The sequence below is a fragment of the Bacillus sp. JJ634 genome, from assembly GCF_036962285.1.
GTDB lineage: Bacteria > Bacillota > Bacilli > Bacillales > DSM-1321 > Peribacillus > Peribacillus asahii_A.
Genome location: NZ_JBALMU010000068.1, coordinates 3,993 through 45,134, shown reverse-complemented (window position 1 = coordinate 45,134; position 41,142 = coordinate 3,993). Strand labels below are relative to the sequence as shown.

General features: G+C 38.9%; 32 protein-coding genes and 1 pseudogene. 22 read left to right on the top strand and 11 right to left on the bottom strand.

The genetic code is table 11. The features are described 5' to 3' along the window. The first annotated feature begins 266 nt into the window (after positions 1-266). The 3 genes and pseudogenes from bcd to V7068_RS11845 form a co-directional block, all read left to right on the top strand. On the top strand, positions 267-1,364 hold the full coding sequence (bcd, locus tag V7068_RS11855; RefSeq protein WP_499712971.1) for a branched-chain amino acid dehydrogenase: 1,098 nt from the start codon (positions 267-269) through the stop codon (positions 1,362-1,364). Between the two features lie 240 nt (positions 1,365-1,604). After that, on the top strand, positions 1,605-2,969 hold the full coding sequence (gene brnQ, locus V7068_RS11850; protein ID WP_499712969.1) for a branched-chain amino acid transport system II carrier protein: 1,365 nt from the start codon (positions 1,605-1,607) through the stop codon (positions 2,967-2,969). 440 nt (positions 2,970-3,409) lie between these two features. Continuing rightward, positions 3,410-4,429 (top strand): annotated as a pseudogene (locus V7068_RS11845) (IS110 family RNA-guided transposase); the annotation flags it as partial. 1,156 nt (positions 4,430-5,585) lie between these two features. Here the strand turns inward: V7068_RS11845 and V7068_RS11840 are convergent. The 4 genes from V7068_RS11840 to lpdA all read right to left on the bottom strand — a co-directional run bounded on the left by V7068_RS11840 (position 5,586) and on the right by lpdA (position 10,801). Beyond that, the gene (locus tag V7068_RS11840; RefSeq protein ID WP_499712968.1) at positions 5,586-6,866 is read right to left on the bottom strand and encodes a dihydrolipoamide acetyltransferase family protein; all 1,281 of its coding nucleotides are present in this window, start codon (positions 6,864-6,866) and stop codon (positions 5,586-5,588) included. A gap of 19 nt (positions 6,867-6,885) precedes the next feature. Next, complete coding sequence (locus tag V7068_RS11835) at positions 6,886-7,869, bottom strand: alpha-ketoacid dehydrogenase subunit beta (protein ID WP_499712967.1); 984 nt, start codon at positions 7,867-7,869, stop codon at positions 6,886-6,888. A 12-nt stretch (positions 7,870-7,881) separates the two neighbouring features. Continuing rightward, the gene (locus tag V7068_RS11830) at positions 7,882-8,895 is read right to left on the bottom strand and encodes a thiamine pyrophosphate-dependent dehydrogenase E1 component subunit alpha (protein ID WP_375351726.1); all 1,014 of its coding nucleotides are present in this window, start codon (positions 8,893-8,895) and stop codon (positions 7,882-7,884) included. A 481-nt stretch (positions 8,896-9,376) separates the two neighbouring features. Then, entirely contained in the window at positions 9,377-10,801 is a 1,425-nt protein-coding gene (lpdA, locus tag V7068_RS11825; protein WP_499712966.1) for a dihydrolipoyl dehydrogenase, read from the bottom strand. A gap of 411 nt (positions 10,802-11,212) precedes the next feature. Here lpdA and V7068_RS11820 point away from each other — a divergent pair, with 411 nt between their 5' ends. Beyond that, complete coding sequence (locus V7068_RS11820) at positions 11,213-12,103, top strand: LysR family transcriptional regulator (protein ID WP_499712965.1); 891 nt, start codon at positions 11,213-11,215, stop codon at positions 12,101-12,103. A 76-nt stretch (positions 12,104-12,179) separates the two neighbouring features. On the opposite strand, the gene V7068_RS11815 is transcribed toward V7068_RS11820, so the two are convergent. Both V7068_RS11815 and V7068_RS11810 read right to left on the bottom strand, forming a co-directional pair. Beyond that, positions 12,180-12,365 carry a hypothetical protein gene (locus V7068_RS11815; protein ID WP_499712964.1) on the bottom strand — a complete coding sequence of 62 codons (186 nt, stop codon included), beginning with the start codon at positions 12,363-12,365 and terminating at the stop codon, positions 12,180-12,182. Positions 12,366-12,730: 365 nt separating this feature from the next. Then, entirely contained in the window at positions 12,731-13,462 is a 732-nt protein-coding gene (locus V7068_RS11810; RefSeq protein ID WP_499712963.1) for a response regulator transcription factor, read from the bottom strand. Positions 13,463-13,584: 122 nt separating this feature from the next. On the opposite strand from V7068_RS11810, the gene V7068_RS11805 reads away from it, so the two are divergent. The 16 genes from V7068_RS11805 (at position 13,585) to V7068_RS11730 (ending at position 33,887) form a co-directional block, all read left to right on the top strand. Beyond that, positions 13,585-15,042 carry an amidase gene (locus V7068_RS11805; RefSeq protein ID WP_499712962.1) on the top strand — a complete coding sequence of 486 codons (1,458 nt, stop codon included), beginning with the start codon at positions 13,585-13,587 and terminating at the stop codon, positions 15,040-15,042. 140 nt (positions 15,043-15,182) lie between these two features. After that, on the top strand, positions 15,183-15,653 hold the full coding sequence (locus tag V7068_RS11800; protein ID WP_499712961.1) for a hypothetical protein: 471 nt from the start codon (positions 15,183-15,185) through the stop codon (positions 15,651-15,653). 326 nt (positions 15,654-15,979) lie between these two features. Next, positions 15,980-16,261: a LytS/YhcK type 5TM receptor domain-containing protein gene (locus tag V7068_RS11795; protein ID WP_499712960.1), complete on the top strand. Its 282-nt coding sequence runs from the start codon at positions 15,980-15,982 to the stop codon at positions 16,259-16,261. A 93-nt stretch (positions 16,262-16,354) separates the two neighbouring features. Beyond that, entirely contained in the window at positions 16,355-17,278 is a 924-nt protein-coding gene (locus tag V7068_RS11790) for an ATP-binding protein (protein WP_499712959.1), read from the top strand. Between the two features lie 304 nt (positions 17,279-17,582). Continuing rightward, the gene (locus tag V7068_RS11785) at positions 17,583-19,016 is read left to right on the top strand and encodes a sigma-54 interaction domain-containing protein (RefSeq protein ID WP_499712958.1); all 1,434 of its coding nucleotides are present in this window, start codon (positions 17,583-17,585) and stop codon (positions 19,014-19,016) included. A 578-nt stretch (positions 19,017-19,594) separates the two neighbouring features. Beyond that, positions 19,595-20,761, top strand: coding sequence for a thiolase family protein (locus V7068_RS11780; protein ID WP_499712957.1), 1,167 nt, complete (start codon positions 19,595-19,597; stop codon positions 20,759-20,761). Between the two features lie 68 nt (positions 20,762-20,829). Further along, complete coding sequence (locus tag V7068_RS11775; RefSeq protein WP_499712956.1) at positions 20,830-21,963, top strand: acyl-CoA dehydrogenase family protein; 1,134 nt, start codon at positions 20,830-20,832, stop codon at positions 21,961-21,963. Between the two features lie 5 nt (positions 21,964-21,968). Then, positions 21,969-22,826: a 3-hydroxyacyl-CoA dehydrogenase family protein gene (locus tag V7068_RS11770; protein WP_499712955.1), complete on the top strand. Its 858-nt coding sequence runs from the start codon at positions 21,969-21,971 to the stop codon at positions 22,824-22,826. 40 nt (positions 22,827-22,866) lie between these two features. After that, complete coding sequence (locus V7068_RS11765) at positions 22,867-24,243, top strand: acetyl-CoA carboxylase biotin carboxylase subunit (protein WP_499712954.1); 1,377 nt, start codon at positions 22,867-22,869, stop codon at positions 24,241-24,243. Beyond that, positions 24,240-24,452 carry an acetyl-CoA carboxylase biotin carboxyl carrier protein subunit gene (locus V7068_RS11760; RefSeq protein ID WP_499712953.1) on the top strand — a complete coding sequence of 71 codons (213 nt, stop codon included), beginning with the start codon at positions 24,240-24,242 and terminating at the stop codon, positions 24,450-24,452. Before V7068_RS11765 ends, V7068_RS11760 begins: the two co-directional genes overlap by 4 nt. 34 nt (positions 24,453-24,486) lie before the next feature. Continuing rightward, positions 24,487-25,389 (top strand): hydroxymethylglutaryl-CoA lyase, encoded by a 903-nt coding sequence (locus V7068_RS11755; protein ID WP_499712952.1) that lies wholly within the window; start codon positions 24,487-24,489, stop codon positions 25,387-25,389. A gap of 121 nt (positions 25,390-25,510) precedes the next feature. Continuing rightward, a complete protein-coding gene (locus V7068_RS11750; protein ID WP_499712951.1) occupies positions 25,511-27,055 on the top strand; it encodes an acyl-CoA carboxylase subunit beta in 1,545 nt (514 codons plus the stop codon). A gap of 87 nt (positions 27,056-27,142) precedes the next feature. Beyond that, positions 27,143-27,922: an enoyl-CoA hydratase gene (locus V7068_RS11745; protein WP_499712950.1), complete on the top strand. Its 780-nt coding sequence runs from the start codon at positions 27,143-27,145 to the stop codon at positions 27,920-27,922. A 236-nt stretch (positions 27,923-28,158) separates the two neighbouring features. After that, positions 28,159-29,643 carry a class I adenylate-forming enzyme family protein gene (locus tag V7068_RS11740; protein WP_499712949.1) on the top strand — a complete coding sequence of 495 codons (1,485 nt, stop codon included), beginning with the start codon at positions 28,159-28,161 and terminating at the stop codon, positions 29,641-29,643. Between the two features lie 280 nt (positions 29,644-29,923). Beyond that, complete coding sequence (locus V7068_RS11735; protein ID WP_499712948.1) at positions 29,924-31,249, top strand: MFS transporter; 1,326 nt, start codon at positions 29,924-29,926, stop codon at positions 31,247-31,249. A gap of 1,327 nt (positions 31,250-32,576) precedes the next feature. After that, the gene (locus tag V7068_RS11730; protein WP_499712947.1) at positions 32,577-33,887 is read left to right on the top strand and encodes a replication protein; all 1,311 of its coding nucleotides are present in this window, start codon (positions 32,577-32,579) and stop codon (positions 33,885-33,887) included. Between the two features lie 479 nt (positions 33,888-34,366). On the opposite strand, the gene V7068_RS11725 is transcribed toward V7068_RS11730, so the two are convergent. Next, positions 34,367-34,573: a hypothetical protein gene (locus V7068_RS11725; RefSeq protein WP_499712946.1), complete on the bottom strand. Its 207-nt coding sequence runs from the start codon at positions 34,571-34,573 to the stop codon at positions 34,367-34,369. A gap of 441 nt (positions 34,574-35,014) precedes the next feature. On the opposite strand from V7068_RS11725, the gene V7068_RS11720 reads away from it, so the two are divergent. Further along, positions 35,015-35,584, top strand: a complete 570-nt coding sequence (locus tag V7068_RS11720; RefSeq protein ID WP_499712945.1) for a chromate transporter — start codon at positions 35,015-35,017, stop codon at positions 35,582-35,584. 426 nt (positions 35,585-36,010) lie between these two features. On the opposite strand, the gene V7068_RS11715 is transcribed toward V7068_RS11720, so the two are convergent. The 4 genes from V7068_RS11715 to V7068_RS11700 all read right to left on the bottom strand — a co-directional run bounded on the left by V7068_RS11715 (position 36,011) and on the right by V7068_RS11700 (position 40,243). Next, positions 36,011-37,720 (bottom strand): peptidase G2 autoproteolytic cleavage domain-containing protein, encoded by a 1,710-nt coding sequence (locus V7068_RS11715; RefSeq protein WP_499712944.1) that lies wholly within the window; start codon positions 37,718-37,720, stop codon positions 36,011-36,013. 399 nt (positions 37,721-38,119) lie between these two features. After that, a complete protein-coding gene (locus tag V7068_RS11710; protein ID WP_499712943.1) occupies positions 38,120-38,689 on the bottom strand; it encodes a hypothetical protein in 570 nt (189 codons plus the stop codon). Between the two features lie 975 nt (positions 38,690-39,664). Beyond that, positions 39,665-40,105 (bottom strand): hypothetical protein, encoded by a 441-nt coding sequence (locus V7068_RS11705; protein ID WP_499712942.1) that lies wholly within the window; start codon positions 40,103-40,105, stop codon positions 39,665-39,667. 12 nt (positions 40,106-40,117) lie between these two features. After that, on the bottom strand, positions 40,118-40,243 hold the full coding sequence (locus V7068_RS11700; RefSeq protein WP_499712941.1) for a hypothetical protein: 126 nt from the start codon (positions 40,241-40,243) through the stop codon (positions 40,118-40,120). A 121-nt stretch (positions 40,244-40,364) separates the two neighbouring features. On the opposite strand from V7068_RS11700, the gene V7068_RS11695 reads away from it, so the two are divergent. Next, positions 40,365-40,628 carry a helix-turn-helix domain-containing protein gene (locus tag V7068_RS11695; protein ID WP_499712940.1) on the top strand — a complete coding sequence of 88 codons (264 nt, stop codon included), beginning with the start codon at positions 40,365-40,367 and terminating at the stop codon, positions 40,626-40,628. Positions 40,629-41,142 lie beyond the last annotated feature (514 nt).

Genomic DNA, 41,142 nt, shown 5'->3' with positions numbered 1-41,142 from the left:
AAAAAAAAAAAAAAAAACTATATTTTCCCAAAAGAATGATAGTGTTTAAACATCTATTAACCATAAGATGTAGAAGGATATTCATTGTTGGCATAATAATTGCTTTCTTAAAAAAGTGAGAGGTGAATGCGAATCACGTTAACCTTTAATAAACCTTAGGAGGAAATAAAATGGAAATGAAAATGGGGACTACTGTAAAACCTTATGGAGGATCTAAAAGGGAAATGAAAATAGGAAATACTATAAAGCCTTTTGGAGAATATAAAATGGAAATTTTTCAATATCTTGAAAAATATGATTATGAACAAGTAGTTTTTTGTCAAGATAAACAATCAGGCTTAAAGGCTATTATAGCCATCCATGATACGACATTAGGTCCTGCACTCGGTGGTACGAGAATGTGGATGTACCCTTCAGAAGATGCAGCGATAGAGGATGCTTTAAGGTTAGCGCGAGGTATGACTTATAAAAATGCCGCAGCGGGCTTAAATTTAGGCGGTGGCAAAACCGTCATTATCGGAGACCCTCTTAAAGATAAAAATGAAGAAATGTTTCGAGCATTTGGTCGTTATATTCAAAGCTTGAATGGTCGCTATATTACTGCGGAAGACGTAGGTACAACCGTCGAGGATATGGATCTAATTCATGAGGAAACCGATTATGTTACCGGAATTTCACCGACCTTTGGCTCCTCTGGTAACCCATCTCCGGTAACTGCATATGGCGTATATCGAGGAATGAAAGCAGCAGCGAAGGAGGCGTTTGGCACGGATTCCTTGTTAGGTAAAACGGTAGCTGTTCAGGGTGTTGGGAATGTAGCGTATCATTTATGTCGCCATCTAGCTGAGGAGGGTGCACTACTAATTGTTACAGATATTAATAAAAAAAACGTACAACGTGCTGTCGAGGAGTTTGGTGCAAAGGCAGTAGACCCTGCGGATATTTATAGTGTCGATTGTGATATATATGCCCCTTGTGCCCTCGGAGCGGTCATAAATGATGACACAATAGTAAAATTAAAGGCAAAAGTTATTGCTGGTGCGGCAAACAATCAATTAAAAGAACCACGTCATGGTGACTTAATACATGAAAAAGGTATCGTTTATGCTCCGGACTATGTGATTAATGCTGGAGGTGTCATTAATGTCGCTGACGAGCTGAAGGGTTACAATCGTGAGCGTGCACTGAAAAAAGTCGAGGGTATTTATGACAATATTATGAAAGTAATTGAAATTGCGAAGCGTGACAATCTGCCTACTTACCGAGCAGCTGATCGTATGGCAGAGGAACGCATTGCTAGAATGAGAAATTCTCGTAGTCAGTTTTTACAGAATGAAAAGGATATTTTAAATCATCGTAGATAGATTGGTATGTAGGAGGCTGAGCAAGGCGCTTGCACTTTTCGTTAATCTGCAATGAAAGGAATCTCTTTGGTATGATATAGGGTTAGGATTATTTTAGTCTCTAATTCAGTAAGTCCAAAGAGATTTTATTCTATGCTTTATAATGAATTAGTTGAATAATAAATATCCTATTCGTCAAATGGTATAGTAGAAAAAGAGAGGATTTTCAGTAAAATTTAGTTCTTTAATGGAGGTTTTTATTTGGATACTAAAGTACCATTTTCAGTTATTTTAGTTATTGGTTTAATGTTATTTGCTCTATTTTTTGGGGCGGGAAATTTAATTTTTCCACCAATGCTTGGTCAATTAGCAGGAATAAATATCTGGTCAGCAAATGCAGGGTTTTTAGTAACAGGAGTTGGCTTACCGTTACTTGGTATTCTAGCATTAGGAGTTTCGGGGAAAGACGATTTACAGTCTTTGGCAAATCGTACTCATCCAATTTTTGGTGTAGTGTTTACCGTTATTTTATATCTTTCAATCGGACCTTTGTTTGCGATTCCAAGAACAGGAACAGTTTCGTTTGAAATGGCCATTAAACCTTTTTTAGGTGATGAGATCAGTTTTGTACCTTTACTAATCTTTACAATTATTTTCTTTGCACTTACGTGTTATATTTCGGTTAACCCTAGCAAGATGGTTGATATTATTGGAAAATGGCTAACGCCGATTATGCTCGTGTTTATTTTAATTTTAATGGCTTTCGTTGTATTTAAACCAATGGGAGCTTTCCAAGCACCTACTGAGGACTATGTGTCTCATGCATTCTTTACAGGGTTCGAACAAGGTTATTTAACAATGGATGCTCTTGCTGCTTTCGTGTTTGGGATTATTGTTATTAATGCAATTCGAGATAAAGGGATTACGAATAAGAAACAACTTCTTACTTTATGTATGAAATCAGCGTTTATCGCGGCAGGTATTTTAGCTTTAATCTATACAGGACTATCATATCTTGGTGCTACAAGTGTGGAGGAAATAGGTTATGCAGATACAGGTGCACAAGTATTAGTACAAGTTTCAAGCCATTACTTCGGTCCTTTCGGTGGAGTGTTACTAGGCTTTATTGTGTTACTAGCATGTTTAACAACAAGTGTTGGATTAGTTACGGCTTGTGCTTCTTATTTCCATAAGTTAATTCCAAGTGTTTCTTATAAAAAATTGGCAATTATTTTCTCTGTCATTAGTGCAGGTTTTGCGAACTTTGGATTAGCGCAATTGATTTCGTTATCTGTACCTGTGTTAACAGCGATTTATCCATTAGCGATTGTGTTGATTGTTTTAACATTTACACACTCTCTTTTCAAAGGTCGTTCTGAAGTATACCAAGGAAGTATGCTATTCACATTCGTTGTGAGTTTATTTGATGGATTAAACCAAGCTGGTATACGCTTTTCATCCATTAATAATTTCTTTCATGAAATTCTTCCTCTCTATGATGTAGGAATAGGGTGGATTATCCCAGCAATTGTTGGAGGATTTATAGGGTTTAGCAGTAGCATAATACGAGTGAAATTCGGTCTTAATCATCCAACTAGAATAGTTAAAAGAAAAAAAGTTTCATAAATATGTCAACCTTTTTTTAAATTTGTTGACATTTTAATCGAACGGCACCTGTTCGTTCTATAAGGGGTAGCGTCAGGAAAATGCAGATTTACAACGTTAAGGAAATTTCGATATTAAAAAGCCCAATTTCTCAGCATTAAAATTGAGAAATTGGGCTTTTTTCATTATTCAACTAACTGCCCAGTTCGTATTATAAGGTCAGCCAGATAAGAAAATATTTCTGGTTGACCTTATTTTATATGGTCTTATTATAACAGTAGCCAAGGTAGAACGTCTCTGCCCGTGGGGCTTGACCCCGTCAACTAAACCGTTCGCCCCTTACTTGTAGAAACATGATTGAGGCTGGTTGGGACGTAGATCTCGTATAACAAGCGAAGCTGTGACACTGCATGGAGGATTAGGGGTTACTGGCAAATGACTAGTCTAGGAGGAGATTCAGAATGAATCCAGTCGTTGGTCTGGATGTTTCAAAAGGGGAAAGTCAAGTTCAGGCATTTTTAGATAAAGGCAAACCATATCGTAAGAGCTTTAAAGTTTCTCATACTGTTGAGGGGCTTGATTCACTTGTAGCGTTTCTTGAGGATGTTAAAAGAGAGTCTGGAAAAAAGCCTTCAGTCATTTTAGAAGCTACTGGGCATTATCAAACTCCAGTCGTTCACTACTTGGAAGAGCGTGGGTATTTATTGATTATCATCAACCCTTTGATTTCATATAAGGCAAGAGGGTCAAGTTTAAGAAAAGTAAAGACCGATGCCATTGATGCCTATCTTCTCTGTGAGTTGTTCTATAAGGAGGAGTTAGAACCATATAAAAAGCGTGGGGTTCAGTTATTAAACCTTCGTAATCTGACAAGACAACATGAAAATATAACGGGCGTTATAATCCAAACAAAGCTGCAATTTCAGGCAGTGCTTGAACAAGTGTTTCCTGAATATAACGGGGTTTTTGGAGATTTATATTCTGTGGTGTCACTCTTAACTCTTTCAGAGTTTCCTTCTTCAGAAGACATTCTGAAGGCAAGTGAAAAAGCCATTACAGACAAGATATTTGAGTTATGTAAAAGTAGATCTATCAAATGGGCAAATGAAAAAGCCATTCAGCTTAAAGCTGCGGCAGCCCGTAACCCTTTTGAAAAGACCGTTTATCAGAGTCATATTTTAAGCCTAGGTATGTATATAAATATTCTTCTTCAGTACAAAGAGCATCTATCAAAGTTAGAGACAGAGATAGACGCTCTCGCTAAAGAAATTGAAGAATATACTATTATCAAATCTATCCCAGGCATTGGAGAAAAGATCGCGGCAACGATTATTTCTGAAGTTGGGGAGATAGATCGATTTAATAATCCTAAAAAGCTTGTAGCCTTCGCTGGAGTGGATCCTAGTGTATTCGAATCTGGTAAGTTTACAATTACAGTTTCAAATGCGGCAATTGTCAGAATTGAAAGAGGAGATACTAGTGCAAGCTACGAAACTCTTGATAAGATGGCAGAAGTATTTCGAATGAATTACAAGGATCTGGTGGAGAAGCAGGAATCATTCGAACCTCGTAGAGAGAAGACATTGCATGAAAAATTAAGAATGTTGAATGAAGAGCAATTAAGCCAAGTTAATAAACTGGTAGATGTGTTAATAGGGGGAAGACGATAATGTCTGAAACAAAAATTTCATATCAAATGAACGGATTTACATACATTCTTGAAACTTATAGAGACTTTTTACGAGATAATTGAAAAAGTCAAAAATTTATTAACTGCTAGTTACTTTCAAATAAAATAGAAAAGGGTAACTAGTTAGTAGCTACCCCTTTAACTATTAACACTTTCTATTTGGTTGAATAAAAATCAGTACTATCCTACTTATTTACCAAACAACGGAAGTGAAGTGATTTGTTGAAACAACTTAATTCCTTCCGAATCTAGTTTTTTACTGGGTAAATCATTATAAGTATCTCCAAACTCTTCATTATTCTTTGAGTTAACCTACTACTTATAAATTCTAAAGATTCATTTAGTTGTTTATCTGGAGAAAATTTTTCTTCTTGAAAATTATATTCAATCTAACCACCACGTTCTTTAATTATTTCCGATCAGAGAAGACGGGGTTCTTCGATGAATACGCCTCAAAACGTTTGACTAATTCGTCGCGAAGATCATTTGGTTCGATAATCGCCTCCACACGCACCGAAGTAGCGAAAACCAAGCAGAGTAGGGCGTGTGGCGAGTTCAACGTACAAGATATTTTTGCAATCACCGTAGGGACTACGGGTAGAGCCTGCTAAAAAACTAGTCGATACACTGGTGTTCGTAGGAATCTCCCACTTCAAATTTTCGTTAGAAAATTAAGTGGTGAGTAGTTCAACAGCTGTTTCTTGAATGCGGATAATTTTTTTAATCCCTCTTCAATGAGTAAATATTCATTCAGCATAGTTACAAACAGTATTTTTCGTCACTTTTTTACTAATATATTTTCTTCGTAGATTTTTCGACACTGGTTACAATACCATGCCGTATATTTAATACCCTTTTCGTTTATATCCATTCTCGCAATCTTTACTGATCCACATTTAATACAATGTTTCATTTCGTAGTTCCCCACTATAACTGATGCTCATTTTTTAGTAGAGTTTTGTATCTATACTCATACTCTCTAGTTTTTGTTTCACACTCTGTAAAAATCTTCCGCACACGAGACCATCTAAAATTCGATGGTCTAATGATAGACACATGTTCATCATATCGTGAATAGCAATCATGTTATCCACTACAATAGGTCTCTTGACGATGGCTTCCACACTCAATATTGCAGCTTGAGGCTGATTGATGATCGGAGTGGACTGAATAGAGCCAAAGGATCCCGTATTATTAACGGTAAACGTTCCACCAGCCATATCATCTGCAGTTAACTTTCCTTCTCTGCATTTTCTCGCTAAGTCATCAACTGCTTTAGCCAACCCTAAAATACTTTTTTGATCTGCATCCCTTATGACAGGAACAAATAGGGCATCGTTGGTAGCCACAGCGATAGAAATATGGATGTTCTTTTTGATAATAATTTTATCGCCACCCCACTGCGAATTCAGAATCGGAAATTCCTTTAGGGCTTCTACCACGGCCTTAATAAAGAAAGGCATGAAAGTTAAGTTGAGCCCTTCTTTTTTCTTAAACTCATCCTTTACTTGATTCCGGTATGTGACTAGATTTGTTACGTCACATTCAACCATTGTCCAAGCATGGGGAGATTCATGCTTGCTTTGTACCATTCGATTGGCTATTGTCTTACGGATCGGGGTAACCGGGATGATTTGATCTTCTTGACCGAAAGGAACATTTATTGAAGAAGGCATTGGGTGTTCTCCCAAGACTTCCTTCATGTCTGACGTAGGGATCACTGAAACATGTGGTACCTCCTCAACCTGTTGAATAGCGGTTGCCGCTACTTGTCTATTACCATCTATAATCTCCTGAATATCTTTACGTGTAATACGACCAGACGCCCCTGTACCTGTAATGGTAGAAAGATCTAAATTATACTCTTGTGCAAGTTTTAATACAGCTGGTGAATAGCGTGGTTTCATTTCCTCTTTACCTGGAAGGACAGCAGACTCTACAGCCTTTTTTGGTTTAGATATGACAGCACTTGCCTGAGCATGGCTTTCACCCTCAATGGTGATGTAGCAGATCAAGGTTCCAACCGCTACAGTCTCTCCTTCTGGAATGACAATTTCGGATATCGTTCCACTAAAAGTTGAAGGTACTTCGGCATTGACTTTATCTGTATTTACTTCACATATTGGATCATATTTATTAACTTTATCCCCAACTTTGACGAGCCACTGGGAGATGGTACCTTCTGTTACGCTTTCCCCTAATTGTGGCATAATAATTTTCTCAGCCATTTTTCTCCTCCTGATTCGATTAATATTGGGCCAATTCTTTCATGGCCTGATATACTTTATCTGGATTGAGCATAAAGAACCTCTCCATTGATGAACTATAAGGCATTGCAGGAACGTCAGGACCACAAAGGCGTTTAATCGGTGCATCTAATTCAAAAAGACATTCCTCTGAGATTGCTGCTGCGACTTCAGCCCCAACTCCTCCCTCTTTATTGTCTTCGTGAATTATTAATACTTTGCCTGTCTTGCGAGCAGCCTCAACAATAGATTCCTTATCAAGTGGATAAAGGGTACGTAGATCTAAAATATGTGCGCTATAGCCATCCTGGGATAGCCTTTCTGCCGCCTCCAAGGCAAAATGTAACGTAAGGCCATAAGAGATAACCGTGATGTCATCTCCTTTTCGCTTAATATCTGCCTTCCCAAGCGGAACAATATAATCCGTGTCCGGCACCTGTCCTTTAATTAATCGATAACAACGCTTGTGTTCAAAGAAAAGAACAGGATCTTCATCTCGTATAGCTGCTTTCAATAATCCTTTAGCATCATAAGGAGTAGATGGAGTTACTACTTTTAGACCTGGAATGTTACAAAACATGGCTTCAACGCTTTGTGAATGATAGAGGGCTCCATGAACTCCCCCTCCATAAGGAGCGCGAATCACTAACGGACAATTCCAATCACCATTCGAGCGATATCTCAGTTTAGCTGCCTCATTCACAATCTGGTTGACAGCTGGCATAATATACTCAGCAAATTGAATTTCTGCTACAGGTCTCATTCCATAAGCAGCTGCCCCAATCGATACACCCGCAATGGCCGCTTCTGATAATGGAGTATCTATCACTCTTCGTTCTCCAAATTCTTCATGGAGTCCCTGTGTAACACGAAATACCCCGCCACGAACCCCAACATCCTCTCCTAACACAAATACATTTCTGTCGCGTTGCATTTCCTCCTGCAAAGCTTGTGTTATTGCATCAATATAAGAAATCACTGTCATTCTTTTTTCCCCCTATTCTGCATAAACGTGTCTTAGTGTATCTTCTGGAGCTGGAGTTGGAGCATTCTCTGCATACTCGGTTGCCTCATCGACTTCCTTGACAATCCAATCATGAATCTCCTTCTCTTTATTTTCATCCAATAATCCTACTTCCTTTAGGTACGTACTGAAGGAAACAAGAGGATCTTTCTTTTTAGCTTCTTCGACTTCTTCACGAGATCGGTAGGTCCGATCATCGTCATCACTAGAATGGGGCATTAGACGATAGACAACAGCTTCAATCAACGTAGGTCCATCATCCGCTTTTGCTCTTTCTACTGCCTCTTTCATAACTTTATATACTTCAAGGGGATCATTCCCATCTACAGTTACACCTGTAAACCCATATCCTTTTGCCCTATCTGCAATACTTTCACAAGCAACCTGCCTTTCAAGAGGAACAGAAATCGCATACTTGTTATTCTCGCAAAAGAAGATGACCGGTAACTTGTGTACTCCAGCAAAGTTAGCCGCTTCATGGAACTCCCCCTGATTACTAGAGCCTTCCCCAAAGGCAGTTAAAACCACCAAGTCTTCGCCACGCATTCTCCCTGCTAATGCAATTCCTACGGCATGTGGAACTTGGGTTGTCACGACGCTGGAACCAGAAAAAATATTATACTTTGTACTACCATAATGCCCTGGCATTTGTCGTCCACCACTGTTCGGATCTTCCGCCTTAGCAAAAGCAGAAAGCATTAATTCCTTTGCCGTCATCCCAAATACAATGGCCATTCCCATGTCTCGATAATACGGACAAAGAAAATCTTTCTTTTTATCTAGTGCAAAAGCAGCTCCAACCCCTGCAGCTTCATGACCCTGACAAGAAACTAGGAAAGGTAACTTTCCCGCACGGTTTAGTAGCCACATCCGTTCATCTACTTTTCGTGCCAAAACCATATTCTGATACATGCCAAGGACCTGTTCATCTGATAAACCTAGAGCTCGATGCCTGTTCTCGATTTGGACAGTTTCAGTTCTATTCATATAATTACCCTCCTAGGATTTTTTGAATTCCATTATTTTCATTCTTAACTTTTCCTTTTCGTAAATCCCTTTTATCGTTTCCCGACAGAAGACTCCCACCTCAAGGAGTGTGAAAGGCGTAGCCCAATGAGTAGGTGGGAGATGAATGTCGGTAGGCGGTAGGCGGTAGCCTAAATTGTTGAACAACACGAACAAGTGTACTATAATATACTTGTAAGTTGTTCTTTGAAAACTGAAGATATGAGGTTCTAGCAGGAAAATCGTCTGCTAGGTAAAATCTTCAACGTTCTAATCGCCTCCACACGCACCGAAGTAGCGAAAACCAAGCAGAGTAGGGCGTGTGGCGAGTTCAACATACAAGATATTTTTGCAATCACCGTAGGGACTACGGGTAGAGCCTGCTAAAAAACTAGTGGATACACTGGTGTTCGCAGGAAGCTCCCACTTCAAATTTTCGTTGGAAAATTAAGTGGTGAGTAGTTCAAGAATGAATCGCTATTCTCTCAACAGCGAGAGCAGCTTCCCCTATAATCTCTGCTAGGCTCGGGTGAGGATGAATGGTCTGGGCAATTTCCCATGGAGTGGCGTCCAATACTTTCGCTAATGCTCCTTCTGCAATCAGATCCGATACATGAGGGCCAATCATATGAACTCCTAGCAAGTTATCTGTCTTTTCATCGACGACTAACTTGACAAAGCCATCGTGTTCCCCAAAGATTAGTGCTTTTCCTATTGCCTTGAATGGGAATAAGCCAGTTTTAATCGAAAACCCTTTATGTTTTGCCTCTTCTTCCGTCCATCCAACACTAGCTATCTCAGGACGACTATACGTCACTTTTGGTACCATGGTGTAATCTATAAGGTGAGGGGCGAGTCCTGCCATATGTTCTACGGCGAGAATGCCTTCATGTGAAGCTACATGGGCCAATTGCAATCCTCCAATGACATCACCAATAGCGTAGATATGACTTTCCTCCGTTTGGAAATACTCATTCACCTGAATCACGTTCTTCTCTACTCTCACTTCTGTGTTTTCTAATCCTATGTTCTCGACATTCGCAGAACGACCAACTGCAACGAGAATCTTTTCAGCTTGAAGAGTGATTAATCCTCCATTTTTATCTACTTGTATGGTGACAGTTTCACTTTCCTTTGAAAATGTTTCAGGTAGGACCTTAGCACCTGTGTGAATTTGGATTTTCCGTTTTTTCAACAATCGGGTCATTTCCTTACTTATTTCAGCGTCTTCTAAAGGAAGAATACGGTCCGCAAATTCTACGATTTGCACATCTACCCCAAAATCGTTAAGTAAGGATGCCCATTCAATCCCTATGACTCCACCTCCGACCACAAGAATCGATTTAGGTAGGGATTCCAGCTGAAGAGCTTCGTCACTTGTTATTACAGATATGCCATCTACTTCCAATCCGGTAAGTTTACTTGGTCTTGAACCAGTAGCAATCAGTAAATTCTTTGGTACTAATATTTCTGAATCCCCGTCCATACGCATTACAGATACCGCTCCGGCTTGTGGCGAAAAGATGGAAGACCCTAGCACCCGTCCGTCTCCCTGGAATACCGTGATATTTCCTTTTTTCATTAGATATTGAACACCTTGATGAAGTTGATCGACGATTTTTTGTTTTCGCTCCATCATTTTAAGAAAATTTATGGATATATTAGAAACTTCTACTCCAAATTCAGGACCTTGGGTAACAGTATGATACACCTCAGCAGACCGAAGAAGCGCTTTACTTGGAATGCATCCCCGGTGTAGACAGGTCCCGCCAAGCTTATCTTTTTCGACAACAGCTACCTTCATGCCTAACTGGCTGGCGCGGATGGCGGCAACATAGCCACCAGTCCCACCTCCTAGTACGACTAAATCATATTCATTGGTCGACATTGCATATCCCCCTCATATATGAATTTTTAGGTTATCAGTCTTAACTTCTTTTGGAAGAATTTCATTGCCCTAGTTCGTGTTTGATAGTCTATTAATCATTTTCTAATGAGACATCTCAATATTGAAATCCTCCTTATAACTCCCCATTTCCAATAAAAAACTTCATCGTCAACACTGAAATGAATTTTAGAGGACGGGAAATGATAGCGCTTTCTTTGACTCACAAAAACACTCTCTTCTTTTTAAAAGGGAATGCAAATAACAAAGAAAACAACCATTAAATAACTAGATTTGAATAATTTTCCAACTAATTGCATGTTACCATACTCAGATACTATTTGAAAAATATCTATTTTATTGGTTTTATATATAATAAAGGTATAAAAATTCAAAAAAGGGGTATTTTTCAAAATGGACATCAAGCAACTTCGTTATTTTGTTACCATTACCGAGGAAGGACAAATCACTCGTGCTGCAAAAAGACTTCATATGGCACAACCTCCTCTGAGCCGACAGCTTATACTTTTGGAACAAGAACTTGGCGTCACATTACTGGAGAGAAATGGTCATAACTTGGAATTAACTGAAGCAGGTAAATTATTGTACAACAGGGCCCAAAGTATTTTAAATCAATTAGACCAAACCATTACAGATATAAAAGGAACGGGTGAAGGTTTACACGGGGTATTGTCGATTGGCACGTACGTCTCCTGCATTCCACATCTGACGGGGAGAATTCATTATTTTCGGCAACAATATCCTCTTGTTCATTTTAAACTATGGGAAGGAGGCCCCTTCTACCTAAGAGAGCACTTAGAAAAACGAAATATTGAAATTGCCATCTTAAAATTACCACTAAAAATGAATAACATTTCTATGATCCGTTTACCGGGGGAGCCATTTGTCTTGGTTATGCCCGGAGATTGGGATATCCCTATTTCAACAAAAACAGCGATTCGTATGAAAGATATTGCAGAAATCCCTCTTCTGATGTTGCATGTGTACGGAGACAGAGAGAGGTCTTACCACGAAACAGTGATTCATGAGTGCAGAAGATACGATTTCGAACCGAATATCGTTTGCGAATGTCCGAATGTATCTGTCATTCTTTCACTCATCATAGCTGGAATTGGAGCATCGATTCTTCCTAAGAATTTTGTATCTTCCCATCTGAGTACCAAGGTAAAAGTGGTGGATATCCTAGACTTCCCTACCCAAGCTGAAACAGCTGTAATTTGGCTAAAGGACCGTCGACTATCTGAAAGTGCTCTCCGATTCATCGAAACATTTCAAACCGAGTAGGGTTGCATATAGCTAAACACAATTTGCTGACCACACTGATTATCTGTGTTGGTCCTTTATACTATGGATTATTTAATTATGCTTTTAAATAATGAAGAGTATTGAATTTTGATATTAATAAACGAAGAAAAGATGAAACATTGATTTCTTCTTTTCTTCGTTTATCTGTGTTTTTTGTTAGATTTTTTCTCAATTCACTTAATCGGCTATTCACGCAGCAACCGCCCGAGTCTCCTCCGACAACAGCCTTCTGCTGCCGCATCCGGCGCGGTCTCTGGAGCCCCGTGCTCTAGTAGAGGAAGCATTCTTGTAAGCAAAATCAATCATGCAGCCATGCCGAAGTTCATTCACAGAAGTCCCGCTCCGCATCAATACATGGAAGTAACCACAAGGAAGAAAACAACCTTTCCTCTAAACAAGAAAAGTTGTTTTCTTCTTTTCTTGTTTAGAAGGTTTCTTTGTAGAATCCTCTAACCGACTACACAGCTGCGTAAGGGGGAGATAGAAACCGTTGTAATTCTTGTGTTTCTTTAGCTTATTGGGCATGTGTCTGTACCCCCCAAAAATACAATCAGTAAGACAGAACCATCTACAATTGTTACAGCTTTCCACGGTAGAAGTTCATTTTTACATATTATTTAACTTATACAACAATTCGGTTCGGTTGTTTGCATTGAATTTTCGATATAAGTTTTGTAGGTGTTTTTTTATTGTGTTTTCACTAACATAAAGTTTTTTTGCTATTTCTTTGTTCTTTTCTCCTTTTTGAAGATGATTCACTATTTCTTGTTCTCGCATTGTTAACGGTACACTTTCTTTTTCTATGGATTTCATAACGCGCTGCAAATTGAATCCGCTTTCAATTTGCTTTACAAGATAATTAAGTTTTATATAGTCTGAAATAGTGAATTGTTTTTCTTCTTTGTTTCGTACTAAACCTATCGCACCAACCAATTCCTCATTATATTCCAAGTATAGTGCCATTTCGTCTATGAATCTGTTTTTTTTCATAAATGCGTTATAATACTCCGATTGTAAATACTCTGAAAATAAAATCACATCATTTAGCTTTTGAACTCTTTTTTTCTTTTTTAAATTAATTGGATGAAGAAAATCTTTTTTATAAAAATACTGGTGATATTCTTGAAGTGATTGCTCTTCTATATTTAATAAAATGGGTTCCATTAACTTTTGATTTTCGTTAATAAACCAAAATAATGAATGATTATAACCTAAAACATTGTTTAGAATATGAAGAACTTCTGTACGGTATTTATTTATATCTGTATTGAGCTGTTTGCTTGCTAATTCTTCTACTGCACAAAGAACATTGTTATATTCCACTTTTGTTAGTTGCATTCCATTTCTCCTTTTTACTAAATATAAATCAATATTCTAAATTGCGGTAAATTTATCCTTTCGGGTAATAGGAAAATATCCCATATAAAGTAGAATGTAGGTAAATGGAGGGGGATGAATTTATGAATTTATTAGAATTTGCAAGTTATGATGGGTTAGGTCTTGCGGAGCTTGTTAAAAATAAACAGGTAACGCCTAAAGAACTCGTCCAACTTTCTATTAAGGCAATTAATGAACTTAATCCAGATTTGAATGCGGTCGTATCCATTCTTGAAGAACAAGCAATCAATGAAATTGAAAGTGGTTTGCCAGAAGGTTCTTTTACCGGTGTGCCATTTTTAATTAAGGAACTTGTGTTGCATGCTAAAGATGTGCCAACGAGTATGGGGAGTAGATTGGCGGAAAATGCTGTATTCCCAATTGATAGTGAATTAATGGCGAGGTTTAAAAAAGCTGGTTTTGTTACAGTTGGAACAACAACTACTCCTGAATTCGGTTATAATGCAGCAACAGAAGCTGTATTATATGGCCCTACACGGAATCCATGGAATTTAAATCATAGCCCTGGTGGGTCCAGTGGTGGATCTGCAGCTTCTATTGCAGCTGGAATTGTTCCAGTAGCTCATGCGAATGATGGTGGTGGATCTATTCGAATTCCAGCCTCTTGTAGTGGTCTCATAGGTTTAAAACCAACAAGGGGAAGAATCCCTGCTGGGCCTTTCAATAGTGAACCACTTAACGGAATTGCCATTGAATTTGCTTTAACAAAGACCGTAAGAGACACCGCTCATCTACTTGATGCAGTAAGTGGTCCAGATATCGGCTGCTATGGGTGGCCTGAAGCACCATCTGAAGAATATAAACAATTAATAGAAAAGCCTGTAAAACCATTAAAAATTGCTTGGACTGGGAGACCTGCTACTGGGGTTGCTGTAGATGAGGAATGTATACAAGCATTGCATGAAACAGTGCAACTATGTAGAGATCTAGGACATATAGTTGTGGAAGATACACCAAAATATAATGCAGAGCAATTTGGTTTAGCTACTTTAAATATTTGGACAGCGAATATTTATAAAATGATTGAGGGTGCAGCGAAACTTACAGGAAAAATACCAACTGAAAAAAATATTGAAGCAGCAATCTGGCAGTGTTACTTATACGGAAAAGAAATGAGAGCATCAGATTTGTTGGAAGCAATTGAAACCAATGCTACGGTTTCAAGAACTGTAGGTCACTTCTTTACCGATTATGATGTATTATTATCTCCAACCATTGCTACATTACCTGCTGAAATAGGGGTTTTAAATGCAAATAATCCAAACATTGATGCTAAACAATGGACTGAACAAATTTTCACCTATGCACCATTTACTAATTTATTTAACGCCACTGGTCAGCCTTCGATTTCCCTTCCATTAAAAACAAGTAAGAATGGACTACCTATCGGCATGCAATTTACTGGAAGATTTGCTGATGAAGCCACTTTACTACAATTAGCTTCACAATTAGAAAAAGCAACACCGTGGAAAGATAAGAGACCTAATATTCATGTATCCAACATAACAAATACAATATAAATAATGTCATAAAAATATATTTTAGAAGAAAACAACCTTTCTTTTAAACAAGAAAAGTTGTTTTCCTCTTTTCTTGTTTTGAAGTTTTCTTCGTTGAAGCATTCTTCGATTACTCGAAGAGGCTTTCCCCGCATATCTGCATGGAAGCGAGTTCAAAAGCAGCCCGCGCCAATCTCCTCCACCGCCACCTTCAGCTAAAGCTTCAGGTTGGGGCTCCAGAGCTTGCCGCTCGTCTTACTCGAAGAAGCAAATCTTGCAAGCAAATTCATCATGCAGCCATGCTGACCCCTATTCAAGAAGCCTCTCTCGCATACCTACATGGAAGCAACAGCAAGGAAGAAAACAACCTTTCTTCTAACAAAGAAAAGTTGTTTTCTTCTTTTCTTGTTTCGAGGGTTTCTTCTTTGGAGCTTTTTCCGCTCACTCGAAGAAAATCTTCAATCATCCAGCGCGGTCTTCAGAGCCCCGCGCTTTATTCAAGGGAGCAATCTTGCAAGCAAATTCATTATGCAGTCATGCTGACGCTCATTCAAGAAGTATCTCCCGTATACCTACATAGAAGTAAATTCAAAGGCAGTCCGCGCCAACCGCCTTCACTTTCCTCACCTTAATTAGATTAAAATAGCTAAATTTTTAAATTATATGGGATGTGGTGCGAAAACGCATTACATAATGGTGTTTTATTGCACCGTTATGGATAAATTTAATAATTACTTGAACAGAAAATGTTATATTTAATATTGGAAAATCAAGGTTTCTGTAGGTTCTGTTTAATTAGTTAGAATTGGCATGAATTTTGCATTATAAATAGTTGCGAAGGAAAGAAGACAGTAATGACTCAAATTATAACTCTTCCTTCTGGAATAGCTGTGATTTTGTATGAATTGAGGATGCTTATACTAAAAACTGATAGAAGTCAGGTGTTACTATGGATCTTATGACAAAAGATTTATTGATTAATTTTCTATTAACCATCTTTCCTATTTTTTTGATACAAATGTTCTATCTAATAAAATATATCTATCAAATTGAGAAATTAAAGGGATGGATATTAGCTATTTTTCCTGTACTTTCCCTTGTTCTAAGTATGTTATTTCCTCTTGAAATAAATAAGCAGTTTGTTTTGGATTTGCGCTTAATCCCATTTATTATAGGTGGGTTATATGGTGGTTATAGATTAGGGCTAATTTTATTGGTTTTAGTTCTAAGTATTCGTTAATTTTGGGGAAGTGAAGGGGCATTTTATCTAACCCTTATCATTTATCCTTTAATAGGTTTTATCATTTTCTTTTTATCCAAATACTATTTAAAAATGACCATCAAACAAAAAGTATTGGTGAATTTATCTATTACTTTGTTTACTTTAATAGCTTCTATTCCTATTTTAGAAATAACGGGAGTAGGCGTTGAAATAGGCTTTTGGGTAAGATACATTGTTATTTATGTCATTGGCATATTGATTGCTACTATTCTCTGGGAAGGTATCCAAACAAATTTTCAAGTGTTACAAAAATTAATAAAAGCAGAAAAATTACAACTGGCGAGCCATCTTGCCGCTAGTATTTCTCATGAAGTTCGGAATCCACTTACTGCAAGCAGAGGATTTATCCAGATGTTATCTGAGGATGTATCCGCACAAACAAGAAAAGATTATACTGAAATTGCGTTAAAAGAATTAGATCGTGCAACAGAAGTGATTAATAATTATTTAACGTTCGCAAAGCCAACTCCTGATAAGGAAGAGAAGATAAGGGTTTCTACAGAAATACAATATGTAAGTAATCTTATGAGTCCCTTAGCTAACATGAATGGAGTAAACGTAAGTCTATCATTAACGGAGGATGAAACTTTTTTTGTCAAAGGTGACAGAAAAAAGTTTCAACAATGTTTAATTAATATAATGAAAAATGGAATAGAATCTATTCAAAACTGTGGGGAACTTCAAATTCGTTATAGCTGTACACAATCCACCATTCAAATTGATATTCGGGATCAAGGACTAGGTATGACACAAGAACAAATTAACCGTCTTGGTGAGCCATACTTTACAACAAAAGAAAAGGGAACAGGACTTGGATTGATGGTATCCTATAGTATTATCAGAGGAATGAACGGAACCATTCATGTAGAAAGTGAGAAAGGGAAAGGAACCTGCTTTTCTATCAAACTTCCTATCGCACTGAATGAAGGAGAATTGTTAAAAGGTAATTTGCTTGTCCAACATCAACAGTCCTAAAGAGACTAGAATTCGTAGGATAAATTGGAGAGGGATTTTTATTATATAGGGACTCACTTAGTGTTGATTAAAATGTAAACATCAGAAAATTTAAACTACATTAATGCCACTCTATTGATAATTAATAAAAGGTTAACTTTAAGGACAGTGCATATACACTGTCTTTTTTGTGTCTCAAAACAATAGATTGTAATTAAACTATTTTAATTATTTACTATATTTACCTTTATTTGTTTAATAGTAGTATAATGTTTTGAAAATCAATATATTATATGGCATATGATTAGGAGGGTACAGCATCAGGATGGGAAGTAAAATGGATAACTTTATGAGTTCAGATAAACTGCATGATCTGTTCTATGATCCAGTTTTAAAACAGTTGGATTTCAAGAAATTGATTTATTACTTAGATTACTCTTACCAAGGTTTGATTCTATCCGATCGCGGGGGACGAGTCCTTTATGCCAACCGTGCACTGGAGAGAATATCCGGCTTCCCCATTAGCGAAATTATTGGATTAACTACAAAGGAAATGGAGAAGAAAGGGATTCTTATTCATAATTCGCTTAAAGAACTTAAAAAGAATCCATTGACAATTGCACAGAAACTAAAAACGGGAAAAGAAGTGTTTATTACAAGCCAACCTATTTTAGACCGGAACGGTCATATCATTTTTTATATTGCCAATTACCACGATCTTAACGAAATTAATGAGCTTCGTCAGGAACATCAGCGATATAAAGATATTGATTACTCCGAGTTACAAGAGCTCCGAACTCGTTTTTTAGAAACTGACCAGTTTGTTACTCGGAATTATAAGATGAAACAAATCTTGGAGAAGACAGTTAAAGTTGCGAAAACTGAAGCGATGGTTCTTATCAGAGGTGAATCTGGAACGGGAAAAGAAGTGATTGCCAAGACGATTCATAAAACGAGTAATCGTGCGGATAAACCTTTTATTCAAATTAACTGTGCTGCAATTCCCGAATCTTTAATTGAAGCAGAATTATTCGGTTATGAGAAGGGAGCGTTTACTGGAGCTAACCGGAGTAAAGTAGGATTACTTGAAATGGCTAATGAGGGAACTGTATTACTCGATGAAATTGGAGATTTACCTTTGCATCTCCAAGCGAAGCTCCTGCGTGTGATTCAAACTAAAGAATTTTATGCTGTTGGAGGCAACCGTCCGAAGGTAGTGAACGTTCGCTTTCTAGCTGCTACACATCGGGATTTGGAGGGGATGGTAAAAGAAGGGGAGTTCCGAGAAGACCTATTTTATCGCTTAAATGTAATTCCTATTGATATTCCTCCATTGAGAGAGCGAGAGGAAGATATTATCCCATTAGCTGGTCATTTCTTAGATAAGTTTAATGATAAATATAGATGTCGAAAAAAATTTGATGTAATGACTTGTCATGCGATGGAGAACTACTCTTGGCCGGGAAATGTAAGACAGTTAGAGAATTTTGTTGAGCGTATGGTCATTATGGCGGAAGGTGACATTATAGAAACAACACTTTTACCGGAGGAAATGAAGCTGGAACGCGAGATAACTGGAAAACCAGTAAGTATGGAATGGACATCAATATCTCTTCGTGAGGCAAAAGAACGGTTGGAAAAAGAAATGATTATAAGTGCTCTTCAACAATATAAAAGTATTCGGGAAGCGGCCCGCCATTTAGAGATTCACCACTCCAATTTAGTTAGAAAGATACAAAAATATAAAATAGAACAATAACGCGGTGCGAAATTGCACCGCGTTTTTTATGTAATAAGAAAGCGTAAATATCTTTCTATTCTTAGTCTGAATCCAATTAAGATAACGGAATTTTCAAATTTTGTGGAATGTGGTGCGAAAACGCACATGCATTGAGTCTGTAATGGTGCTTTATCGCACCGTTATATGTGAGTTAAGTAATAACTAAAATAGAAAATTCTATATTAAAGGCTGAAGAATTAAGGTTTCTGTAGATTTTTGTTTAATAAGTCAGAATTGGCACGAGTTTTGCATTATAAATAGTTACCAAGGCAAGAAGAAATCAATGACTCAAATTATAGCCATTTGAAACCGATTTCATCCAGACATCATGTGTCGCAATACATGCATCGTCATCCATGGAGTTGATGTTAAATCTGGCATGAAGATCCAGATTGTTTTAGTAGCAGCTAATCATTACTGAACAGAAAATTTATACAGTTTGGAATTAGTTTGGGGAATCCATGAATATGAAATGTTGTTTGATTTCATATGAACGCATTAGCGTATTTGTGGAAAGATGACAACTTGTTTCTAAACTAGGAAAGGGAGAATGGGAAATGGAAGAGGTTTATATTGTTTCAGCAGCAAGAACACCTATTGGGAAATTTGGAGGAATGCTTCGCCATTTAAAATCATCAGAGTTAGCGGCTATTGCTATGGAGGCTGTTATAAAGCGTTCTAACATTGCAGTCGAACAGTTTGATGAAGTAATCATTGGTAACGTTTTTCAAGCCGGAGGAAAAGGCAACCCGGCAAGGCAGGCTGCCATCAAGACTGGATTACCAGTAACTGTTCCGTCGATGACTATTAATAAGCAGTGTGCCTCAGGGATGCGATCGATTGGACTAGGTTATCAGCAGATTTTAGCCGGTGAGGCGGATATCATTGTTGCCGGAGGAACGGAAAGTATGAGCAATGTTCCGCATTTAGTATTGGATGCACGCTGGGGGAAAAAGATGGGAGCGCTATCGACAGTGGACAGTTTGATTTATGACGGGCTTGAGTGTGCAATGGAAGGCTATCACATGGGTGTCACCGCCGAGAATTTGGCAGAACTATATGAAATCTCTAGGGAAGAACAGGACAGGTTTGCTTTAGCCAGTCAGCAAAAGGCTCAGCAAGCAATGGCAAAAGGATATTTTGACAAAGAAATCGTTCCTGTGAATGGCCGGGGAAATCAAGAATTGCGTACGGATGAGCATCCTCAAGAAACCAGCTTAGAAAAACTTCAAAAGTTGAATCCTGCATTTAAAAAGGATGGTACGGTGACAGCTGGTAATGCATCCGGTCTAAATGATGGAGCAGCAGCGGTGGTCCTGGTTTCGGGGAAAAAAGTAAAAGAATTGGGGCTTGAGCCACTCGCCCGAATTCGCTCTGTTGCCTCTGCTGGGGTTGATCCCTCGATAATGGGAATTGGTCCAGTTCCAGCGACAAAAAAGGCACTTGAAAAAGTGGGGATGTCCATTCATGACATTGATTTATTCGAAATCAATGAAGCCTTTTCCGTACAGACACTGGCCGTCATGCATGAATTAGGAATAAATGAAGAAAAAGTAAACGTGAATGGTGGAGCGATTGCTTTAGGACATCCGGTAGGGTGCTCAGGTGCTCGAATTGTAGTTACGCTTCTGCATGAACTCATTCGACAACAAAAACAATTTGGATTGGCAAGTCTTTGTATCGGTGGCGGTCAAGGTGCAACGATGATTATTGAACGAGTGTAAGGTATATGATTCTGAGGCCGTTATTTGGCCGGGAAAAACGAAAGTGAATTAAAAAGGAGGAACAATCTATGTTTTTAACAGAAGAACAATCCATGATTCAGAAAGTAGCCCGTGATCTTGCTCAGGAACAAATTGCCCCTCATGCCAAAGAAGTAGATGAAACAGGAGAGTTTCCCTGGAAAAATATTCGCCTATTAGCGGAGCATGGCTTCTTCGGTGTCCATGTACCGGAAGCTTACGGTGGAATTGGTGCAGATATGGTGAGTCACGCACTGGTAGTAGAAGAGGTAGCTGCTGCTTGCGCTTCCACATCAGTTGCATTATCTACCCAGGCATTAGCCATTGGTCCATTTTTGATTGGTGCCAGCGAGGAACAGAAAGAGCGATACGTGACGCCACTTGCTAGAGGAGAAGTGCTCGGGTCCTGTGGTATTACAGAACCAGGAGCAGGATCGGATGTATCTAGTATACGCACTAGGGCAGAAAAAGACGGGGATGATTACATTCTTAATGGAAGAAAGGTATTTATCACGAATGCAGGCGAATCGGAAATCTACGTAATTGTAGCACGTACCTCAGAGCATCGAACTAATGGGATTAGCTTATTCATTGTCGAAAATGGAAAACCGGGCCTTTCTTTTGGGAAAAAGGAAGACAAGATGGGAATTCGGGGATCTGCAACACGAGACGTCATTTTAGAAAATGTACGAGTTCCAAAGGAAAATATGATCGGAGAAGAAGGACAAGGTTTTTCTATTATGATGAATGTGTTTAACGAAACGCGACCTATTGTTGGGGCTCAAGCCTTGGGGATTGCGCGAGGTGCGTATGATTACGTTAGGGAGTACGTAAAAGAGAGAGTGCAGTTTGGGAAAGCATTGAGTGGTTTTCAGATGGTTCAGGCTATGCTTTCAGACATGGCTATGCAGATTGAAGCTTCAAAACTACTTGTCTACCAGGCTTCTGAAATGATTGACCGTAAGCAACCGGGAGTGCCCCTAAATTCCTCGATGGCTAAGTGTTTCGCCTCGGATACAGCGATGAAGGTAACGACCGACGCTGTTCAATTAATGGGGGGATACGGGTTCATCAAGGAATATCCGTTAGAGCGGATGATGCGAGATGCCAAGATTACACAAATTTATGAAGGAACGAATCAAATTCAACGCTTGATTATAGCTAAACAAATCTTAGGAGGGTAAAAGCGATGGAACTATTTGTAATTGGCGGGGGATTGATGGGATCTGGAATTGCTCAAGTAGCAGCTCAGTCAGGGATGGACGTATGCATCGCTGATATTAATCAAGAGGGAATTGATTTAGCTAGAAAAAGAATTAGAGACTCCTTAAGTCACCTTGAAAGAAAAGGAAAGATTGAAGATTCAGAGGGTATTCTTTCTCGTATTGAATTTCAAGTGTACTGGGATGGAATCGAGAGTGCGGACGTCATCATTGAAGCTGTACCAGAAAATTTGGAACTGAAGAAAAACGTATTTAAACAGATTGATAAAGTGGCCAAAGAAGGAGCTCTTCTTGCTTCCAATACATCCTGCTTATCTATTACGAACCTTGGCGCGGTCACTCGTCGTCCGGAGCAAGTCATCGGGATGCACTTTTTCAGTCCAGTACCGATGATGCCGCTTCTAGAGATTGTGAAGGGACATAAGACTTCGGAGGAGACAGTTCAGCGAGCGATAGAGGTAGGGGAGAGGTTAAGAAAGCAAATCATTGTGGCTCAGAAGGATTTCCCTGGATTTTTAATGAATCGCATATGGCTTCCTATGGTGAATGAAGCATGTTATGCGGTTATGGAAGGGGTAGGAACTCCAGAAGATATTGATCAAGGTTTTGTAAGCGGTTATGGACATATAATGGGACCTTTGAAGACTATTGATATGGCTGGATTGGATGTGGCCTTGGCAGCGATGGAGGCCCTTTACGAAGGGTTTGGGGACCCAAAATATAGACCTTGTCCTCTATTAAAAAATATGGTGGCAGCCGGGGATTTAGGAAGAAAATCAGGAAAAGGATTTTACACGTATGAAAAAAGGACTCTACATGTATGAGAAATAGATGGAAAAATGATAGAACACGGAGGAATGAAGGATGTTTACGAAAATTCTAATTGCCAATCGTGGGGAAATTGCCGCTAGGATTATCCGTACTTGCCACACAATGGGCATCTCGACCGTAGCAATCTATTCTGAAGCAGATATGGAAGCACCACACGTTCAAATGGCGGATGAAGCATATTTGGTTGGGGGACCTCGTGTAAATGAAAGTTATTTGAATATGGATAAGATTATAGAAATTGCGAAGGAATCAGGGGCACAAGCGATTCACCCTGGATATGGACTGCTCTCTGAAAATACTGCTTTTGCCCATTTGTGTGAAGAGGCAGGAATTGTATTCATTGGACCTTCGCCTGAAATTATTGCCCGTATGGGAAGTAAGATTGAATCGCGAAAAGCCATGGAAGAAGCGGGAGTTCCTGTAGTTCCCGGTATTTCATATCCCTTGGAGGATGTAGAAGAAGCGGTGAAAGTCGCCAATGTTATGGGGTATCCAGTAATGCTAAAGGCCTCAGCAGGAGGGGGCGGAATAGGGATGCAAGTTGTTCGTAGTGAAAAAGAACTTCGTAAAGCTTACGTAGGCAACCAGAAACGGGCCACTGACTTTTTCGGAGATGGAGCTATGTACGTCGAAAAATATGTGGAAAATCCACGGCATATTGAGATTCAAATCCTCGCTGATCGATATGGGAATACCGTGTATTTATGGGAACGGGAATGCTCCATTCAACGCCGCCACCAAAAAGTTGTGGAGGAAGCGCCGTCTTCTTTTCTAGATGAGCATACACGAAGGAAAATGGGGGAAGTGGCTGTTAAGGCAGCTCAGTCACTTAGGTATCAGAACGCAGGTACTATCGAGTTTCTGGTCGACGCAGAAAAGAATTTTTATTTCTTAGAAATGAACACGCGTTTACAAGTGGAGCATCCGATAACGGAGGAGATAACAGGAATTGATTTGGTTGAAAAGCAGCTTCGAATTGCATGCGGAGAACCGCTTGGTTTAGTGCAGTCGAAGATTAAGCTTGAGGGTCATGCCATGGAAGCAAGGATTTATGCGGAGGATCCTACGACGTTCTTTCCGTCACCAGGTACGATTACGAAATTCGTTACACCGGAGGGTGCTGGAATCCGCCATGAATTGGCTGTTCATGAAGGCTTAGCGGTTACTCCATTCTATGATCCGATGGTTGCTAAATTGGTGGTGAAGGGAAAAAATCGAGAAGAAGCGATAGAGCGTTTAAAAGGGGCGCTCGCAAACTATTGGGTAGAGGGGATTAAAACGAATATTCCGATGTTGCGAAAAGTAGCCGCGCACCCTGCTTTTTTCAGTGGAGATACGACGACAAGTTTTGTGGAGAAACATTTAAAAACAACAGAGCCGAACGGCTTAAAAAAGGAGACATTCAAATGAGTCAGATTACAGCAACAATGGCAGGTAATGTATGGAAGGTATTAGTGGGGACAGGAGATGCAGTAGAGGCAGGTCAAGATGTGATGATTCTGGAGTCTATGAAAATGGAAATTCCAGTGGCAGCTGAAAGTTCTGGCATCGTAAAAGAAGTTAGAGCACAGGAAGGGAACTTTGTTAATGAAGGAGATATTCTTGTAGAAATTGAGTGAATTTCACATCGCATTGAAAGAGAGGGCTTTCAGAATGAAATGGCCAGAAAGCGTAACAATCAAAGAAGTAGGACCACGTGACGGACTGCAAAATGAAAAAGCATGGATTGAGACAGAAGATAAAATTTCCTGGATTAATCAACTATCCTTAACTGGATTGAAGCATGTTGAAATAACCTCTTTCGTAAATCCAAAATGGATTCCAGCTCTTGCCGATGCTAGTGATGTAGTCAAAGGGATTCAGCACGTTCCTGGGGTTGTGTATACAGCCCTTGTCCCTAATCCGAAAGGGTTGGAGAAAGCGTTAGAAGCTAATGTGGATGAAGTAGCCGTTTTTATGTCAGCAAGCCAAACTCATAATCGAAAAAATATCAATAAATCCATAGAAGATACATTTTCTGTTTTAGAGGAAGTAGTCCAGGATGCTCTTTCAGCAGGAAAGTCTGTCCGTGGATATATTTCAACAGTATTCGGCTGCCCATACGAAGGACCTGTTTCAATCGAAAATGTTGTCCGGATATCCAATACTTTGTTTGACATGGGAATTAAGGAATTGTCGCTTGGCGATACAATCGGTGTTGCAAATCCGACACAGGTACAAAAGGTATTGGAGAATCTTCTCCGGTATTTTCCCGCAAAGAAATTAGCAATGCACTTTCATGATACTCGTGGCATGGCTATAGCAAATATTTTATCTTCGCTTGATATGGGGATTAGTACGTTTGATGCGGCCATAGGGGGCTTGGGAGGATGTCCGTATGCTCCAGGGGCCTCCGGAAATGTTGCATCCGATGATTTGCTTTATATGTTGGAGGGAATGGGAATCCAGACAGGGATTGACCGGGAAAAAATGCATGAAGCGGCTCTTTTTATTCAAGAAAGATTAGGAAAACCTCTGCCTAGCCATACCTTGCAAGCTTGTGGAACGGATAGCTAAGAGAAAGTACATAAGGGGGAGGGAATGAAAGATCGATTCGAGCTTTTAAAGAAAAGTGAATCCCTGTGTTCAAGGGCGAGTAAGACAGGGGACAGGTCAGTAAAATCAGGGAGGAGAAAACATGACGATTAAATTGCCATCTCATGAATCTAGCTTACAGAATCGTATCGAAGCTATTAAAAAGGGTGGAGACGCCAAGTATCATCAACAAAACGCAGACAAGGGAAAATGGTTTGTACGAGATCGTCTGAGCAGGCTGTTTGATTCGGGGGTTGAATTGGAGGATGCCCTTTTTGCTAATTGCGTGGAAGGAGATTTGCCGGCTGACGGAGTCGTCACATCTATAGGAAAAATCCATGGTCAAACTGTTTGCGTAATTGCGAATGATTCAACAGTCAAGGCGGGGTCCTGGGGGTCCCGAACGGTAGAAAAAATTATTCGCATGCAAGAAACGGCAGAAAAGATGCGGGTTCCTCTTTTATATTTAGTTGATTCAGCAGGTGCACGAATTACAGATCAAATTGAAATGTTTCCCGGAAGACGAGGAGCGGGACGGATTTTTTATAATCAAGTCAAACTCTCCGGTAAGATTCCTCAAGTATGTATTTTGTTTGGTCCATCCGCGGCTGGTGGGGCATACATTCCAGCCTTTTGTGACTTGGTAATAATGGTGGACGGAAATGCGTCGATGTATCTGGGTTCTCCTCGGATGGCGGAAATGGTCATCGGAGAAAAAGTAACCCTGGAAGAAATGGGTGGGGCTCGTATGCACTGTTCCGTGTCCGGATGTGGAGATGTGTTAGCCAAGGACGAAGAAGAAGCAATTGAAATGGCACGAAATTATCTAGCTTATTTTCCAGCTAATTTTGCTGAGAAACCTCCTGTACAGAAGGAATTGGCACCTAAGCAGTTTGAGAAAACATTAGAAGAGATTATCCCGACAAATCAGAATGCACCATTTAATATGTATGATTTGATTGATCGAGTTATTGATGAAGGTTCCTTTTTTGAAATCAAGAAATTATTTGCTGGAGAATTGATTACTGGTTTAGCTCGAATAAATGGAAAAGCAATCGGGATTATTGCCAATCAGCCTCGTGTTAAGGGTGGAGTGTTATTCCACGACACGGCGGATAAGGCTGCAAAATTTATTACCCTTTGTGACGCTTACCATATTCCACTTCTATTTCTTGTTGATGTACCAGGTTTTATGATTGGAACCAAGGTTGAACGGGCAGGAATCATTAGACATGGGGCAAAAATGATTTCGGCCATGTCTGAAGCGACTGTACCTAAAATTTCTATTATTGTCCGTAAAGCCTATGGAGCAGGTTTGTATGCCATGGCCGGACCTGCGTTTGAAACAGATTGCTGCCTTGCCTTACCTACAGCCCAAATTGCAGTAATGGGCCCAGAGGCCGCAGTAAATGCTGTCTATGCCAATAAAATTGCACAATTACCTGAATATGAGAGGGCTTCCTTTGTAGAACAGAAGAGGGAGGAGTATAAGCAGGATATAGACATTTATCGATTAGCCTCAGAAATGATTATCGATGGGATTATTGCCCCAAATTCATTACGCGATGAATTAGTGACTCGATTTGATGCGTATTCATCAAAGGATGTGGTTTTTTCTGAGCGGAAGCACCCAGTATATCCAGTCTAAATTCTATCATTCTAAAAGAAGAGAGTGAAAGTTTAAAAGACAGCGAAGAAAGGCAAAAAAATAACTTGAAGAAAGGCAGGGTGTTAAATGTCAAAATTAGTGCGTGTGGAGAAAAGGGAAGGAATCGCTACTATCATTTTGGATAATCCGCCATTGAATATTTTAAGTCATCAGGTTGTTAAGGAGTTAGATGAGATTTTCCATATGGTAGCGAAAGATCCGGAAGTCATATGCGTTATCTTAACAGGATCAGGAAGTAAAGCATTTATGGCGGGAGCAAATATTAAAGAGTTTCCAGATAAGATAGGGAAAAATGATGTCAAAGAGTTCTCCATGCATATGCACCGTGTTTTCAATCTAATTGATTTTTTACCTCAGCCAACAATCGCAGTCATAAACGGGTTGGCTCTAGGTGGAGGATGCGAATTAGCTCTAACCTGCGATATTCGAATTGCGGAGGCCCATGCACAAATTGGGTTGCCTGAAATTAAATTAGGACTTTTCCCAGGTGCCGGTGGAACACAGCGTCTGCCTCGATTAGTTGGAGAAGCAAAAGCGAAAGAAATGATGTTTACAGGGGAACCGATATCCGGGGACGAAGCACTGAGGATTGGTTTAGTTAATCAGGTTGCACCGAGTGGAGAAGGCATGACGGTAGCTTATAAAATAGCACAAAAAATTGCAGGATATTCTCTACAAGCTCTATCTCGTATTAAACGAGCTGTTGATGAAGGAATGGATCAAAATTTTGATGCTGCACTTGAACGAGAAGCACATCTATTTGGGGAAGTGTTTCAAACAGAAGATGTAAAAGAGGGGGTTCAAGCGTTTATCGAAAAACGTACTCCTCAATTTACACACAAATAAAGAACTAGGTAGGTTTGATGATATAAGGGTTAAAAATATTATTCTACTAGAGGCTGAAGGTTTGTTAAAATAGTATTTGTATTCCCTTAATTTTCCAAAAGAGTTAAATTTAACGATAAAAATAAAGGAATAAGCAGTATGGTTTAACACGTTGAGGTATTTGGGGTGCTCGGGGGATTTCTTTAATTATAGAACATAACTTTTAAATTGAATGATTATAAGGAGGGCGATGAAGAGTGAATTTAGATCTCAAACTTCGGGAACACGCTAAAAAAAATCCTGAAAAATTAGCCCTTGGATGGGAAACAGGTTCTTTTACGTATAGGGAATTAAATGAAAGAGTCCAAAAGCTTGCTAACCAATTTTACTTAAGTGGCGTTGTGAAAGGTGATCGTATTGCTATAATTTTGGACAATTGCCCTGAATTTGTAATCAGTTATTATGCTTGTATGCGTATCGGAGCTATAAGTGTTCCGATTAATCCATCGTTTACTTCACGGGAGTTTGGAATAATCATCAATGATAGTACCCCTAAAATTATCATTACTAATGAAGCTGTTAATGAAGTGCTGAAACAAACAAGAATAGAGGAAAATCCCCAATATTTGTTGAGGAATGATTCAATCTTTAGTGATCTAGTTACAGGTGGACAAGCAGAATATTTAGTAGATTTACATGAGAATGAGGAATGCTCCATTTTATATACTTCCGGAACAACAGGTTTACCAAAAGGTGCGGTGCTTACTTATTATAATCTTTACCATAATGCTAAAACATTTGCAGAAACATTGGAACTAAATGAGAATGATAGAACATTAATTCTGACCCCATTATCACACATAGCTTCACAATCAAATTGTATGAATGCCCTAATATACTGTGGTGGATACATCTATCTGATACCAAGATGGAAATCAAGTTCAAATACTTTAAGTACACTGGAGAAAGAGGAGATAACGTTCTTTTTTGGCCCTCCAACTGTGTACACGTACATGTTAAATGATAAAGATATTAGTACGTATCATTTGAAATTAAGAATCGCATATACGGGAGCGGCACCGTTACCAGAAAAGATTTTCAAAAAGTGGAGAGAAACCTTTGGCTTTGAAATCCTTGAAGGATATGGATTAACAGAATGTTCCCCAGTTGTATCAGTTAATCCTCCTCGTGGTAAGAAAAAACTAGGTAGTGTTGGGCTTCCTATAAATGATGTAAGAGTCAAAATAGTAAATGAACGATTCGAAGAGGTACCAATTGGAGAATCTGGAGAGTTAGTTGTTCAAGGACCTAATGTCATAAAGAGATATTATAACCGTGAAAAGGAAAATTATTCGGCTTTTATTGATGGATGGTTCAGAACAGGGGATATCGCAAAGCGAGACAATGATGGCTATTTATATATTGTCGATCGACAAAAAGATATGATTATTCGTTCAGGGTTTAATGTTTATCCAAGGGAAGTAGAAGAAGTATTATACGAGCACCCGGCCGTATTGGAGGTTGCTGTTATAGGGTACCCAGATGCTGAAAAAGGAGAGGTAGTAAAGGCGGTTTTAACATTAAAGCCTGGTTATAGTGGAAAAGTGGAAGAGTTAAAAGAATTTTGTAAAGAAAGATTAGCCACCTACAAAGTACCTCAAGAGTTTGAAATTGTGAATGAATTGCCGAAAACAAGTTCTGGAAAGATTGTTAAAACTAAATTACGAGAGTTATATACTTAAATATTTGCTGTGTCTCCTTTTCTAAGAGTTGTTGTCCAATGGCTGATACTGTTGTAAATAACAGCAGGAGTCAGCTTTCTGATATGGAAATTTTAAAGGTTATTCATTCCATAAGACATCCTACAATTAATAGAAGTTGAAATGGTCAAGATTTAGAGAGTATTGACCATGCACCTCTGGAGTGAAAACGTTTGCAGATTCCGATAAAACCATTTTTGAGAAAAGTTGAAATGAAGCCTAGGAATCAAAGGAAGTTAATAATATGTCCAGGGGTGATTTAATGGAGCTAAAGAAAGAGCAATTAGGCCATGCAATGAAGGGGAGTTATCGCTGGAAAGTAATTATCCCAATGTTATTCGTCATGTATATGTTGGCATACATCGATCGGACCAATATATCATTTGCTATGACAGAGATGCAGAAAACATTTGCTATAACATCAACGGTAAGTGGATTTATTGCAGGGATATTCTTTTGCGGATACATTTTATTAATGGCACCGATTGGACATTTAGCAAGCAGGAAAAGTGCACGAAATATTGTTGTAATTCTTGGCTTGTTAACGGGTGTTCTTTCGAGTATGCAGGGGATGGCTAACTCTATTGAGATGTTAATTGGGATTCGTTTCTTGTTAGGGCTTGTTGAAGGTGGAATTTATCCAGCGATGGGTGTTTTAATAGCAAACTGGTTTCCTCAACATGAACGTGGTCGAGCTACAGGTATTTTCTTTTTATACGTTACAGTTGCCCCTTTAATAATGTCGCCAATATCAGGGTATATTGTGTCAAATATTCACTGGTTTGGTTTAGAGAGTTGGCGATGGGTATTTATGACCCAAGGGATTCCTGTAATTTTGATAACGTTCCTTTTTCTCTATCTAATTCCAGATAGTCCGTTAAAAGCTTCAAAAAAACGGATCAGCGATCAGGAACGGGCTTATTTATTAGAACAACAAGCGATTGAAGCAAGCAGGCCGAAAGTAATTCAGGAAAAAACATACTGGAAAGCGGCTTTGAATCGTAATTTCATTTTTGTTTCACTTGCTTATTTTATGGGTGGAGGAGTTGGAAACTACGGAATTATTATGTGGTTGCCGGTCATTATTAAGGAGTTTTCGGCTTTAGGGTATACAACAGTTGGTTTTCTATCTGCAATTCCATGGTTAATTGGTACCGTTGGAATGATTTCAGTAGGGATTATCAATGATAAGCTTGGTAATAAACGATTATTGTTGTTTTGTTTAAATGCCATTGCAGGAGTTTCGCTACTTTCCGCGATACTTGCTCTTAATTATAATATCTGGTTGGCTATTTTCTTAATCAGTATTACTATTGTTGGCGGAATGTCTTCTTCTGCTGTCTTTATGACATTGGTTGCTGAAATATTACCGTCAAATATGATGGGTGGAATGATGGGGCTTTGGAATGCGTTTGGTAATATAGGCGGCTTCGTTGGACCATTCGTTGTTGGTGCACTCATGGCAGGAGGCAGTAGTTTGCTTGGGGTAGGTTTCTTATCAGGCTGTTATATTGCTGCTTGTATATTAGTGTTAATGATTAAATTACAGAAAAAAGAAGCTATTGAATTACAGCAAAAAGAAGCGTGATTATGTATGACATCTTTGGAGGAGGGTCAAGTATAGAACGAACACCTTAAAAGGATTTGTTCAAGTAAAATTCAAACTACAGCTGGTATGGAAGGTTTTCATTCTTCTTGAGAATACAGAATACTGAATCTATTCCGGCTCCAATTCATGCACATTCATCATGTAGCCATGCCGAAGATCATTCAGAGAAGTCCCGCTCCGATAAATGGAAGTAACAACAAAGAAGAAAACAACCTTTCTTTTAAACAAGAAAAGTTGTTTTCTTCTTTTCTTGTTTCGAGGGTTTCCTCGTAGAAACCTTATCAGTTCACTAAAAGAAGTCTCTTAAGCAGTAAGTCCGCGGCAATCTCCTCCACCGCCACCTTCAGCTAAAGCTTCCGGTTGGGGCTCCAGAGCTTGCCGCTCATCTTACTCAAAGAAGCTAATCTTGGAAGCTTATTCATCCTGCAGCCATGCTGACGCCCATTCAAGAAGCCTCTCCCGCATACCTGCATGGAAGCAACAGCAAGGAAGAAAACAACCTTTCTTCTAACAAAGAAAAGTTGTTTTCTTTTTTTCTTGTTTAGAGGGTTTCTTCGTAGAAGCCTTATCCGTTCACTCAAAGAAGTCTCTTAAGCAGTAAGTCCGCGCCAATCTCCTCCACCGCCACCTTCAGCTAACGCTTCCTGTTAGGGCTCCAGAGCTTGTCGCTCGGCTTACTCAAAGAGGCCCTTTTACAAGCTTATTCAACGAAGCAATCACGGTCCTGAATAAGCTTCTGCGCACTGGAGCTTCCGTTTCCTTTTGGTCGGGACCCCAGGGCTCATGTGATGCAGGGACGTGGCCGGATTGCACCTACTCGCTCGTGCCTCGCTCAAACAAGGCGCCCTCCGGCTAAGAAAGCCTATCACATGGCCCACCCAAACTAAAAGACTACGGGTCACCAGTGAATGTAGAATCAGCTAATCTCCCTCTATCAATGCTTTAAATTCCATGTCAACTTCTAAAATAGTACATTTTTACTGTATTTCATTTATGGAAACAAAGTATTTTGAAGGAAATTAGGTCTTTGTGTCGAAGTTTGAAAGTGAAAGACCTCTTTTTTTTCTTCTTTTTTCTTCTTGCAACTTTTTATTATTTATCTTCAATTCTTTTATTTTTTACCTCAAAAAGTACAAGATTCTAAATTTCCAATCAAATAAAAAAGAAAACCCCTATATGAGTTTGGCCGCTCCAGGAATTTTTAAAAAATACTAGAAGGAATCGCATCCCCCTATATGCATATATACGGACAAATTTTATCATATATACTTGCGATTGCCCTTCTTTAGTAGGAGGACTTTTTGTCATGCAAAATTTAAATACGGTGGAAAGCTATGCGCTTGAAGAAGCGAAACGGCACGTGCTGTTCCATCATCATAAAGCGTCTGGATGGATCACTTTTGCTAAGAAGGAGAGTGATGGATCTTGGAAGCAATATCACTATCAACCTGCAGAATTGGCTTCAGAGTTGCCTAATTGGCTCGGTGATAATATTTTCTTTAGCCAAAATACATTCTTTAAGCCACAACGTCGTATTGAAAATATAAAGCAATTACGGGCTTTATATGTCGATATAGACTGTCATAACTTGAATTATGATCCCCATTGGGTAGCAGAAAAGTTGAATTTAGAAGTATTTCAGGAGGACATTCCATCTCCGAATTTTATTATATTTTCCGGTCGTGGTCTTGTTTGTATATGGCTGATTGAACCTGTGCCGTATCAAGCTTTTCCGCTGTGGAAGGCTGTTCAGAACTATTTTTATGAGCGGTTAGAATATGTTGGGGCTGATAAGAAATCAATCGATTCAACACGCGTTTTTAGGATAGCTGGCAGTGTGAATTCAAAAAATAACAAAGAAGTATTTGTCGATTATAGACATGATTATCGGTATGGCCTGCGAGAGCTGCAGACAGAATATTTACCAGAGTTAACCCTAGCACGACAAAATACATCGAAAAAGCCAGGGCCTAAATCAAAGGTTATTCATTTACATAACGTCCGCAGCCTTCATTATGCTAGATTATTAGATTTAGTTAAGATTGCGGAGCTGCGCGATTATGATTTAAGAGGGCATCGGGAGCAAATATGCTTCTTGTACAGATATTGGTCTTGTTGCTTAACGGATGATTTAAAAGAGTCTTTAAATCAAATGCTGGAGTTTAATAGTGAATTTAAGGAGCCGCTGCCAAAGCGTGAAGTAGAAAGATCGACGAGAAGCGCTGAGAAGGCTTGGAAGGCCAAAAGCGATGTCAAAGCTAATGAAGAGGCGATAGCTAAAGGATATCCCGGAGCGGGCTATAACTTGAAGAACGCAACGATTATTAAGTGGTTAGAGATAACACCAGAAGAACAGCGGCACTTAAAAACGATTATTGGTGGAAATGAAAAGCGCAGGAGAAAACGTAAGCGGGATAAATTACAAAAACGTGAAGAACGTGGGTCTGTCAGTCGTGAAGTATATTTGCAGGAACAAAAGGAACAGAAGGAAGATAAGTTATGGCAGTTAAAACAAGCTATGCAGAGATATCCTAAAATGTCTAACAGGAAATTAGCTGTGCTATTATCAATCAGCGAGTCATATGTTCGCAAATTGAAACCCAATTTGGCTACTTAAATAAGTGCGCACTGGTTGTCGCCCTTATATTATGGGCGATAGCCTGCTTGCCACGTTTTTAGAAAGGTTTAAAAGAAAGATCTATTAAGGATTCATTACTTGCCCTTTATTGGAGGGCACAGCCTCGGAGCGAGCAGTGGTAAGGCAAGCGGAAGCGCGGCAGGAGAGAGAGCTATTATTGGCTCTTTCACTATCCACAATATTACTTAATGTCAGAAATACCAGGGATACTTACTTGAAAGAGGTTTTAGGCCATAAACAGGCATTGTGTTAACTGTCTGTATATCCAGTAAAAGCAACACTTGAGCGGAGAGCCCAACATAGTATTCTTAAGTGAACCTCGCTAGAATATATAAATATGCTATCATCCCTAAATAGATCTTATATATATTTTTTGAGTTAACATAATGCTGGATATAAGTATAGAAATGATGCACAGCATCTCCATAATAAAAAAGAGGGAAGCTGTTAAGCCTCCTTCATAACTTCCTGCTATTTGATACCTGTTGAAACAATTGAATTACATCTTTATTTCTTTCATTCCATGCTTCATTTTTTATCATCGGTATTGAGAAAGCACTCTCCATGTCCATCATTAGTTGTATCAGCCTCAAGTCTTTTTGTCTGTCTATTAAATCAGAGTGGATAATATCCTCATAGCGTTTTTTATAAAGTTTCAGTGCCATATTATTTTCCCTCCTCTTTCAACATACAGTTTTAACGCCTTTTTAACATACTTCTCGTCCTCTCCTTTTATTCGCATATATTTACCCTGTGCTACAAAAAAAGATAAGCTGTTACGCTTACTTCACGATGCTTACGAACATCTAACGAATTAAAGGTATAAAAAAAGACCGTCTATAGACAGTCCTGTTCTTGTAGTAAAGCACCCAAATAGTTTAAGTACATTTCATTACAAACTAACTACTCATGGCATCATTTGGTTGACTAGATATAGTTGATAAAACCGAGGAACTCCAAGATTACTTAAAATATGCATACCCCCCCTATCCTGTTTTGGATGGGGGTAAATAAAGTTATTAAATTTTTTAATAAGGATTTTAATGGCTAATTATGAAAAGAGTGTTTAGTATAAAGTAATATATAATTAAGAAAGTGGTATATCTATGATTCAAAAACAATTATTTATTTCTTTTTTTCGCTCAGGCTTAGTCGGATTCGGTGGAGGTCCCGCGACGATTCCATTAATAAAAAAAGAAGTAGTCGAACAATATCAAATGCTCACAGCCGATGAATTCTATGAAATCATGGCTATCGGTAATACGTTACCAGGACCCATTGCAACAAAGCTTGCAGGTTATATAGGTTACGAATTAGCGGGTATTCCAGGTGCATTTATTGCTGTTTTCGCAACAGTAGCACCTACTACGTTACTTATGATTCGATTATTAAGTATTTTAGCAAAATATAAAAAGTCATTACGCGTGAAACGGCTCACGATGTTTGTTGTTCCTATCGTTGGTGTTCTAATGTTACAACTCGCACTCAAATTTTTATTGGAATCTGTAAATGCCATGTCTTGGCTACCAACTATCTTAATAGCCATTGCATCGTATATAGCGCTTCAAAAATTCAAATTCAATCCTGCCTTAGTGATCGTCAGCGCACTTATCATTGGAGCATTATTTTCAAATGCAAAACCATTATTTAAAGATTTTCCAATAGCCCTTTTTTAGGGCTATTTTTTTTGTTTTAATAGTTATCCAATTCGGTAACTAAAGTTATCTAATTCGATAACTATTAAAACCTTTATGAACCATTGATATAACAACGTTTCTTTATGTTTTGATAGTAATTTTACTCTCACTCTCTATATAAAGGCTTTTCTCCAAGCAAGGTTCGGGTAGTATTTTTTGAGAAGTTCACTCAAAAAATCTCCACCCTTGTTTCCTTGCTTTCCGAAATTTTTGGCGGTGCTGAACTGTCGCCAAGCCGAACAGACCCAAAACAAGGGGAAAGAACCAAAAGATAAAATACTAGCCTTTAAGGCTAAAAGGCTGCCATCAAGGCAACCAAAACCAAGTCTCTAAGATGGTCTTTTTATTCACTTTATCTTTGCAATAATAAATCGTAAACAGTAGAAGAGTGTAGATGTTGATGAGTTACTGCTTACTGATTATACTCGTACCGTCCTTAAGAATTAGTACTTGATTTGGTCCTGTCCGTTTCATTACCCGATATCCAGTATTCGAAGTTGTTGCGATCCCTTCATTATTGGGTTTACAATAACCATTGACTTCACAAGTCCCATCATCCCGAACGAGTACTTGGCCGATTAACCCGACAGCCACCCATTCTGGCCGTTCTGTACGAGGGACATATTCTTCATCAGAATTCCAAGCAGGATTGAGCATAACTTGCATTTCTTTTCTTTCAGGAATAAGAACATTTCCTTTCTTGTCTGTTACAGCAGGAACCGTCACTTCATGATATTGCTTTCGTCCCCACTCATCCGTCGCATATTTTCCATGCCAGCGTAATCCTGCACTATTTCCAAGGAGACTTGGCGTTGCGCTGGTGATGCCTAAAATAAACTGATCACTGGCTGTTGCCTTTCGAATCTTATCCTCTTCTGTTGTTACAAAATACCCTACATCAATCGGGTTTCCATCCACAGTTTCAAACATCTCCGCATAGTCGGCTGCAGGGCTTAAATACATTCCATCGACAAACATATTAAATGTCGTTCCGCTCCATTTTGCCCCCAGACCTCTAACGAGAATCGAAGTTCCGTTTCCGATGAACCATGAATTGTTCTCGTCTGCATCACCATTTCGTCCCATGATATGAGAGTTGACAAACGCTTGAGCATTAGTATTTAGACCTTCCGCATGGGAATTCGATCCATCAGCTCTTGTACCAGTTCCTTCCGTATGGGAAGCAACTCCATTAGCTCTTGTACCGAGGCCTTCGGAATGAGCAGCAATATCATTGGCTTGTGTATCGAAGCCTTCTGCATGGGCAGCAAGTCCGGTTGAGTCTACATTTGTATTTAAACCCTCGACATGGGAGCTAGCCCCGTTCGCAAAGTTAGGCTGATCACCAAAAACACCCGAACCTCCCCCTCCTTCTACGTGAGCGGCTCTTCCACCCGCAAAGTTGCCTATACCTTCTGCATGGGAATTAGAACCACTTGCGGTTGTGCTTTCTCCTTCCGCATGAGAACTATTTCCACTAGCGGTTGTTAAAAACCCCTCAGCATGCGCATTGGTACCTTGTGTTGGATCTTCTGCATTTCCCGTTGTGGTTTGAAATCCTTCCGCATGAGAGTTTTCTCCAAATGCGTTTGTTTCTCTGCCTTCGGCGTGGGAAGCAAACCCACTGGCTGTGGTAGTAAACCCTTCCGCATGGGCAGCTTCTTCACTGGCGATAGTGGTACTTCCTTCGGCATGAGCAGCCGCGCTACTGGCTATCGTATTAAATCCTTCGGCATGGGAAGAACCGCCAATTGCTTGTGTACCTGCCCCTTCCGCATGGGAGCTATTCCCACTGGCGGTTGTACTAAGTCCCTCGGCATGGGAGTTATTCCCACTGGCGACTGTACTAAGTCCCTCGGCATGAGAGTTGTCACCACTGGCGTCTGTAGCCTGTCCTTCGGCGTGGGAAAACGGTCCACTAGCTGTGGTATTAATTCCTTCCGCATGGGCAGCTTCTCCACTAGCATTGGTACTCCCTCCTTCCGTATGGGATGCATTCCCACTGGCTGTCGTTACAAATCCTTCTGCATGGGACGCATTCCCACTGGCTGTCGTATTCACCCCTTCTGCTTCTGAGCATGTTCCACTCGGATTCTGATTACATCCATTCGCCATTTCATTTCACTCCTTTTGGATAATATCATTAAAAACTCATTAAGACTCTGAATGAGTTTGAGATTTCGCTCTTGTAATTACATTATGTTTTAACCACCACATTAGCTTGGACCAATATATTATGTATGTGGCGCCACAAGTGAAACATGGTTAGCTAACGAGTGGATATTTTAGTTAAAAGCATCGAGTTAGCAGCTTTTTGTTATACAACACTAGTGAAAATTATTAGAGTATTCAAAAACAAAACGAGTGTATGAATTTACCTAATAAGAATACATATGAAATATAGAGCCTGTATCTATAATTGAACTTTTTTATTAAACCAAGGTCATGCTGTCATAAACGGTCATAACCATCATAACCATTATAAAAAGAGCCTCCACTAAGGGACGCTCTTTTTCATTTCCACCAAGTTTTTACCCAATCCTTGAAAGTGAAAGGTTTATTCTCCCTATCTGTAGCAATCATTTGCTTCACCTCTTGAAGTTCCTCCAGGGATTGCTTTAGCAGCTGACGTTGTTCTTCAATGTTTATCTTGGCCAGAAGCCGCCTTTCTTGTTCCTCAAGCTTTTGTTCTAAAACCTCTTGCATTTTAAGTGCAAATTGTTGCTCCTGTTCCTTATATTGCTTTTCATATGTTATTCTTTGCTCTTCAAGTAGCTGAGTCATAAGGGTCATAACGTCATGTGGCTGTTGAATTTCTTTTGATATGCTGTCATGACCATTCATCTCACTAATTTTCTTAGCTGCCATTTCAAGCGTTACGCCGTCATACTTGCTCATTTCCATGAACATTTCAAGTGCTTTTATGTCTTGATTAAAGAAAAGTCGATGACCTTGAGGGTTTTTCTGAAATACGTAGCCTTCTTTTTCTAGCAGGGAAATATATTTTTTGAATACAGAATCTTTGATGTTAAGTTTATTCATCACTTCACTTGATTTAAAGATGATTCCTACTCTTTTAGTCATAACCGTACACCCCCAGTTATCTATTTCGTTATGCGGTCATGACCTACCTTTAAAAAGAAAACGTAAAAATTCGACAAATGATAAAAATAAGTATAAGTATTCATAAAAAGCCCCTACTCTTATAGTCATACCGTCATGACTATCCTTATTGTCTGGCTCAGACTGGGTGGCAGAGTGGATTCTCGATACAACCACCTATGCGGTAAGGTATGATTTGTTTACAACAAGTCACAAGAAACCGATTGTACGCATTAGAAATAATGGTACAAAGAAATTAAATCCTGCGGCTTGACCAAAGGAGCAAAACGTTTATCGGAAATCTACTTATGAGTAATTTATAAGGAAGATTAGGTAAGTTTTGTAGAGCGGCTGTATAGATTCTGGAATAGTGATTAAGAGAAGAATAATATGTATTAACAACTAAAAAAAGACCAAATGGAGCAGGAGTTCCATTGGTCTTTTTTTACTTTTGTTTGCTTAGAACAATTGAGCTTAGTTCCAATGGTGGCTACTATGGTCACCAGTTGTGGAAGTGGAAGACCTTCTTCTGAAAGATCTGCTCTTTAATTGGTTGCAAACAGTATGTTCCCCCCTTAAAATAGATTGCCATTCACAATCGATTTCTTGCTCTGGGGTTTAATGGTTTAATACCCCGCGAAATTAAAATGAAAGAACAATTTACTATCGCTTTATGAGGTTTTTATTTACTAAGAAAATGAAATTCATAAGGAATTTTATTTTCGCGTCCATTCTAAGTATAACATTTTTGTTAATGTTTTAATCAAGGGAAGATTTCAAAAAAATGTTAAAATTTTTCGTCAAACTTTTTAAAAAAGAAAATGTAAACCAACTTCTTAAAAAATGATAGCTAACAATATAAGGGCTCCTAAAGCCATCAGTCTCCCTTTCTCTTCTTCGCTTAACCATTGTTCTTTTACCACGTAAGTTCCATAGCTTCCTTTTACTTTAACTAATTTAATTGATCGTAAGGGTAATTCCTCCCTGGTTTTCGATTCTGATTGGTTTGCCATGAATCTCCCTTGATTGTCCCTTAATCGGTTTGATACACCCACTTTGCTCTTTTCCGTTTCTTCTTCCTGTTCCAACAGCTCCAATATTTTTATTAATCGTTGTCGCTCGTTCATGGATATCATTGACGTCCCTACCTCCCTTTGTTCTTCTTATCTTTGGGCTCTGTTCCATCCAGTACCCGTGCTGGGTGCGCTCCCATAGTGGGGGAGGGAGAGGGACGTCTTTCTTTTTATGTTCAGTCAACAGATTCAGGAACTCCTTTGAATACGCTGCTGCAAAGAGAGCTGCTCTTATAATTTGGTTTCGGTCTAAATGAGTAGCATGGAAAAGACTATCTATATATTCCTTAAAAACATCGTCATAACGTACAGTAGGTCGATACATAAAATCCCTCCTTTACATCGTAAAAAATCCAACTGCTAAAATAACGACTAATACAGCTACAGCCCATTCTAAGCCTGAATCACCAGTACTATCTAAATTAGCTTCTTCTAGCTCTTCGTCACGTTTTCTTTTTGCCATTTGTTCAACCTCCCTATATGGCGTCTCTTGACGTCCTCGATAAATGGTATTAGGTACTGCTTGTCCATTATTCCCAACTTTTTTAGATTAGATTGAATACTTTTGGGATTAATGGTCAAGAATGCTGATAACAATTATTTCGAAAGGGGTAAAAGAAAAAATGTGGGGCATCGGTAAACAAAGAAGCAAACTTGGGAAGTGGATGGATAAAAAAGGACTGGATCAACAGGATTTAGCTGAAGCCGCAAAGGTTAGTAAAAATACAATTTCAAAAGCTTGTAATGAAAAAGATTACATCCCTCGACAGGACGTCATGAAAAAGTTATTAAAAGCCATTCGTGAGATAGACAAGGGCGCAAAAATGAGCGATTTTTGGGATATGTAACAAAAGGCATATTAAAGTTAGTTTATCAAGGAAGTGGCTCAGTGACAGAGTTTCTGTTATGAATCGTAAAATAGTTTACTGCATATAAAACTTTAATAATTTTCGAAACGATTACCAAATCTTTTTACAAGAATGTTTAATCTTAGCAGACTCTATTTTTCCTTTCTAATGGAATTTACTTTGCAGGCTATGAAAAAACTCTGTCACTAGATCTTTTAGGTTAGAAAGAGTCAGTCAAATGTTGATTCTTTTTAGCATGTATAAAGAGGTTATTTACAAGTATTGAAGAAACATTTTATGAACTTTGCAGAGTCTTATAAAATATCATAGGAAAAGAATTTTAAAGCTTACATTTTCGGTTTTAATATTCATTCGACAATTCCTTTTGTTGTTTTTAATATATTGTTTTAATTGTTTTAATTGTTTTAATTGTTTTCGGAGGCCTGAATCCCTTGGTATATAAGGTTTTTTGAGCCTTAACCCTTACACTTTCGGTCTTAACCCTTACACTTTC

Excerpts from the sequence above, each read along its gene's own strand:
- V7068_RS11760 (WP_499712953.1), top strand. The coding sequence starts at position 24,240 with ATGAGTCAGATTACAGCAACAATGGCAGGTAATGTATGGAAGGTATTA.
- V7068_RS11700 (WP_499712941.1), bottom strand. The coding sequence starts at position 40,243 with ATGGCAAAAAGAAAACGTGACGAAGAGCTAGAAGAAGCTAATTTAGAT.
- V7068_RS11770 (WP_499712955.1), top strand. The coding sequence starts at position 21,969 with ATGGAACTATTTGTAATTGGCGGGGGATTGATGGGATCTGGAATTGCT.
- V7068_RS11780 (WP_499712957.1), top strand. The coding sequence starts at position 19,595 with ATGGAAGAGGTTTATATTGTTTCAGCAGCAAGAACACCTATTGGGAAA.
- V7068_RS11750 (WP_499712951.1), top strand. The coding sequence starts at position 25,511 with ATGACGATTAAATTGCCATCTCATGAATCTAGCTTACAGAATCGTATC.
- V7068_RS11745 (WP_499712950.1), top strand. The coding sequence starts at position 27,143 with ATGTCAAAATTAGTGCGTGTGGAGAAAAGGGAAGGAATCGCTACTATC.
- V7068_RS11775 (WP_499712956.1), top strand. The coding sequence starts at position 20,830 with ATGTTTTTAACAGAAGAACAATCCATGATTCAGAAAGTAGCCCGTGAT.
- V7068_RS11820 (WP_499712965.1), top strand. The coding sequence starts at position 11,213 with ATGGACATCAAGCAACTTCGTTATTTTGTTACCATTACCGAGGAAGGA.
- V7068_RS11815 (WP_499712964.1), bottom strand. The coding sequence starts at position 12,365 with ATGCGGCAGCAGAAGGCTGTTGTCGGAGGAGACTCGGGCGGTTGCTGC.
- V7068_RS11725 (WP_499712946.1), bottom strand. The coding sequence starts at position 34,573 with ATGGCACTGAAACTTTATAAAAAACGCTATGAGGATATTATCCACTCT.
- V7068_RS11735 (WP_499712948.1), top strand. The coding sequence starts at position 29,924 with ATGGAGCTAAAGAAAGAGCAATTAGGCCATGCAATGAAGGGGAGTTAT.
- V7068_RS11800 (WP_499712961.1), top strand. The coding sequence starts at position 15,183 with ATGGAAGCGAGTTCAAAAGCAGCCCGCGCCAATCTCCTCCACCGCCAC.
- V7068_RS11790 (WP_499712959.1), top strand. The coding sequence starts at position 16,355 with ATGACCATCAAACAAAAAGTATTGGTGAATTTATCTATTACTTTGTTT.
- V7068_RS11715 (WP_499712944.1), bottom strand. The coding sequence starts at position 37,720 with ATGGCGAATGGATGTAATCAGAATCCGAGTGGAACATGCTCAGAAGCA.
- V7068_RS11795 (WP_499712960.1), top strand. The coding sequence starts at position 15,980 with ATGACAAAAGATTTATTGATTAATTTTCTATTAACCATCTTTCCTATT.
- V7068_RS11785 (WP_499712958.1), top strand. The coding sequence starts at position 17,583 with ATGGGAAGTAAAATGGATAACTTTATGAGTTCAGATAAACTGCATGAT.
- V7068_RS11710 (WP_499712943.1), bottom strand. The coding sequence starts at position 38,689 with ATGACTAAAAGAGTAGGAATCATCTTTAAATCAAGTGAAGTGATGAAT.
- V7068_RS11805 (WP_499712962.1), top strand. The coding sequence starts at position 13,585 with ATGAATTTATTAGAATTTGCAAGTTATGATGGGTTAGGTCTTGCGGAG.
- V7068_RS11695 (WP_499712940.1), top strand. The coding sequence starts at position 40,365 with ATGCTGATAACAATTATTTCGAAAGGGGTAAAAGAAAAAATGTGGGGC.
- V7068_RS11765 (WP_499712954.1), top strand. The coding sequence starts at position 22,867 with ATGTTTACGAAAATTCTAATTGCCAATCGTGGGGAAATTGCCGCTAGG.
- V7068_RS11720 (WP_499712945.1), top strand. The coding sequence starts at position 35,015 with ATGATTCAAAAACAATTATTTATTTCTTTTTTTCGCTCAGGCTTAGTC.
- lpdA (WP_499712966.1), bottom strand. The coding sequence starts at position 10,801 with ATGTCGACCAATGAATATGATTTAGTCGTACTAGGAGGTGGGACTGGT.
- bcd (WP_499712971.1), top strand. The coding sequence starts at position 267 with ATGGAAATTTTTCAATATCTTGAAAAATATGATTATGAACAAGTAGTT.
- V7068_RS11755 (WP_499712952.1), top strand. The coding sequence starts at position 24,487 with ATGAAATGGCCAGAAAGCGTAACAATCAAAGAAGTAGGACCACGTGAC.
- V7068_RS11840 (WP_499712968.1), bottom strand. The coding sequence starts at position 6,866 with ATGGCTGAGAAAATTATTATGCCACAATTAGGGGAAAGCGTAACAGAA.
- V7068_RS11705 (WP_499712942.1), bottom strand. The coding sequence starts at position 40,105 with ATGTATCGACCTACTGTACGTTATGACGATGTTTTTAAGGAATATATA.
- V7068_RS11835 (WP_499712967.1), bottom strand. The coding sequence starts at position 7,869 with ATGACAGTGATTTCTTATATTGATGCAATAACACAAGCTTTGCAGGAG.
- V7068_RS11730 (WP_499712947.1), top strand. The coding sequence starts at position 32,577 with ATGCAAAATTTAAATACGGTGGAAAGCTATGCGCTTGAAGAAGCGAAA.
- V7068_RS11810 (WP_499712963.1), bottom strand. The coding sequence starts at position 13,462 with ATGCAACTAACAAAAGTGGAATATAACAATGTTCTTTGTGCAGTAGAA.
- V7068_RS11830 (WP_375351726.1), bottom strand. The coding sequence starts at position 8,895 with ATGAATAGAACTGAAACTGTCCAAATCGAGAACAGGCATCGAGCTCTA.